Source organism: Azoarcus sp. CIB, assembly GCF_001190925.1.
GTDB lineage: Bacteria > Pseudomonadota > Gammaproteobacteria > Burkholderiales > Rhodocyclaceae > Aromatoleum.
On record NZ_CP011072.1, the window covers coordinates 3,701,822 to 3,758,621 of the forward strand.

A 56,800-nucleotide genomic window follows, 5' to 3' on the forward strand; every position below is an offset into this window, starting at 1 on the left:
CGAGCGCCGACGGGTCGTCCGCCCGCGCCTGCAACGCGGCCAGCACCGCCGGTGTGCCGGGCGCATTACCGAGCGCCACGGCGAGATTGCGCAACCAGCGCTCGAAGCCGATGCGATGGATCGCACTGCCCGCCATCCGCTCGCGGAACTCGCTCTCGCTCCACCCGAACAGCTCTAACAGCTCCGCCTCGTCGAGCCGGTGGCGCGGCGCGAAGTCCGCTTCTGCGCCGAGCTGCGCGAAGCGGTTCCACGGACACACGAGCTGGCAATCGTCGCAACCGTAGATGCGGTTACCGATCAGCGGCCGCAGCTCCTCGGGAATTGCGCCCTTGAGCTCGATCGTCAGGTAGGAAATACAGCGCCGCGCATCGACCCTGTACGGCGCGACGATCGCGCCGGTCGGGCAAGCGTCCAGGCAGGCGCGGCAACTGCCGCAATGCGGCGTCTCGGGCGCGTCGAGCGGCAGCGGCAGGTCGGTGAAGATCTCGCCGAGGAAGAAATACGAGCCGGCGCGGCGGTTCAGCAGCAAGGTGTGCTTGCCACGCCAGCCGAGGCCGGACCGGCTCGCGAGTTCGACCTCGAGCACCGGCGCGGAATCGACGAACACCCGGAAACCGTGCGGCGCCTCGGCAGCGATGCGCTCCGCGAGCTTCTGCAGGCGGTTGCGCATCAGCTTGTGGTAATCGCGGCCCAGCGCGTAGCGCGACACGTAGGCGCGCTGCGGATCGTCCAGCGCCGATTGCGCGTCGGCCGCGCGGGGCCAGTAGTTCATGCGCACGCTCACGACGCGCAGCGTGCCCGGCACCAGTTCCGCCGGACGCGCCCGCATCATGCCGTGCCGCGCCATATAATCCATCTCTCCGTGGAAACCGTCCGCCAGCCAGGCTTCCAGCCCGGGCTCGGCCGACGACAGATCCACACCGGACACGGCCAGATCGGCGAAGCCCAGCTCGCCGGCCCAAACCTTCATCCGCCCGACGAGCGCGCTCAAGGACGCGTCGGGAGCGACATCCGCAGGGACTTCATCATGATTCACGTTCATCACCGGGCAGATGATAGCAGCCCGTTCTCGGCGCACCTCGACGACGAATCCGACACCGCAACCGCGGGCGCGGCCCTTGCCGCAGCCCTGCACGCGGGCCTCGTCATCTACCTGCGCGGCGACCTCGGCGCCGGCAAGACAACGCTGGTTCGAGGGGCGCTACGTGCCCTCGGTCACGACGGAAAGGTGAAAAGTCCCACGTACACCTTGATTGAACCTTATATTGTTTCTAGATTACACTTATATCACTTTGATTTTTATCGCTTCGCAGTCCCAGAAGAATATCTGGAAGCAGGGCTGGACGAGTATTTCGACGGAAACGGGGTATGTCTGGTGGAATGGCCGGACAAGGCGGCGCCATACATTGCCGCACCGGACCTCGAAATCCGCCTCACCGTATCCGGCCCGGGCCGGCGCCTCGAAGCGCTGGCACTGACGGAGGCAGGACGCACATGCATACGCAAACTGGATTCGGAGCTGAACCGGAACCCGACATGACTGCCGCGCCCGGCGTGACGCGACGCGACCTGCTGAAATTCGCCGGCGCGACGCTGGCGCTGCTCGTCAGCCCGGTCGGCATGGCCGCGACCAGCCTCCTCGCGGTGCGCGTATGGCCGGCGGCGGAATACACCCGCGTCACGATCGAAGGGAACTCGCAGCTCAAGTTTACCCACCTGCTCGTCACCGATCCGCACCGCCTCGTCGTCGACCTCGAAGGGGTCGAGTTCGACAGCGTGCTGCAATCGCTGCCGTCCAAGGTGCTCGACTCGGACCCCTACATCAAGCTGATCCGCGCCGGCCGCAACCGGCCCGGCGTCGTGCGCCTGGTCGTGGAACTGAAGAGCGAGATCAACCCGCAGGTGTTCACGCTGGCGCCGGTCGGCAACTACGGTCACCGCCTCGTGGTCGACCTGTACCCCACGACGCCGGTCGACCCGCTGCTCGCCCTGATCGAGAAGTCCTCGCCGATGGATGCCGCCGCGGGCCAGACGGGCGACGCACGGACCTCCGTCGACGCGCCCGCACAGATCGCGCGCCCCGACTCCACCGACCAGGCTTCGCCCCCCCGGCGTTCCACTCGCCCGGCCGCCAACCGCCTCGTCACCATCGTGCTCGACCCCGGTCACGGCGGGGAAGATCCGGGCGCGGTCGGCGCACGCGGCAGCTATGAGAAGAACGTCACGCTGTCGATCGCACGCCGCCTGAAGCAGAAGATCGACGCCGAACCGAACATGCGTGCGGTGCTCACGCGCGACGGCGACTACTTCGTGCCGCTGGGCCAGCGCGTCACACGCGCGCGGCGCGTGCAGTCCGACCTCTTCGTGTCGATCCACGCCGACGCCTTCGTGCGCCCCGATGCGCGCGGCAGTTCGGTCTTCGTCCTGTCCGAAAGCGGCGCATCGAGTTCGGCCGCACGCTGGCTCGCACAGAAGGAAAACGACGCCGACCTCATCGGCGGCGTCAATCTCGCCAAGCAGGACGGCCACCTCGCCCGCACACTGCTCGACCTGTCCCAGACCGCGACGATCAACGACAGCCTCAAGCTGGGCAAGGCCGTACTCAACGAACTGGGCGACATCAACAAGCTGCACAAGGCGCACGTCGAACAGGCCGGCTTTGCCGTGCTGAAAGCCCCGGACATCCCGTCCATCCTTGTGGAAACGGCATTCATCAGCAATCCCGAAGAAGAGCAGCGGCTCAACGACGATGCCTACCAGGACAAGATGGCGAACGCGATCCTGCGCGGGCTGCGGATCTATTTCCGCGACAATCCGCCGATCGGCCGCACCAAGATCGCACAGCTGGACTGATTTGCCCGCCTGCACGCCACGGAACGGACAGACTCACGCCCTCGCCCCAACATAAAGCCCCTTCCAGTCGTTAGTGCGATCGCACTGTCGGCACCGCGCGCCCGCCCCAGAGCGGGCGCGTTGCCGTTATAATTACGGCTTTTTTCAGGCGGTTATGCAGGTTTTTCGCGGGATTCCCGGGCACGCCGCGCAACCCTCGGTGCTCACCATCGGCAACTTCGACGGCGTGCATCGCGGCCACCAGGCGTTGCTCCAGATGCTCATCGACACCGCGCGCGCAATGTCACTGCCGGCGGTGGTGATGACGTTCGAGCCCCATCCGCGCGAATACTTCTCGCCTGACGACGCCCCTGCCCGCCTCGCGTCGCTGCGTGAAAAGCTGCTGCTGCTCGCCGCGGCCGGTGTAGACCGCGTTCACGTCTGCCGTTTCGACGCCCGCTTCGCAGCGGTGACGGCCGACCAGTTCATCGACAACATCCTCGTACGCGGCCTCGGCGTGCGCCATCTCATCATCGGCGACGACTTCCGCTTCGGCGCCCGCCGCCAGGGCGACTTCGCTCTGCTCGAGGCACGCGGCGCGCAACAGGGTTTCGCCGTCGAGGCGATGCACACGCTCGACGTGGCCGGCGAGCGCGCATCCAGTTCGGCCGTGCGCGAAGCGCTCGCCGAAGGGGACCTCACCCACGCCGCGCGCCTGCTCGGGCGCCCCTACAGCATCGCCGGGCGCGTGATCCGCGGCGATCGGATCGGCCGTCAGCTCGGCTTCCCGACCGCCAACATCCAGATGAAGCACCGCCGCCCCGCGCTCGCCGGCGTGTTCGCGGTCAGCGTCGAAGGCCTAGGCGAATCGCCGGTCGCCGGCATCGCCAACATCGGCGTGCGGCCGTCCGTGACCAGTGCCGGCAGGCCCACGCTCGAAGTGCACCTCTTCGACTGGAACCGCGACTGCTACGACGCCCACCTGCGCGTGCATTTCCTCAACAAGTTGCGCGACGAGGCGAAGTTCGCTTCCCTCGATGCGCTCAAGGCCCAGATCGCCAAAGATGCGGCCGACGCCCGCACCTGGTTCGCCGACAATCCCATCCGCCCCTCCAATTGCCCCTGATCGCCACCAAGGCCCGAACCCACCATGGCTGACTACCGCAAGACGCTCAACCTGCCCGACACCCCCTTCCCGATGCGCGGCGACCTCGCCAAGCGGGAGCCGGGCTGGATCGCCGCCTGGCAGCAGAAAAAGCTCTACCAGAAGATCCGCAAGGCCGCGGCCGGCCGCCCGAAGTTCATCCTGCACGACGGCCCGCCGTACGCGAACGGCGACATCCACATCGGCCACGCGGTGAACAAGATCCTCAAGGACATCATCGTCCGCTCCAAGACCATGGCGGGCTTCGACGCCCCCTATGTACCGGGCTGGGACTGCCACGGACTGCCGATCGAGCACCAGATCGAGAAGCAGCACGGCAAGCACCTGCCGGCCGACCGCGCGCGCGAACTGTGCCGCGAGTATGCGGGCGAGCAGATCGAGCGCCAGAAGAAGGACTTCATCCGCCTCGGCGTGCTCGGCGACTGGGACAACCCCTACCGCACGATGCAGTTCTCCAACGAGGCCGACGAAATCCGCGCGCTCGGCGAGATGTATCGCAAGGGCTTCCTGTTCAAGGGATTGAAGCCGGTGAACTGGTGCTTCGACTGCGGCTCCGCGCTCGCCGAGGCCGAAGTGGAATACCAGGACAAGAAGTCGCCCGCGATCGACGTCGGCTTCCCGCTCGCTGATGAGGAGCGCGCCAAACTCGCACGCGCCTTCGGCCTCGACAGCCTGCCCGAGCAGCCCGTCCACATCGTGATCTGGACCACGACGCCCTGGACGATTCCGTCCAACCAGGCGCTCAACGTGCATCCCGAACTGATGTACGAACTGATCGAAACGCCGAAGGGCCTGCTGATCCTCGCCGCCGAGCTGCGCGCATCGGCCCTCGAACGCTACCAGCTCGAAGGTCGCGTGCTCGCTGCCGCCCGCGGCGTCGCGCTCGACCGCATCCAGTTCCGCCACCCCTTCTACGACCGTGTCTCGCCCGTCTTCCTCGGCGACTACGTCGCGGCCGACGCCGGCACCGGCATCGTGCACAGCGCGCCGGCCTACGGCCTGGACGACTTCCAGTCCTGCATGCGCTACGGCATGCGCAACGACGACATCCTCAACCCGGTGCAGGGCGACGGCGTGTTCCACGAAAGCCTGCCCTTCTTCGGCGGCCTGTCGGTGTGGGACGCCAACCCGAAGATCGTCGAGAAGCTCTCCGAGGTCGGCAGCCTGTTCGCCTCGGGCAGCCTCACGCACAGCTACATGCACTGCTGGCGCCACAAGACGCCGGTGATCTACCGTGCGACGACGCAGTGGTTCGTCGGTATGGATCGCCTCCCCGGCCGCGAGGTCGTTGAGCCCGGCGCGCCGACCCTGCGCGAACTCGCGCTCAAGGCCATCGACGACACCCAGTTCTTCCCGTCCTGGGGCAAGGCCCGCCTGCACTCGATGATCGCGAACCGCCCCGACTGGTGCGTGTCACGCCAACGCAACTGGGGAGTGCCGATCCCGCTGTTCCTCGACAAGGAAACCGGCGAACCGCATCCGCGCAGCCTGGAACTGCTCGAAGATGTTGCCAGGCGCGTCGAAAACGAAGGCATCGACGCCTGGTTCAAGCTCGACGCCGCCGAACTCCTCGGCGCCGAGGCCGCCCAGTACGACAAGATGCGCGACACCCTCGACGTCTGGTTCGACTCCGGCACCACGCACTGGACGGTGCTGCGCGGCTCGCACGCCGACGTCAGCCGCTGGCCGGCCGACCTCTACCTAGAAGGCTCGGACCAGCACCGCGGCTGGTTCCACTCGTCGCTGCTCACGGGCTGCGCGGTCGACGGCCGCGCCCCCTACGACGGCCTGCTGACCCACGGCTTCGTCGTCGACGGCCAGGGCAAGAAGATGTCGAAGTCCAAGGGCAACGTCGTCGCGCCGCAGGAAGTCTCCGACAAGCTCGGCGCCGAAATCCTGCGCCTGTGGGTCGCCGCGACGGACTACTCGGGCGAGCTGACGATCTCGAAGGAGATCCTCGACCGCGTCGTCGAAGTCTATCGCCGCCTGCGCAACACGCTGCGCTTCCTGCTCGCCAACACCGCCGACTTCGACATCGCAAAGGATGGCGTGCCGGTCGAACAGTGGCTCGATATCGACCACTACGCGCTTGCGCTGACGCAGCGCCTGCAGGAGCAGGTCACCGGGGACTACGCGCGCTACGAATTCCACAAGATTGTCCAGGCGCTGCAGAACTTCGCCGCGGAAGACCTCGGCGCGTTCTACCTCGACATCCTCAAGGACCGCCTGTACACGACCCAGGCGAACTCGCCCGCGCGCCGCGCCGCGCAGACCGCGCTGTGGCACATCACGCAGAGCATCACGCGCATGATGGCGCCGATCCTCGCCTTCACCGCCGAGGAGATCTGGCACCTCATCGGCAAGGACAGTGAGGACAGCGTCATGCTGCACACCTGGCACGAACTGCCCGCGCTTGCCGACAGCGAGGCCCTGGTCGCCCGCTGGACGCTGATCCGCGAGGAGCGGGCGAAGGTGCAGAAGGTCCTTGAAGGCCTGCGCACCGAAGGCAGGATCGGATCGTCGCTGCAGGCCGAAGTCGTCGTGCGTGCGAGCGGCGCGACGTACGACGCGCTGGCGAGCCTCGGCGACGATCTGCGCTTCGTGCTGATCACCTCGCGCGCCGAGCTCGTTCGCGCCGCCGACGAGGCGACCGAGGGCGTCGACGCGGGCTCGTCGGCGCACGCCAAGTGCGGCCGTTGCTGGCACTTCCGCGCGGACGTCGGCAGCCACGCCGACCACCCCGAACTGTGCGGCCGCTGCCACGACAACCTCTTCGGCGCCGGGGAAACGCGCGTCCATGCGTGATTCCGCCGCAGCCCCGCAAGCGGCCCACAGCGCACCCGCGCTGACGCGCCGCTTCTTCGGCTGGCTCGAACTCGCGGCGCTGGTGATCGGCCTGGACCAGCTCACGAAATGGCTCGTGCTGTCGAAGCTCGAATTCGGCGAGGCCATTCCGGTCACGGGCTTCTTCCAGCTCGTGCTGGTCTACAACCCGGGCGCGGCATTCAGCTTCCTCGCCGACCACTCCGGCTGGCAGCGCTGGTTCTTCGTCATCCTCGCCCTCGGCGTCTGCGGCTGGCTCCTCACGCTGCTGCGCCAGCACCAGCGCGAGAAGCTGCTGCCATTGGCCTTCAGCCTGCTGATCGGCGGTGCACTGGGCAACGTGATCGACCGCCTCGTGCACGGCGCCGTCGTCGATTTCCTCTATTTCCACATCGGTCGCTACGGCTGGCCGGCCTTCAACGTGGCAGACTCGGCGATTACCGTCGGCGTCGCCCTGATGCTGTGGGCGCAGTTCCGCGCTCCGCGCAACACCATTCCGGAGAACCCCTCGTGACGCAGACCGTCCAACCGAACAGCCTCGTAACGCTGCATTACCGCATCGCACTAGAAAACGGCCAGCCGCTCATCAGCACCTTCGAAGGCACGCCCGCGACGCTGCAACTCGGCTGCGGCGATCTCCTACCGAGTCTCGAGCGCGTGCTCGAAGGCCTCGAAGTCGGCACCCGCCAGCAGTTCACGCTGGCGCCGGAACAGGCCTTCGGCCCCTACAACGCGGACCTCGTCGAGCACGTGAAGCGCGAACACATGCCCGAGGAAGAGATCGAACCGATGACGATCATGGAGTTCGGCGCACCGGACGGCACCCGTTACTCCGGCCTCGTGCGCGAGATCGACGACGTCCGCGCAATCGTCGACTTCAACCACCCGCTCGCCGGCAAGACCATCCGCTTCGAGGTGGACATCATCGGCGTTCTCTGACGCACCCAAGCGCCCCGACCCCGACACAGAGACCACAATGAACGACCCTGAAATTCTGCTCGCCAACCCGCGCGGCTTCTGCGCCGGCGTGGAACGGGCGATCGAAATCGTCGAGCGCGCGCTGGAACGCTTCGGCGCACCGATCTACGTGCGCCACGAAGTCGTGCACAACAAGTTCGTCGTCGACGGCCTGCGCGCCAAGGGCGCCGTGTTTGTCGAGGAACTCGACGAAGTGCCGGCGGGCAACACCGTCATCTTCAGCGCCCACGGCGTGCCGCAGACGGTGCGCTCCGAGGCCGAGAAGCGCGGCCTGCGCGTGTTCGACGCCACCTGCCCGCTCGTCACCAAGGTGCACATCGAAGTCGCCCGGATGCGCGAACAGGGCCGCGAGATCGTCATGATCGGGCACAAGGGCCACCCCGAGGTCGAAGGCACGATGGGCCAAGTGAAGGACGGCATCCACCTCGTCGAAAAGGTCGAAGACGTCGCGACGCTGCAGGTCGCCGACCCCGAAAAGCTCGCCTACGTCACCCAAACCACCCTCTCGGTCGATGACGCGGCCACCCTCGTCGCCGCCCTGCGCGAACGCTTCCCGGCCATCATCGGACCGAAGAAGGACGATATCTGCTACGCGACGCAGAACCGGCAGGACGCCGTGAAGTTCATGGCGCCGCGCGTCGACATCGTCTTCGTCGTCGGCTCGCGCAACAGCTCGAATTCCAACCGCCTGCGCGAAGTGGCGGAACTGCTCGGCGTGCCCGCCTACCTCATCGACAACGCCGACGGCATCGACCCGGCCTGGCTCGACGGCAGGAAGCGCATCGGCGTGACGGCCGGCGCCTCGGCTCCGGAAGTGCTCGTCGATGCCGTCATCGAGCGCCTCAAGGCATTGGGCGGTGGCTCGGTACGGACCCTCGAAGGCGTCCCCGAGCGCGTCACCTTCCCGCTGCCTAAGGAACTGCAGACCGACGCATGAGCGTCCCGGCCCGCCGACTCCTTCGCCATGACGGCCCCACGGCGGGGCGGCTGCCTCTTCAGCAATAGCACGCATGTTGCCAAGCGGCGAACAAGAGGGCTAAATATGCCGTCGTCGAGCGTCGTGCGGCAAGCCTGCGGTCCGCACGACGCTCGCATGCCCAGACGCATCACCACCGGAGCATCACTCGAGGCCGGGTGATATCCAGCAGCCCCAGGGGAGCCCCTGCCGCGATGAAACGCCAACATTCCGAACGGCTGGCTGCGCTCTTGCCGGCTACAGTGCTCGCCATCCTCGGGGCGTGCAGCGCACCGAATGCCGATGCGCCGCAGCCCCCCCCCGCCGCCGCGACGTCCGCTGCCCGGCCAGCCCTCACGGTCGAAGTCACCGGTCCACAGCCGGTTGCATGGAGCAGATCGATTCCCGCGACCGGCAATGTTGCCGCGTGGCAGGAGACCATTGTCGGCAGCGAGATCGGGGGACTGCGCATCGCCCAGGTGCACGCGAATGTCGGCGACCGGGTCAGGAAGGGGCAGATACTGGTGACCCTCGACGACGCCGTCGTGCAGGCCGACCTCGCCCAGGCTCGCGCGCAGCTTCAGGAGGCGCGCGCCATGCACGCCGAAGCGCGCGCCAACGGCGACCGCGCCCGGCGCTTCCAGCCGACGGGCATGATGAGCGAACAGCAGGTCACGCAGTACCTGACGGCCGAGCAGACCTCGAAGTCGCGCATCGAACTCGCCGCCGCACGCGTCCATCTGGCTGAACTGCGCGTCCGGCAAACCCGCATCCTCGCCCCCGACGATGCGCTCATATCCGGACGCGCCGCAACAATGGGAACCGTCCCGCAGGCGGGGCAGGAACTCTACCGCCTCATCCTGCAGGGACGCCTCGAATGGCACGCAGAGGTCGCGGCCGACGACATCGGCCAGATCCGCGCCGGCGACGCGGCGAAACTGAAGCTGGCCAGCGGCGAAACCGTCGATGGCCGCGTGCGCAGCATCGCGCCATCGATCGACCCGCAGACTCGCAACGGAATCGTCTACGTTGATCTCGCGGAAAGCGGTGCAAAGTCGGGCATGTTCGCAAGTGGCGAAATCACTCCGGCGGCCCAGGAGGCTCCCCATGTTCTGAGCCTGCCGCAATCGGCCGTGCTCCTGCGCGATGGATTCACCTACGTCTTCCGGGTAGGCCCCGACAAGAAGCTGACGCAGGTGCGCGTAACGCCCGGCCGGCGGCGCGGTGATCGCATCGAGATCGTGTCCGGCATTGCCGACGGCGAACACTTCGTCCAGAGCGGCGTCGGCTTCCTGAACGATGGCGATCTGGTCGAGGTTACGGCGGCCACGCCGGTCGCCTCGCCGCAGCGGTGAGGCACCGACCATGAATGTCTCGTCATGGTCGATCCGCAACCCCGTTCCGGGCGTGCTGCTCTTCATCATGCTGAGCCTGCTCGGCATGCTTTCGTTCTCGCGCATGAAGGTGCAGAACTTCCCGGACATCGACCTTCCGACCGTCGTACTGAGCGCGAGCCTGCCCGGCGCTGCGCCGGCACAGCTCGAGACTGAAGTCGCGCGCAAGGTCGAGAACTCGATCGCGACACTGCAGGGCGTCAAGCACATCTACACCCGCATCCAGGATGGCGTGGCGACGATCACCACCGAGTTCCATCTCGAAAAGCCGACGCAGGAAGCCGTCGACGACGTACGCGACGCATTCTCACGCGTCCGCTCCGACCTGCCGAGCGATTTGCGCGATCCGGTGATCCAGCGCTTCAACCTGTCGGGCCTGCCCATCGTCACCTACACGGTCGGCTCCGCGACGCAGGACGAGGAAGCCCTGTCCTGGTTCGTCGACAATACCGTCGCAAAGGCCCTGCTCTCGGTTCCCGGCGTCGGACAGATCACCCGTGTCGGCGGCGCCACGCGCGAGGTGCGCCTGGAGCTCGACCCCGCGCGCCTGCTCGCGCTCAACGTCACGGTTGCCGACATATCCCGCCAGTTGCGGCGCACCCAGCTCGAATCGTCGGGCGGGCGCACGGAACTGGGCAGCGGCGAGCAGGCCGTCAGGACGCTCGCAACGGCGATGAGTGCTGCCGAACTCGCGGACATGGAGATCGTCCTCAGTGACGGACGCCACCTGCGCCTCGGCAGCCTTGGCCGGCTCGAAGACACGGTGGCGGAGCGGCGCTCGGCCGCACTCCTCGACGGCAAGCCGGTAGTCGGCTTCGAGATCGTGCGCGCGCGCGGCGCTGGCGAGATCGAGGTCGCCGAGGGCGTCGCCCGCCGCATCCAAGAGCTGTCCGCGACGCACCCCGACATCACGTTCCGCGAGGCCTACAACTTCGTCGATCCGGTGCGCGAGGGCTATCACGGCTCACTATGGCTGCTGGCCGAGGGCGCCATCCTCGCGGTCATCGTCGTGTGGTTCTTCCTGCGCGACTGGCGCGCCACCTTTGTCGCCGCGACGGCCCTCCCGCTCTCGGTGCTGCCCGCGCTGATCGGCATCGAATACCTCGGCTTCTCGATCAACGTCGTGACGCTGCTCTCGCTCTCGCTCGTGATCGGCATTCTCGTCGACGACGCCATCGTCGAAATCGAGAACATCGTGCGCCACCTGCGCATGGGCAAAACGCCCTATCAGGCCGCGATGGAAGCCGCCGACGAGATCGGGCTCGCGGTCATCGCCACCACGTTCACGCTCGTCGCAGTGTTCCTGCCAACCGCCTTCATGAGCGGCGTATCGGGCAAGTTCTTCAAGCAGTTCGGATGGACCGCGGCCCTCGCCGTGACAGCATCGCTACTCGTCGCACGCATGCTGACGCCGATGATGTCGGCGTATCTGCTGCGCCCGATGGCTCATCAGGCGCAGGAAGGGCGCCTTACGACCCTGTACCTGAAATGGGTGCGCGCCTGCCTGCACCGACGCTGGCTGACGATGCTTGCGGCAACCGGCTTCTTTGTCGGCTCACTCGCCCTGATCCCCCTGCTGCCCACCGCCTTCATGCCGCCCGACGATCTCGCCCAGACGCTCGTTTCGGTCGAGCTCCCGCCGGGCAGCCACTTCCGCGACACCTACCGCGTAGCAGAGCAGGCGCGCGCGATCCTCGAGCGCAACGAGCACGTCAAGCGCGTGTACACGGCGATCGGGGGGGGTACCGCCGGGACCGACGCCTTCACGGCAGGCGGAGCCCCGGAAGTGCGCAAGGCATCCCTGACGATCAACCTCACCCCGCGAAACGAACGCACGCTCAGCAAACAGGAAATCGAAGCGCAGTTGCGCGAAGCGTTGCACGCCCTGCCCGGCGTCCGGGTACGCGTCGGTCTGGGCGGAAGCGGCGAAAAATACGTGTTCACCGTCGTCGGTGACGACGGTGAAATGTTGTCCCGCGTCGCGCGCCAGGTCGAGCGGGAGCTGCGCACGATCCATGGGGTCGGCAACATCACCTCGAGCGCAAGCCTGGTGCGCCCGGAAGTGGTCGTCCGGCCGAATTTCGCCCGCGCCGCCGATCTCGGCGTGACGGCGGCGGCAATCTCGGACTCCCTGCGCATCGCGACCGCGGGGGATTACGACTTCGGACTCGCCAAACTGAACCTGTCGGAGCGCCAGATCCCCATCGTCGTCCGGCTGCCCGAGGCCGCACGCAGCGACATCGACCTCCTCGCACGCCTGCCCGTCCCCGGCAGCCAAGGCTACGTCATGCTCGGCACCGTCGCCGATATCGGAATCGAAAGCGGCCCTTCCGAGATCGCCCGTTTCGACCGGCGCCGCAATATCAATTTCGACATCGAGCTCACATCCCGCCCGATGGGCGAGGTCGAGGCGGACGTGCGCGCGTTGCCTGCGCTCCAATCGCTCCCCGCCGGCCTCTCCTGGCAACCGGTCGGCGATGCCGACGAAATGCGCACCCTCTTCACGAGCTTCGGCATCGCCATGCTCACCGGGGTGCTGTGCATCTACGTCGTCCTCGTACTGCTGTTCCGCGAGTTTACGCAGCCATTAACCATCCTCGCGGCACTGCCGCTGGCGCTGGGTGGCGCCTTCGTCGCCCTCATTCTGGCGGACAGCAGCTTCTCGCTCCCCTCCCTGATCGGTCTCATCATGCTGATGGGTGTCACGAGCAAGAACTCCATCCTGCTCGTCGAATATGCCATCGTTGCGCGCCGCGACCAGGGCATGTCGCGACTCGACGCAGTGATTGACGCCTGCCGCAAGCGCTCACGCCCGATCATCATGACCACCATCGCGATGGGCGCGGGCATGTTGCCGATCGCACTCGGCATCGGTGTCGATCCCTCCTTCCGCGCCCCCATGGCCATCGCCGTGATCGGCGGACTGGTCACCTCGACCCTCCTGAGCCTGCTCGTGATTCCGGTCGTCTACACACTCGTCGACGACGCGCTCGCGCGCTGGCGCAAACAGCATGACCGCCGCACAGCAATCCGGGACGAACAGGCAACAACAGACACCAACCTGCGCCGCTCCTGATATAAAAAAACGGGCCGCCCGCAGGCGACCCGTTTTTTGCGCTCGGCGCACGGCGCCGAAACGCACCATGCGCCGACATCGCGTATCAGAAATGCTCCCCCATGATGCGGCGATAGAACTCGTGAAAGTGCTGCATCCCGTCCTCGTACGGCGACTGGTAGGGCCCCACCTCGTTGCGCCCCTCCTGCAGCAACGCCCAACGGCCGCGGTCCATGCGCTCGCCGATCACGTCGTCTTCGATCGCCGTCTCCATGTACGCAGCCTGCTCGGCCTCGACGAACTCGCGCTCGAACTCGACGATGTCCTCGGGATAGTAGAACTCGACGACATTGGTCGTGCGGTTCACATCCGTCGGAATCAGCGTGCTGACCACCAGGACGTGCGGATACCACTCCACCATCACGTTCGGATAGTAGGTGAGCCAGATCGCTCCCTGCTCCGGCCGCTTGTCGCCGTAGTAGTCCAGCACCGCCTTGTGCCACTTCTGATAGCTCGCGGAGCCCGGCTTCGCGAGCGAGGTGATCCCCACGCGCTGCACCGAGTACCAGTCACCGAACTGCCACGTCAGGTCGTCGCAGGTCACGAAGTTGCCCAGCCCCGGATGGAAGGGCACGACGTGGTAGTCCTCCAGATAGACCTCGATGAAGGTCTTCCAGTTGTACTTGCACTCGTGGATCTCGACGCGGTCGAGTTTGTAGCCGGAGAAATCGAACTGCTCGGCCACGTTCATGCCGGCGAGATCGGCTGCGGCCGAACGCGGCCCGGCGAACAGCAGACCGTTCCAGTTCTCGAGCGCATCGCGCTTCAGGTTGAGGCAGGGGTTCTCGGGGAAATGCGGCGCGCCGAGCAGTTCACCCTTCTGGCCGTAGGTCCAGCGGTGGATCGGACAGACGATGCGCTCGGTCTTGCCGGAACCTTCGAGCATGATCGCCTGACGATGACGGCAGATGTTCGAAAGCCGATGAACACCGTCTCCGCTGCGAAACAGAAGCTTGGAATGATCGAGCCACTCGAGCGACCGGTAGCTACCGACCTCCGGCACCATCAACTCATGACCGACATAGCCCGGCCCGGCCTGGAACAACAGACGTTTTTCGAGTTCGAAGATGCTTTCGTCGAAATACGCCGACACCGGCAACTGAGACACCGCCGGGGACAATTTGGCCTTGGAAGCAAGGTCGGACACCCCCGAACCTCCCATGAAAAGTCAAGAAATTCGGAAAAACCAGCAGACCATTTTAGGCGAGAAGTAATTTGACCGCCAGTAGCCCGATCGGTTACTTTTCTCCCTTTTACTGGCCCCGCTTCGAGTCATGGCAAAGACGGCAAACTCGCCGAAATCCTTCGAATCGACCATCGCCGAACTCGAATCGATCGTGCAGGAAATGGAAACCGGCAACATCACGCTGGAACAAGCGCTGGAGCACTACCAGCGCGGCGCCGGCCTGCTGAAATATTGCCAGGAAACCCTGCAGGCGGCCGAGCAGCGCGTGCTCCAGCTCGAGAACGGCACGCTCGCCCCGCTCGACAAACCCGAAGACAGGAGGAGCCCGAAGTGAGCGGGAATCATTTCGCCGCCTGGATGGAAAGCGTCCAGCACCGCACCGAAATCGCCCTCGGCACGATCCTCCCCGAAGCGTCCATTGCGCCGCAACGCCTGCACGACGCGATGCGCTACGCTGCTTTGGGCGGCGGCAAGCGCGTACGCCCGCTCCTCGTGCATGCTGCCGGCGAGATCGCCGGCGCCGCCCCCGAGCGCCTCGACCGCGTCGCCTGTGCCGTCGAACTCATCCATGCCTATTCCCTCGTCCATGACGACCTGCCCTGCATGGACGACGACGTCCTGCGACGCGGCAAACCGACCGTGCATGTCGAATACGACGAGGCGACTGCGCTGCTGGTGGGCGATGCGCTGCAGGCGCTCGCCTTCCAGACCATCGCCGAAGGCCGCGTGAACGACGACCCCGCCGTGCAACTCGAGATGATCACGCTCCTCGGTCGCGCATCCGGGTCGCGCGGCATGGCCGGCGGCCAAGCCATCGACCTCGGGGCAGTGGGCAAGCAACTCACGCGCGAAGAGCTCGAGTTCATGCACATCCACAAGACCGGCGCCCTGATCCGGGCCTCGGTGCTGCTCGGCGCGCAGTGCGGCGCCCCGCTCGCCCCCGACGCACTGGCCCGCCTCGACCGCTACGGCAAGCTCGTCGGCCTGCTGTTCCAGGTCGTCGACGACATCCTCGACGCCCAGGCCGACACCGCGACGCTGGGCAAGACGGCAGGCAAGGACGCGGACCAGAACAAGCCGACCTACGTCACGCTGCTGGGCCTCTCCGAAGCGCGCACGCTGGCCGACGTCCTGCTTGCCGACGCCCGTGACGCCATCGCGTCCTTCGGCGCCGCAGCCGCCAGGCTGGACGAACTGGCGAACTTCATCGTTCACCGCCGATTCTGAATTCCGCTCTGCCGGACATCCACATGCCTCAGTACCCCCTGCTGCACCGCATCGACTCGCCACACGACCTGCGCCGCTTCGAGCGGCGCGATCTGCATGCGCTCGCTACCGAACTACGCGCCTTCCTGATCGAGTCGGTATCGAAGACCGGCGGACACCTGTCGTCGAACCTCGGCACCGTCGAACTCACGATTGCCCTGCACTACATCTTCGACACGCCCGACGACCGCATCGTCTGGGACGTCGGCCACCAGACCTACGGCCACAAGATCCTGACCGGGCGCCGCGAGGCGATGAGTGGGCTGCGCCGTTTCGACGGCATCTCCGGATTTCCGCGGCGCTGCGAGAGCGAGTACGACACCTTCGGAACCGCCCACTCCTCCACCTCGATCTCGGCCGCGCTGGGCATGGCGGTGGCCGCACGCGACCGCGGCGATGGCGAACGCCGCTCGATCGCCGTCATCGGCGACGGCGCGATGTCGGCTGGCATGGCCTTCGAAGCGCTCAACAACGCCGGCGATACCAGCGACGTGAACCTGCTGGTGATCCTCAACGACAACGAGATGTCCATCTCGCCGCCGGTCGGGGCGCTGACCAAAATTCTCGCGCGCATGCTCTCGGGCAGCACCTACAACGCCGCGCGTCGCGCCGGCGAAAAGGTCCTCGGCGTCGCCCCGCCGATGCTCGACTTCGCCCGCAAGGTCGAGGAGCACGTCAAGGGCCTCATCACGCCGGGCACGCTGTTCGAGGAATTCGGCTTCCATTACTACGGACCGATCGACGGCCACGACCTCGACGCGCTGATCCCCACGCTGCAGAACCTCAGGAAGCTCAACGGGCTGCAGTTCCTGCACGTGATCACGCGCAAGGGTCAGGGTTACAAGCTCGCCGAGGCCGACCCCATCCTCTACCACGGCGTCTCGAGCTTCGACCACCGTGCAGGCATCCAGAGCGGCAAGGGCGGCGGCAAGCTCACCTATACCCAGATCTTCGGCGACTGGCTGTGCGACATCGCCGCGCGTGACGACAAGGTCATCGGGATCACGCCGGCAATGCGCGAAGGTTCCGGGATGGTGCGCTTCGCGAAGGAATTCCCCGAGCGCTACCACGACGTCGGCATCGCCGAGCAACACGCCGTAACGTTTGCAGCCGGTCTCGCGTGCGAAGGTTTCAAGCCGGTCGTCGCGATCTACTCGACCTTCCTGCAGCGCGCCTACGATCAACTGATCCACGACGTCGCGCTGCAGAACCTGCCCGTCGTGTTCGCGATCGACCGCGCAGGCGTGGTCGGCGCCGACGGCGCCACGCACCACGGGGCCTTCGACCTGTCGTACCTCGCCTGCATCCCGAACATGGTCGTGATGACGCCCGCCGACGAGAACGAATGCCGGCAGATGCTCTACACCGCCTACCGGCACAACGGCCCCACGGCCGTACGCTATCCGCGCGGCAGCGGCATGAACGTGCGCCCCGAGACCGCGATGACCGAACTGCCCTTGGGCAAGGGCGAAATCCGCCGCCAGGGCAGGAAGGTCGCCCTGCTCGCCTTCGGCAGCCTCCTGACCAATGCGCTCGTCGTCGGCGAGGAGATCGACGCGACGGTCGCCAACATGCGCTTCGTGAAACCCATCGACGCGGCACTGATCGAAGAACTGAGCGCCAGCCACGAACTGATCGTGACGCTGGAAGAAAACGCGGTGATCGGCGGCGCGGGGTCCGAAGTCGCACGCGTGCTCGAAAGCCTGCCGCACCGGCCCCGCCTGCTGCGGCTTGGCTTGCCGGACCATTTCATTGATCATGGAGACCAAAGCCAGCTGTTCGATCAGGTCGGATTGCACCCCGCGGGAATACTGAGCGCCATTGAGCGCGTCTATGTACGCAATAGCTGAGCGAATTTGTCGGGAAATGGTAGCATTGACCCGCAGCAACCAAACAGAGAACGCGACATGAAATCCCACGAGAGCCACGCCATTCCTGACGTCCAGAACGCCAACGACAGTCGTCAGCTGGCCATCAACAAGGTTGGCATCAAGTCGATTCGCCACCCCATCCGCGTCAGCGACAAGAGCGGCGGCGTGCAGCACACGATCGCGACCTTCAGCATGTACGTCGGGCTTCCCCACAATTTCAAGGGAACCCACATGTCGCGCTTCATCGAGATCCTCAACGGCAACGAGCGGGAAATCTCGGTTGAATCGATCGAGCCGATGCTGCGCGAGATGGTCAAACGCCTCGAAGCCGAGACCGGCGTTATCGAGATGAGCTTCCCGTACTTCATCAACAAGACGGCCCCGGTTTCCGGCGTGCAGAGCCTGATGGACTACGAAGTGACCTTCGTCGCTGAAATGCGCGAAGGCGGCGAATACGTGTTCGAGATGAAGGTCGTGGTGCCCGTCACGAGCCTGTGTCCGTGTTCGAAGAAAATTTCCGAATACGGCGCGCACAACCAGCGCTCGCACGTCACAGTCACCGCACAGACCAACGACTTTCTGTGGATCGAAGAGCTGGTCCAGCTCGTCGAGAGCCAAGCCTCGTGCGAACTCTACGGCCTGCTCAAGCGCACGGACGAGAAGTTCGTGACCGAGCGCGCCTACGAGAACCCGAAGTTCGTCGAGGACATGGTGCGCGACGTCGCCGGCCTGCTCAACGCCGAGAAGCGCATCGTCCGTTTCGTGGTGGAATCGGAGAATTTCGAATCCATCCACAACCACTCGGCCTACGCACTCATCGAACGCGACAAGCGCCGCGACGCCTGAGCCGGCACGACGCTTGAACGGAAAACGGGAGGCCGCATACAGCGGACCTCCCGTTTTTTTGTTGCGCGCAATGGCCCGCGAACGGGCCGAAACACGTCAATCGCGCGCGGGAACCATCATCTCCGCCTCGCCTTCCAGCACTACCTTGCCGCCCACCGTGCACACGGTGTCGAAGATCGCGCGCCGCTTCGGCGTGTTCAGCTCCTTCAGCGTGACACGCGCCACCACCGTATCACCCGGCTTCACCGGCGCCTTGAACTTGAGCGTCTGCGACAGATAGATGCAGCCCGGCCCGGGCAGCTTGTTCGCGAACAGCGCGGAGATGTAGCTCGCCGACAGCATGCCGTGGGCAATGCGGCCGCCGAACATCGAGGCCTTGGCGTATTCGTCATCGAGATGGGCCGGATTCGTGTCGCCGGAAACTCCTGCGAACATCAGGATGTCGGCATCCGTCACGGTGCGGCCAGTCGCGGCGGACATGCCCACCTTCAGATCCTCGTAGCGGTATCCGAGGAACTCGGAAAAGTCGCGGGTTTGTTCAGTCATCTCGGTTGGTTTCCCCTTAATCCCCTTCCCGGCACGCAACTGTCGCGCCCGACGCAGGGCTTTATATTTGTCACAAAAAGCCGGCCCGACTCTCCGGGCTCGACCCCGGGAGCATAACCCAACCATCACGACACAGGTGTGACAGACGGCAAGCGCCTTCCCCGCCGCGGGCAAGTACGTCGTCGTCGCGGTCAGCCCCCATGCTCTTGCTCGTACGCGGACGGGCTGACCCCTGCATGTGCGAGATATTCGCGCAGCTGCTTGATGTCCTGCTTCGTACAGGCGCTGCCGTGGTGCGGATAGTGCAGGAATCCCTCGACCTTGTTCAGCACGATGCGAAAGCGGGCGCCGTGCGCCGGTTCGATGGCCGCGCCGAGGTGAATGAGCAGCGACTCGATCTCGCGCCAATGAATGTTGGCACTGACCGGGTCCTGGAAGATGGCGCGCAACAGCGCGATATGCTTGTGGCTCATGATCTCGACCTCCTTCCGATGACGCCCCTTTCCGTGTGGCCGGCGGCGCCTTTGCCCCGGTACGCCGTGCCGTCAGTCGTCCCGCGTGCGGCGGAAGTCCTCTTCCCATAGGTCGGGGCGATAGTGCGCGCGGCGCTCGAGGCGCTGCTGGATGCGTTGCGCTGTCGACACTATCCCAATCGGGTGATGCGTGGCGAGCATTCGCGCACGTTCCAGCAGTTGCCGGCGCCGCGGCGGAAAGCCGCGCCCCTTGCAGGCGAAAGCGATGCGGTTGCTGTCGTGCTCGGCGCCGATCGCGACGAAGCGGTCCTCGAAGCTGTCGCGGATGCGCGACGCGTACAGCCCGTAACGCCGGTCCCCGGACCACAGATTCACCGCCATGACCCCGCCAATGGCGAGCATCGTGTGGCAGTCGTCGTAGAATCCCGCAGTGCTCAGGCGCTCGGGCTGACCGCCGCGATCGAAACCGTCGACCAGCAGCACATCCGGGGCATGCACCCGCCGGCGCACGTAATCGGCACCATCGGCACACACCACCCGAAAACGCTCTCCGTCCGGCGGGATGCCGAAAGCGTCGCGCAGCGCGATCACGTCCGGATCGATCTCGACGGCAGTGAACCGAACCTCCGGCAAGGTGCGCAGACAGTATTTCGCCAGCGACCCGCCACCGAGTCCGATCATCACGATGTCGCGCGGCTCAGGATTGAAGAGCAGGAATCCCATCATCGCCCGCGTGTAGTCGATCTCGAGGGTGTCGGGATCGTCGAGCCGCATCTGGCTCTGCACCGTCAGGGCCTCGAAGTGCAGCGCACGCATTCCGTCCGTTTCGACGACATACGGACGCCCCTCCTCGCCTGCCGTTGCCGCGAGAGCGCAGTACCGCAACAGGGAGTACTGATCGAGCGTCATTTCCACAAGCCCGTCATCGGACGACCGGCGATTCAGAATGTACGTCACCGCGTGGTGACAACGATGGTAACCCGCCGCGAACCTGAACGCATGTTCCGGGCCCGGAAATGAAAAGACCGCCTTGCGGCGGTCTTTTCACGGATTCTTGGTCGGGGAAAGAGGATTCGAACCTCCGGCCCCTGCGTCCCGAACGCAGTGCTCTACCAGGCTGAGCTATTCCCCGACGCTTTGCAGTTGTCAGTGATCTCGACCAACTGCAAAGTCCGATAATTGTAGCAGCGCTTCTTTGAAAATGGAAGGGGAAAGTACAGAAAGCGCATCGGTCGCCAGCTTGGCCTCGGCGCGCGCGTAACGGCGCGTCTCATCCAGCGCCCCGGATTCATGGATCGCGACGAGGATTGCAGCGAAGTCGTCGCGCCCGCCCGTTTCGATTGCCCGACGCACGAGCGCCGCCTGCTCCGGCGTGCCGTGCTGCATGGTGTGGATGAGCGGCAGCGTCGGCTTGCCTTCGGCCAGGTCGTCGCCAAGGTGCTTGCCGGTCGCGGCTTCATCCGATGAGTAGTCCAGCACGTCGTCGATGAGCTGGAAGGCCGTTCCCAGGTGCATGCCGAAAGCCGCAATCGCGGCTTCCGTCTTTTCATCCGCACCACCGAGGATCGCGCCCAGGCGCGTCGCGGCCTCGAACAGCTTCGCCGTCTTGTAGCGGATGACGCGCAGGTAGTCTTCGATCTCGACGTCGGCGTTGTGGCAGTTGAGCAACTGCAGCACCTCGCCTTCGGCGATGATATTGGTCGCATCGGCCAGCACCTGCATCACGCGCATGTTGTCGACGCCGACCATCATCTGGAAAGCGCGCGTGTACAGGAAGTCGCCGACCAGCACCGACGCGGCATTGCCGAACATCGCGTTTGCGGTCTTGTTGCCGCGCCGCAGCTCCGATTCGTCCACGACATCGTCGTGCAGCAGGGTCGCCGTGTGGATGAACTCCACGACTGCCGCCAACTGGTGATGGTGCGTCCCTTCGTACCCCATCGCACCTGCTGCGAACAGCACCAGCGCCGGACGCATGCGCTTGCCGCCGCTGTGGATGATGTACTCCGCAACCTGGCGGATCAGGACGACGTCGGAATGGAGACGCTGGCGAATGACCGCATCGACCGCCTGCATGTCGGCGGCGATCGGCGCGTAGAGCTGCTTGGTTGACAAGATGAAGCGCCCGACGGAACAAAAAGAAGATGGTAGGGGGGGGAGCGGCGTGCCGTCAAGAATCGCACGCAGGCCGCCTTCGCGCGCTCACGCGCGCGAGGCGCGGACGATGTCGGGGCGATCGGTGATCACGCAGTCGACGCCCCATTGGAACAACGTGTCGGCCCGCCCGGGATCGTTGACCGTGTAGGTCACCACCCACAGGCCGGCTTCGCGCGCCGCCGCGACGCAGCCGGCATCGAGGTGGCGGTGATCGGCATGGAGGGCCGCAGCGCGCAGCCGGCGGCAGCGCGCGAGCCAGTCGGACGGCACGGCCCCGACCAGCAGTCCCCGTTGCAGGCCGGGCGCGAGCGAAGCCGCGATTTCAAGCGCGCGTTCGGAAAACGAGGACAGCAGGACCGCGTCCGGCGCAGCGGCCCACAGCGTGCGCGCACGTCGCACGACGCGCTCCGCCGTCTCGACATCGGTTCCGTGCGACGGCTTGATCTCGAGGTTCACCGCCAGCCCCAACGCCTGGCAGCGGGCCGCGGCGAGATCCAGGCAGGGAACGGGTTCGCCCGCGAAGCGCGGATCGAACCAGGACCCCGCATCGAGTGCGAACAGGGCGTCGTCGGAGGTGTGCGCGACCGGCCCGTAACCGTTGGTGGTGCGTTCGAGCGTTTCGTCGTGGATCAGCACCGGCGAAGCGCTGCCGCTGAGCATCACGTCGAACTCGACGCCGCGGCAGCCGTTCGCAGCCGTCGCGGCAAGCCCGGCCAGAGTATTCTCAGGCGCGAGCGCTCCGCCGCAGCGATGCGCAAGCACCGCGGGGAGCGGGAACTCCGGGCGGTGCACCCCGGACTCAGCGCGGAACGGGGAACATCGCCTGGACACGCGTCACCGCGTTGTCCAGGGCTTCCTTGGCCGGCTTGCGGTCGGCCCACACGGCGCTCAGCTCCTCGTCGAGGATGCCCAGCACGCGCGCACGGCCGATGAAGCCCGATGCACTCGAATCGGCGGTCGCGGGCTTGTTGCCGAGTTGGGCGACGGCGACCTTCACGTTCTCGAGGTCGGCGCCGAGGACGTCGCTCTGCGCGGCAAACAGGCCGGCGCGGTTGAGCGGCAGATAGCCGGATTCACGCTGCCATGCGACCTGGTTTTCAGGTTGCAGCCAGAAGGCGACGAAGCGCGCGACGCCCTTGTACTCGGCCGGCTTCTTGCCCGCCGCGACCCACATCGCAGCACCATCGGCAAGGGTGTTCTGCGGGGCGCCGGGGAAATCTTCGTGATACGGCAGCGGCGCGATGCCGATGTCGAATCCGGCCTTGCGGCGGAAATCGGTCCAACTGGACGACGGGGCGGCAATGACGGCGCATTCGCCCGAGGCGAAACGCTGCTCGGCCTCGGACTGGGCATCGAAGGTGTGGAGGTAGCGTGCGCGATGCCAGCTCGCCATCATCGCGACGTGCTTGACCTGCAGCATGCCGTTGAAGGCGGGACGCTCACCCTTGCCCTGGCGTGCCGCGACCGGCTCGTTGTGCCAGGCGCTGGTGTTGCCGATCATCACGCGCCCGGGCTGGGACACGGTGTAGGGGCATTTCGAGCCCGCATCGAAAAGCTGGCCGAGCGCCTGCTGCAGGTCGAACCAGGTCTTGGGCGGCGCATCGGGGTTGAGCCCCGCGCGCTGGAACTCCTTGCGGTTGATGTACATCACCGGTGTCGACAGCCCCACGGGAAGCGCCAGCAGCTGCCCCTTGGCATCCGTCAGGGCGCGATCCATCATTGCCGGCGGCTTGAGCGTCTGCAGCGGCACGCCCGCTTCGCGCATCACCCCGGAGAGGGCCTTGTAACGCGGCTTGCCGGCGCCGAGGAACTGCTCTTCGGCGCTCCCCTCCAGGATCGCCATGTGCGGCGCGTCCGTGTCGCTCCACGTCGCAGCCTGGACGACGAGGCGATAGTCCTTGCTGCCCTCGTTGAAGCGTGCGGCGAGCTTCTGCAATGCCTCTTCGCGCTCGGGGCCGAGTTGATGCACGAGACGGATCTCCGTCGGCCCCACCGGCTCTGCGGCCGCCTTGGCAGGTTTCGCCTTGGCCGCATACGCAGCGACCGGGAATCCGACACACACCATCGCGGCGATACCGGCCACGACACCATTACGCAACACTCGAGCCAAGGGCTTCATTCCTGCTTCCTTAACGACCGTAGAATGCCAAAGTTTCATTATAAGACCCTTCTGCCCGGACGACCCGGGCCGGGATTCCGACATTGCGTCAAGATTTTTCCTCAGCGGACGTTATAGATCCCGAACCCCGTGACAGGCACAAGGTAGCCCCATGCTCGCGCAACGTGTGATTCCTCTTTTCCTGCTCCTGAGCCTCGGCGCCTGCGAGCAGTTGAGCAACGCGCTCGACCTGCCCGACCCCCAGAAGACGGCCGCCCTTGCCGAAGCCGAGGGAAAGGCGATCGGCGGCGCCTGCCGGCACGCCGGCCGCTCGCTGGAAGACTGCTATGCCCTCAATGCCAAGGCGCAGAAGGCGGCCATCTTCGCGGGCTGGCGCGAGATGAACGACTACATGACACAGAACAACCTACCGAACGTACCGTCGCAGATCGCCCATCCCCAGGCACCGATCCCGCCGGCGGCCCAAGCGGCGGGTGGCGGCGCCCCTGTCGCAGCGGATGCGGGCATGGTCGCAGCACCCGTGGAAGATCGTGCGGCGAAGCGCCCGCGGGCGGCGCAGTAATGGGAATGTCATGAGCAGCCGGGCGCCGGATGCGTTCCGGCGCTTTGCGGCTCCTCCGCCGCGGCTTATCATCCGCGGCCATTCGATAACAGCACACAGCGCGGCAGTTCCCGCAGCGAGCCCCTCCCCATGTCCCTGACCCCGTCGCCGCGATCCGGCCTTGCCGCCAACGGCCTTCTTGCCCTTTGTCGGGCCGGCTTCGAGAAGGAAGCCGCAGCCGAACTCGATGAATTCGCCGCCGGACTCGGGCTGATGGGCTTCGTGCGCGCCCAGCCGGGTCAGGCGTTCGTCGTGTTCGAAACGCCCGAGCCGATTCCGTTCACGGAGCTCGCCGAGCGCTGCGACTGGCGCAGCCTGATCTTCGCCCGCCAGCTCCTGCCCTGGTTCGCGCGCATCACCGACCTGCCCGAGCGCGACCGCGCGACGCCCATCGTCGCCGCGGTGCGTGCGAGCGGCCAGCGCTTCGCCGACCTGCTGCTGGAAACGCCCGACACCGACGAGGCGAAGCAGCAGTCCGGCTTCTGCAAGCGCTTCACGGCGCCGCTGCAGCGCGAGCTCGACAAGGCCAACACCTTCCGCGAACGCGCGAAGGGCCTGCCGGCGCTGCACGTGCTGTTCGCCGACGCCCATACGGCCTGGCTGTGCGCCGCCCTACCGGGACGTGCCGCCCTGTGGCCGATGGGCGTGCCGCGCCTGCGCATGTTGCGCGAGGCGGCAAGCCGGTCGACGCTGAAGCTCGCCGAGGCGTTCTTCACGCTGCTCACCGAGGAGGAACGCAACGCCAGCCTGCGCCCGGGCCTGCGCGCCGTGGACCTCGGCGCCGCGCCCGGCGGGTGGACTTGGCAGCTCGCGCACAGGGGGCTGCGTGTCACGGCGATCGACAACGGCCCGATGGCACCGTCGGTGATGGCAACGGAGATGGTCGAGCACGTGCGTGCGGACGGATTCACGTGGCGACCGCCGCGCCCCGTCGAATGGCTGGTGTGCGACATGGTCGAGCAACCGACGCGCATCGCGGCGCTGGTCGCCGACTGGATCGGTACGGGCCGCTGCCGCAGGGCGATCTTCAATCTCAAACTGCCGATGAAGAAGCGCCTCGAAGCAGTCGAACAGTGCCGCGCAATCATCGCCAAGCGGGTCGGGCCACACGGGCCATTCGAGCTGCGCATGAAGCATCTGTACCACGACCGCGAAGAGATCACCTGCTACCTCGCGCTGCGCAATCCGGGCGGTGTCTGAGAGCGGGGTTCCGTCAAGGGCGACGCTGCCTGCATCGCAACAAACGGGCGCGATCATGCATGTATAATGCGCGCTTTAAAGCATCCGGCCTGCCGGTTGGCGCGAGCCCTTTCCGGAACCCCGACGTTCCGGTCTCAGTTCCTCCAGTCGCCTCTTCTGGCGTCGCGCCCGACGCGACAGGCCCCCATGGAAGATAGGCGCCTATGAGCTTCGCCGACCTCGGATTGAATCCCGAGTTGTTACGCGCTGTGGCCGATACCGGCTACACCACCCCTACCCCGATCCAGCAGCAGGCCATCCCTGTCGTGTTGTCCGGCCGCGACGTGATGGGCGGCGCCCAGACGGGCACCGGCAAGACCGCCGGCTTCACGCTGCCCTTGCTGCAGCGCCTTTCCCGCCACGCCAGCACCTCGACGAGCCCAGCGCGCCACCCGGTGCGCGCGTTGATCCTCGCGCCCACGCGCGAGTTGGCGATGCAGGTGTTCGAATCGGTAAAGACTTACAGCAAGTACGTCCCGCTGCGCAGCACCTGCATCTACGGCGGCGTCGACATGAAGCCGCAGATCCAGGAACTGCGCAACGGCGTCGAGATCGTGGTCGCCACGCCCGGACGCCTGCTCGACCATGTGCAGCAGAAGACGATCATGCTGAACCAGGTCGAGATGCTGGTGCTGGACGAGGCCGACCGCATGCTGGACATGGGCTTCATTCCCGACATCCGCCGCATCCTCGATCTGCTGCCGGCCTCGCGCCAGAGCCTGCTGTTCTCGGCGACCTTCTCGGACGAGATCAAGAAGCTCGCCGACCAGATGCTGAAGGAGCCGCAGCTGATCGAGGTCGCGCGCCGCAACATGGTGTCCGAAACGATCACGCACCGCGTGCACCCCGTGTCGGCCGGCCTCAAGCGCAACCTGCTGGCACACATCCTGCGCCACGAACCGGACACCCAGGCGCTGGTGTTCGTCGCAACCAAGATCGAATGCGGACGCCTTGCGCACTTCCTCGAGCGCCACGGTATCGCTGCCGACGCGATCCATGGCGACAAGGGACAGGCGCAGCGCACCGACACGCTCGAGGCGTTCAAGTCGGGCAAGCTGCGGGTGCTGGTGGCGACCGACGTCGCCGCGCGCGGGCTGGACATCGACGACCTGCCTTCGGTGATCAACTTCGAGTTGCCGCACACTGCGGAAGATTACGTGCACCGCATCGGCCGCACGGGCCGAGCGGGCCGCCAGGGCCGCGCGGTGTCGCTGGTGTGCTCCGAGGAGAAGCATCACCTCGCCGAGATCGAGAAGCTGATCAAGCTGCAGATTCCGCAGGAAGCCGTACCGGGCTTCGAGCCCGAACCCGACTTCCATGACGCCGGCGCGCGCGGCAGGGGTCGCCGCGGCCCGTCCGCGAAGACGTCCGATGCACCGCGCGAGCCGGCACCGCGCGAACCGGCACCGAGCGCCCGCAGCACGGCCCCCGCCCGAAACGCCGACACGCGGCGCCGCGGCAAGTCGACGATCGCCGCTGACGGTTTCGATTTCAGCAAGCCCTACGAGCCGACCACTCCCGTCGCAGCGACCGCCGCAAGCCTGCAACCGGCAGAAGCCGCGACCGACAAGCACGGTGCGCCGCCACGCCGTCACGTACGCCCCATCGCGGTCCTGCTGGGCGGACTGGGACGCAAGTAAGCCGCCCGGCAGGAGATTGCCGTCCGGCACGCGGCTGCGCGCAACGGACGGCAATCGGGTGGAATTGGGGGCGCCCTTGCCGCCTATTCGGCGCAATCGTTACGACACGTTCAAGTATTCTGGGGCCACGCCGAAACATCGCCCGAATACGTGGAATGATCGACCCCATGAACGCAGCCCGTCGCCCACAGGGTAACGAAAACCCAGAAGAGCCCTTCATCCCTGATTTCTCCGAAGGCGCGGAGACGGGGCTCTACCTTGCCCTCTTCGAGCTGATCGACGAGGGCCTGATCATCACGGGCGACGAGGTCGTGCTGGAAGCCAACAGCGCGGCCTGCCGCCTTCTCGAACGCGACTACCGGCAGATTGCCGGCAAGCCCCTCGCCGACCTCTTCCCTTCGGAGCGCGACTTTCTCGATGCACGCGCCCGCCTCTTCATCCAGGGCGAGATGCGCGGCAGCCTGCGCGTATCCTTGCCGGGCGAGCGGCACCGCGATCTGCGCTTCGTTGCCGCCGCGCGCATCCGGCCGGGTATCCACGCGCTGATCCTGAGCCCCGACGTCATTGCCGAGGCCTACGCAAGCAGCACATTCGACGAGACGCCGACGGTGGATGCCCTGTGGCCACGGCTTGCCGCGGCGCTCGAGCAGCCGGTCATCGTCATCGACGAGCGCGACCGCATCGCCGCTGCGAATGCGGCGGCCCTCGGCGCGCTGGGGCTCACGCGCGGCAACCTGGTCGGGCAGGCGATCGACGACTGTCTCGACATCGACTGGCCGGCGACGGACGCCGCCCAGGTCGCACGCCTGAAAGTGCCGGGACGTGCCGGCGAATTCGCCGCACGCGTACTCGCCGGACCGAAGCCGGACTGGCGTCTGCTGATCCTGCCGCCGGCACCGCACGGCACGGCAACGGACAATCCCGCGTCAGCGGCCGGCGAGAACGTGCTGGAGCGAATGTTCGTCGACAGCCCCTTGCCGACGATGCTGTGCGAGGGGCCGCAGCTGCGCATCCTTGCCGCAAACGCGGCCGCGGCACGGGTGTATGGCTATTCGCGCGAAACCCTGAGCACGATGGAGATCAGCGCCCTGCGCGCGACACCGGGCGACGGCCGGCACGCCGCCGAACCGGGCATCTGGCAGCACCGGCGCAGCGACGGCAGCACTTTCGACGTCGATGTGGTCACGTATGCGCTGGACTCGGCCGCCCATCCCGGCCTCTCGGTGTTGATGCACGATCTGCCCGAAACGCCCCTGCTGGCCTTCGAGACGCGCTTGCGCCAAGCCGTCGATCTCGGTCAGTTCGACGTCCATTTCCAGCCGCTGGTCGACGTCCGCGACGGCGGCGTGCATGCCGGCGAAGCCTTGCTGCGCTGGCATCACCCTGAACTCGGGCTGATCCCCTTCCAGCGTTTCGCCGGAGTCGCCCGCGATTCGGGGCAACTCGTGCGCATGGGCGACTGGGTGCTGCATGCAGCCTGCACGGCCGCAGCGGCATGGCCGCGGCACGAAGGCCGCCTCGTGCGCGTCGTCGTGAACGTGGCACTCGAGCAGCTGCTGCACGGCAACCTCGCGGAACGCGTACATCACGCACTCAGCGCGTCGGGCCTCGACCCCGCGCGGTTGGAGCTGGATCTCGACGAGCGCGTGCTGAACGACGAGCACACCCGCCTGATCGGAATGCTGCAGACGATCGCAGAAAGGGGGGTACGGCTGGCGGTCGACGATTACGGCCGCGGCCTGTCGTCGATTCCCCGGCTCAAGCGCTATCCGCTGCACGCCCTGAAACTCGACCCCCTGCTGGTGCGCGAGGTCGGAATTCGCGAGGACAGCGAGGCCATCGTCGAGGCGATCACCGGCATGGCCGGAGTGCTCGGCCTGGAGGTGCTCGCGCGCGGGGTCGAGACGGAAGCGCAGGAAGCCTTCTTGTCCGCCCTCGGATGCCGGCTGCAGCAGGGGCCACTCTTCGGTCAGCCGATGACTACCGAAGCCTTCCGCAGCTTTCTCGCCTAGCGGCGGATCAGTAAGCGAGCAGCGTCCGGCAGGTTTCGGCGCGGCCGGTGATGCGGCTGAAGCTTGCGAGCTGCGCCTTCACGAAATCGTCCGGCACGCGGTCGTCGGCGCAATAGTCGCGCAGTTGCAGCGCATGAGCGAGGTTCTGGAGATCGCGCTGCGTGCGCGACAACGCGGGATAGCGGTAGCCGGTGGTATCGCGGAAGGAGCGATCCGGTTTGGGTGTTTCAGGCGCTGCAGCAGGGGCGGACGGCGCGTCCGCTTTCGCGGGCACGGTCTGCGCCGGCAGGGCCGCAGGGAACAGCAGGGTCAAACTCGCAAACAGGGCTCGCAGCAGCATCGGCCAGTCCTCGCCAATCACCGGTTCCCGATATTACGGCACGACCCGCCGCAGACTGAAGCGACCTGCAGCCCCTTGCGGGCGCCGCAGGCCGCGTCCGGACGACGCTCAGACCTCCAGCGCCTTCACGTGGGTGATGACTTCGCCGATGATCTGCTGCGCGCTGCCGTAAAGCATGCGGCAGTTGTCCCTGAAGAACAGCGCGTTCTCGATGCCCGAGTAACCCGCGCCCTGGCCGCGCTTGACGACGATGACGTTGTGCGCCATGTCGACGTTGAGGATGGGCATGCCGTAGATCGGGCTCGACTTGTCGGTGCGTGCGACCGGGTTAACGACGTCGTTCGCGCCGATCACCAAAGCCACGTCCGCCTGCGGGAAGTCGGCGTTGATCTCCTCGAGGTCGAAGATCTTGTCGTAGGGCACGCCCGCTTCGGCGAGCAGCACGTTCATGTGACCCGGCATGCGGCCCGCGACCGGATGGATCGCGAACACCACCTCGACGCCGCCCTCTTCGAGCAGTTGCGCCATCTCCCACACCTTGTGCTGCGCGCCCGCCACCGCCATGCCGTAGCCCGGCACGATGATGACCTTGGAGGCGTAGCGCATGACCGAGGCCGCATCGAGCGCGGAGAGCTCCTTCATCGTGCCCTCGATCGCCTCGCCACCGCCCGCAGCCTCACCGGTGATCGGCGTGAAGATGATGTTGCGGATCGGCCGGTTCATCGCCTTGGCCATCAACTGCGTGAGCAGCGTACCGGAGGCGCCCACGACGATACCCGCGACGATCAGCGCCGGGTTACCGAGGACATAGCCCTCGAGGCCCACCGCCAGACCGGTGAAGGCGTTCAACAGCGAGATCACCACCGGCATGTCGGCACCGCCGATCGGGCTGGTGAGGATCGCACCAAGCGCCAGCGCGACGACGAAGAAGGCGATCACGAGGGCCGATGGCGGCGTCTCGACGACGACGATGGCCAAGCCCAACAACACGGCGAGTGCGGCGAGGCCGAGGTTCACCATGTTCTGCGCCGGCAGCCGCCAGGCCTTGGTCATGATGCCTTGCAGCTTGGCGAAGGCGATGCACGAACCGGAGAAGGCGACCGAACCGATCAGCGCGCCGAGCACCGCCAGCGTGGTGCCGGCCACGCCGTGCGTGCCGCCGCGCGCGAACTCGAGCGCCGCGATCGCCGCCGCCGCACCGCCGCCCATGCCATTGTAGATGGCGACCATCTGCGGCATGTCGGTCATCTTGACCACGCGCCCGCTCCACCATGCGATGCCGCCGCCAAGCACGATGGCGGTGATCATCAGGCCATAGTTCTGCATGCCCGGCGTGTAGAAGGTGACGAGGGTGGCCGCGATCATCGCGTACCCTGCCCAGACGATGCCCTTGCGCGCGGTGACCGGCGAGCTCATCGCCTTCAGGCCGAGGATGAACACCACGGCGACGCCGAAATACGCCAACTGGATGAGGTCGCTCATTGCGCACCTCCCGACTTCGACTTGAACATTGCGAGCATGCGCTCGGTCACGACATAGCCGCCGGCGGCGTTGGCCGCACCGAGGAACACCGCAACGAAGCCGATGGCCAGCTGTGCCGGGTCTGCCGGATCGGCATGGCCGAGCACGACCATCGCGCCCACGAGCACGACGCCATGCACGAAGTTCGACCCCGACATCAGCGGGGTATGCAGGATCACCGGCACGCGCGAGATCACCTCGTATCCGGTGAATGCGGCCAGCATGAATATATACAGCGCGGTAATGCCTTCCACTTTGCGTCCTCCCTTACAGTCCAAGAACCTGCCTGACGCCCGCGTGCCGCAGCTCGCCCGCGTGGGTGAGGCAGCAGCCGGCCATCACTTCGTCCTCCCAGTCGAGCGCGAGCTCGCCGTCCTTGATGAAGGGGGAGATGAAGTTGAAGAGGTTCTTGGCGTACATCTCGGACGCATGCACCGGCATGCGGCTGGCGATATGGATGGGGCCGATGACGAGCACGTCGTTGATCCACGTCTTCTCGCCGGCGACGGTGCCCTCGACGTTGCCGCCGGAGTCGGCCGCCATGTCGACGACGACCGCGCCCGGCTTCATGCGCGCGACCATGTCGGCGGTGATGATCTTGGGCGCCTTCCTGCCGGGAATCGCCGCCGTGGTGATCAGCGCGTCGCACTGCGCGACGGCCTTTGCGAGGCGTTCGGCCTGCTTGGCCTTCTCCTCGTCGGTGAGCTCACGTGCGTAGCCGCCGGTACCGGCCGCGGACACGCCGGTGTCGACGAACTTCGCGCCCAGCGACTCGATCTGCTCGCGCGTCTCGGGACGCACGTCATAGGCCTCGACCATGGCGCCGATGCGGCGCGCGGTGGCGATCGCCTGCAGGCCCGCAACGCCGGCACCGATCACGAGCACCTTGGCCGGGCGGATGGTGCCGGCTGCATAGGTGAGCATGGGGAAGAACTTCGGGCTGTGGTCGGCGGCAATCAGCGCGCACTCGTAGCCCGCGACGGCGGCCTGACTGGAGAGCGCGTCCATGCTCTGCGAGCGGGAGATCCGCGGCAGGAGCTCCAGCGCGAAGCTGGTGATCTGCTTTTCCATCAGCTGCTGCGCGCGCTCGACGCTGAACCAGGGCTGCAACATGCCCAGCAGTACGGCGCCCGGCTTCATGGCAGCGATCAGTTCGGCCGACGGGGGCTGCACGCACAGCACGGCGTCGGCCGCGGCGCACAACTCGACGCCGCTCGATGCGAACTGCACATCAGCGAACATGTCGTCGCGCAGATGCGCGGGCACGCCCGCGCCGGTCTGAATCACGACCTTGGCGCCGAGGCCAAGGTATCTCTTCACTACATCGGGAACGACCGACAAACGTCGCTCCCCGGCCATCGCTTCCGCTGGCACTCCGATCAACAGAGCCATTGGCTGTCCTCCCAGACTGGGTTGGTAAAGGTATACGCTTGCGCGGGCCAACTCCGACGGCGGACATAGCAACACTGCGGCCGACCGCTCCGCAGCGCAATTTCCGTTTTCGACTCTCCGATGATCCGCGACTGAAACTGCAGGTGCTGGCGCCATCACCTGTTCTATTGTTTCGATGCAACCTGCAAATCCTTGCGATTTGCGGGGGGCGCCTGACGGATAATACCGATTGCCCATTTCGGCGCAACCTGTCCCTGCAAGAAAATTCCCGATGAAGACGTCACGCAACGGCACCCGGCGAAGGAAAACAAAGGTCATCACCACGGCGAAGGCCGGTCTCCCGCCCGGTTCGCTGGTCCACGTGGGCGCAGTGAAGACCGATCGCCCCGAGATCACGCTGATCGCCTACGACGAAAACGGAATCGAGGAGAGGCGCTTCGCGAGCGTCGACGAATCGCGCGAATACAAGCCGGCACACGGGAGTCTGTGGCTCAACGTGCACGGCCTGCAGAATGCCGAGATCCTCGGCGAGATCGGGCGGCGCTTCCATCTGCATCCGCTGGTGCTCGAAGATATCCTGAACACGCACCAGCGACCGAAGATCGAGGACTATGGCAGCTACCTGTTTTGCGTCCTGCGCGTGTTCGAGTACGACCCGGCGTCGCGCACGCTCGGTTCAGACCAGATCAGCGTGGTTCTGGGGGAAAACTTCGTCCTGACCTTCCAGGAACGGCGCACGGGTATCTTCGAACCGATTCGCGAGCGCCTGCGCGCTCCGCTGGCGCCCGTGCTGAAACGCGGCACGGATTACCTCGCTTACACCCTGCTCGACGCGGTCATCGACCGATATTTCATCGTCGTCGACCAGCTCGGCGACACGGCCGAACAGCTCGAGGACGACGCACTCGCCAGCCCCACCCCGGAACTCCTGCGCACGATCAATCAGGTCAAGCACGACACCCAGCTGCTGCGCCGGGCGATCTGGCCGCTGCGCGAGGTACTGAACAGCCTGCTACGTGGAGAAAGCGCCTTCTTCCAGCAGGAAACCCGCCTCTACCTGCGCGATGTCTACGACCACACCGTCCATGTGATCGAGACGCTGGATGCAGTGCGCGAGCTGCTCGGCGACCTGATGGACATCTATCTGTCGGCCATCAGCAACCGGCTGAACGTCGAAGTACGCATCCTCACGGTGCTGACGACGCTGTTCCTGCCGGCTACGCTCATTAGCGGCATCTTCGGCATGAACTTCGAACGGATGCCCCTGATCGCGGACGGACAGGGCTTCTACGTCGCGCTGGCGATTATGGCCGGGGTCGCTGCCGCGATGGCCGCGGCGTTCTGGCGGCGCAACTGGCTCAGGCTATGAGGCGGGGGCCTCGACGAGCTTGATCAGGGCCAGGGAGATGTTGTCGCCCGAACCCGCCCCGCGCTTGCGCGCCCGCTCGACAAGCACCTCGGCGGCATCGCGGGCGCGGCGCGAGCACACCTCCGCGGCAATCTCCGCATCCGAGAGCAGACCCCAAAGTCCGTCCGAACACAGGAGAAAACTGTCGCCGGCCTGCGGCCGGACCGCCTGCCCGAGGGCCACCTCGGGAGGCCTTTCGCTTCCCAGGCAGGACAACAGGACATTGCGCCGGGGGTGAATGCGGGCTCCGGCGTCGTTGAGCTGGCCCTTGCGCTGCAGGTCGCCGACGATGGAATGGTCCTCGCTGCGGGCGATCAGGCAATTATCACGAAAGTGATACAAACGAGAATCTCCGCAATGCGCCCAGCGTATCTCGCCGGGTTGCAGCACGAATACCACCGCGGTGCTGTGAGGCTCCTTCTCGCTCGTCAGACGCGTGAGGCGGATGATCAGGTGAGCCTCGCTGACGATGGTGTTCAGCAGGCTCCCGGCATCCTCCGAGCGCGGCGAATAATCATCGAAGTTCTGTCGTGCCTTGAGCAGCACCTGTTCTGCCGCCATGGCACCACCGGTATGCCCGCCCATCCCGTCGGCAAGTACCGCCATGAGCATCCCGGGCTGGCGCGGGTGCGCGAACACACCCACCCGGTCCTGCTGTTCGCGCCGATCTCCGATGTGGCTCGCAACGCAGGTTTCTACTGTGATTGGCATGGGCGACAAGGCTCGTTCTTTTTCGCCGATATTACAATGCCTACCTATTTGGCGGTAGGTCGTGCGCCACCGCCCTGCACGCCCTCGTGACGAGGATCACACCCCGGAAGGAACACCGGGGCTCCATCCCCGTCGAATCTGCCTGCGGCGCACCCCAGGCGAGATGCGCCACAGACGCTCAGAGCGGGAAGCCGTTGAGCCGGCTATCGACCAGCTCGACCCAGTGCCGTACGGGTGTCGAGGTACCGGCCTGAAGGTGGGTCATGCAACCGATGTTGGCCGAAGCGATCATCGTCGCCCCGCCTTCGCCCAGCGCCGCTAGCTTGTTCGCACGCAGCTGCTTGGAGAGCTCAGGCTGCAGCAGCGAGTAGGTGCCCGCCGAACCGCAGCACAGGTGCCCGTCACGCACCGGCGTGAGCGTGAAGCCGGCCGTCGTCAGCAGGCTCTCTACAACGCCACGGATCTGCTGGCCGTGCTGCAGCGTACACGGCGACTGGAAGGCCACTGCGACGGCTTCGCCGCGCCGCGTCTCGAGCAGCTCCTGCAGCTTCTCGCCCTCGGCCGCGACGATCTCGCTGACGTCGCGCGTCATGGCGGAAATGCGGGCTGCCTTCTCCGCATAGGCCGCGTCCTGCGCCAGCAGGTGCCCATAGTCCTTGACCTGCACGCCACAGCCCGAGGCCGTCATCACAATCGCCTCGACCTCACCACGCTCCACCGCCGGCCACCACGCATCGATATTGCGCCGCGCGTCGTCGCGCCCGCCTTCCTGGTCGTTGAGGTGGAAGCGCACGGCGCCGCAGCAACCGGCGCCCGGCTGTTCGACGAGCGAGATGCCGACGGCGTCGAGCACGCGCGCCGTTGCGGCATTGATCGACGGAGCCATCGCGGGCTGAGCGCAGCCGGCCAACGCGATCATGCGCCGGGCATGGCGCGGCTTCGGCCACGGGCCGCCGGGACGCACGTCGGGAATCTTCTCCTTCAGCGCCTCGGGCAGCAATCCGCGCACCGCGCGACCGGCCTTCATCGCGACACCGAACACGTCGGCACGCGGCACGAACTCGCGCAGCGCCCAGCGCTTGACCGCCTCCGCGCCGCTTCGCGGCACACGCTGCTCGACGATATGGCGACCGATGTCCGCAAGACGGCTGTACTGCACGCCCGACGGACAGGTCGACTCGCAGGAGCGGCAGGTCAGGCAGCGGTCGAGGTGCAAGCGCGTCTTCTCGGTGACGTCGTGACCTTCGAGCAACTGCTTGATCAGGTAGATGCGCCCGCGCGGCCCGTCGAGCTCGTCACCGAGGAGCTGGTAGGTCGGACAAGTCGCGGTGCAGAAACCGCAATGCACGCAGGAGCGCAGGATCGCCTCGGCCTCGCGCCCTTCCGGCGTGTCCTTGATGAAATCGGCTAGTTGGGTCTGCATGTTCAGATTCCGTCGTAGAGGCGGCCGGGGTTGAAGATCCCGGCCGGATCGAAGGCCTGCTTGAGGCGTCGCTGGATCGCCATCACCGGAGCAGGGAGCGGCTGGAAGACGTCGCCCGCACGGTCCGCCCCGCGGAAGGCCGTGGCGTGGCCGCCCAGTGCGGTGACACGCTCGCGGATCACAGCCGCGGGCGCATCCGAACGCAGCCAGCGCAGCGCGCCGCCCCACTCGATCAGCTGCTTGCCGGAAAGCTTCAACGGCGCGGCCGAACTCGGCAGCGACAGGCGCCACAGGACCTCGCCCGGCGCGGCGTCGGCGAAGAAATCGTCCGTCTGTTCGCGAATCCCCTGCCACAGGGCGTTGGCGGCATCGTCCGCCAGCACGTCGCCGCCCAGCTTGCGCTCGGCCGCACGCACCGCCGCCTCGGCGCCCGACAGGCGCAGGTGCACCGCACCATCCGCCCAGTTCGAGGCCGAAACCGGCAACGGCTGGCCACCCCAGTCATTGAGGCGATCGATCGCCTCCTTCTCGCCGATCGCGAAGCGCAAGGTGGTCTCCGCAACGGGACGCGGCAGCACCTTCAGCGACACGTCGAGGATGACGCCCAGCGTCCCGAGGCTGCCGGCGATGGCGCGCGACACGTCGTAGCCGGCGACGTTCTTCATCACCTGGCCGCCGAAGGAGAGCACCTCACCGCGTCCGTCGAGGATGCGCACGCCGAGAACGAAGTCGCGCAGCGCCCCGGCCGTCGCACGCCGCGGGCCGGACAACCCGGCCGCCACACACCCGCCGACTGTCGCACCGACGCCGAAATGCGGCGGCTCGAACGCGAGCATCTGTCCGCTGCCGGCGACCAGAGCCTCGAGTTCCGCCAGCGGTGTGCCCGCCCGCACGGTCACGACCAGCTCGGTCGGCTCGTAGCTGACGACGCCCGCATGACCGCGGGTATCGAATACCTCGCCGACCGGGGTACGTCCGTAGAAGTCCTTCGTCCCGCCTCCGCGCACCTGCAGCGCCGTTCCCGCCGCGGCGGCCGCACACACCCGCTCGCGCCACTGTTCAGTCAAATCGCTCATTCGTTCTCCGCCTTGTTCCCTGCCTTGTCCTGTGTGCTGCGCCCTGCCTTCTCCGGCGTCTTCGACATGCCCGATTTCCGGTCGTGCCGCTCGGCGATCGCCCGCAACGCGAGCCACGAGCCGATCAGCGACATGACGGGCACCACCACCAGAAGAAACTGGATCCAGCCCCGATCCATCAGAAGCGGGGGATATCCGGATACGGGACATGCCCGTTGCTCACGCGCATGCGCCCGTACTCGGCGCACCGGTTGAGCGTCGGAATCGCCTTGCCCGGATTGAGCAGCCCCTGCGGATCGAACGCGCCCTTCACGCGGAAGAACATCGTCAGCTCCGGCCGTGTGAACTGGCTGCACATCTGGTTGATCTTCTCGATGCCGACGCCGTGCTCGCCGGTGATCGTGCCGCCCAGCGCGACCGACAGCTCGAGGATGTCCGCACCGAAGGCCTCGGCACGCTCGAGTTCGCCCTCCTGGTTTGCGTCGAACAGGATCAGCGGGTGCAGGTTGCCGTCGCCGGCATGGAACACGTTGATGCAGCGCAGGCCGTGCTTGCCTTCCATCTCCTGGATCGCGGTAAGCATCTCGCCCAGGCGCTTGCGCGGGATCGTCCCGTCCATGCAGTAGTAATCGGGCGAGATGCGCCCCGCCGCCGGGAAGGCCGCCTTGCGACCGGCCCAGAACTTCATGCGTTCGGCCTCGTCGCGCGACACGCGGATCTCGGTCGCGCCGCTCGCCTCCAGCACCGCGCGCACGCGCTCGATCTCCTCGGCGACCTCCTCGGGCGTGCCGTCGGACTCGCACAGCAGGATCGCCTTCGCATCGAGCGGATAGCCCGCATGCACGAACTGCTCGACCGCCGCCGTCGCGGGCTGGTCCATCATCTCGAGGCCGGCGGGGATGATGCCGGCGGCGATGATCTCGGCGACCGCCTCTCCCGCCTTGATGACATCGTCGAAGGCCGCCAGAACGCACTGCGCGAGCTGCGGCTTGGGCGTCAGCTTGACAGTCACTTCGGTGACGACCGCAAGCATGCCCTCGGAGCCGATCACCAGCGCCAGCAGGTCGTAGCCCGGCGCATCGAGGCCGTGGTTGCCGATCTCGACGATCTCGCCGTCGATGGTCACGCCGCGCACCCGCAGCACGTTATGCACCGTCAGGCCGTACTTCAGGCAATGCACGCCACCCGAGTTCTCCGCGACGTTGCCACCGATCGTGCACGCAATCTGCGACGACGGGTCCGGCGCGTAATACAGGCCATGCGGCGACGCTGCCTCGGAGATCGCGAGATTGCGCACCCCCGGCTGCACGACCGCCGTGCGCGCATGCGGATCCAGATGCAGGATGCGATTGAAGCGCGCCAACGAAAGCACGACGCCGAACCTGTGCGGCAGCGCGCCGCCCGACAAGCCGGTGCCCGCGCCGCGCGCGACGACGGGCACGCCCATCTCGCTGCATACCTTCAGCACCGCCACCACCTGTTCCTCGGTCGTCGGCAGCGCCACCACCATCGGCATCTGTCGATACGCCGACAGGCCATCGCATTCGTACGGACGCAGATCCTCGGCGTCGTACATCAGCGCGCCCGCGGGCAGCACCCGCGCCAGCGCCTCCACCACGCGAGCCTTGTCGACGGAAGAGAAATCCGCCTCCTGCTCGCCCAGGACCACCGGGTCCGCCGCAATGTTCATCGCCCCTCCTCCACTCCGTGCAACTCCTCGTTGCGCGCGTCCGCTGCGCGCCCCCCCTTCACCGCAACCACCTCGCCCCAGCGCCGCTCGTCCAGCCCGAGGCGCCGCACCGCTCCGGCGAGATGCTCCGTGGCGGCCGCCCGTGCGGCGGCGCCATCGCCCGCCGCAATCGCCTCGAATATCCGCACGTGCTCGAACTGCGAGTCGCGCGCCCGGCCGGCGCGATGCCCTGCCTCGTTCCAGGTCGGGGCGCGCGAATCGGAAAACTGCTGCCCCATGAACGCCTGGAAGCGCTCGATCTGTGGGTTGTGCGTGGCTGCGGCGACCGCGACGTGAAACGCATCGTCATCCGTGTGCGCGTCGGCGCCGGTCTCCAGCGCGGCCGCCATGCGCTCCAGCGCCGCGCGCATGCGATCCAGTTCCTGCGGCGACCGGCGCAGCGCAGCCAGTTCGGCCGCACCAGCCTCGACGAGATAGCGCAGCTCGAAGATGTCCGATATCTCGCGATCGGAAACGACGCTGTCGGTCGTCCCCTCGCCATTACCGTCGCGTCGCAGCAGGCGGAAGGTCCCCTGCCCCGGCCGCGCCGCCACATATGCGCCCGACCCCTGCCGGGTCATCACGCAACCGTCGGCCTTCAAGCGCGAAATCGCTTCGCGGATCACCGCCCGGCTCACACCGAAGCGCTCGCACAAGACCTTCTCGGTCGGCAGCAGCGCTCCCGCTTTCAGCCCCTGTTCGCTGATCCAGGCTTCGAGCTGGCGCGCGACGACGACGCTCAACCGCGGTCCGCGCTCCGATTTTTCACTTGCCCCCATATGCCCGGCCGCCCCAAGTTGTCTGACAACATTCGAATCATAGTTCCACTTCGACCCAATGTCAGCATTGGGGAATACCCGCATCCGGCAACATGCCGACAAAGCTACCGGCGCCTGCGCCTAAGCGCTGATTTTCTTGACGATTCTTTGACCCATCGTGTAAAGTGCGCGATTCTTTGCAAACCCATCAACTGGAGCAACACCATGTACGCGGTGATAAAAACCGGCGGCAAGCAGTATCGCGTCGTCGCCGGCGAAAAGATCAAGGTAGAACAGATACCGGCAGACGTGGGCTCCGAAATCACCATCGACCAGGTTCTCATGGTCGGCGAGGGCGAGTCGGTCAAGATCGGCACCCCGGTGGTTTCCGGCGCCGCAGTGAAGGCCACCGTGGTTTCCCACGGCCGTCACGAAAAGATCACGATTTTCAAGATGCGCCGCCGCAAGCACTATCAGAAACACCAAGGCCATCGTCAGAACTACACCGAGCTTCGCATCGAAGCGATCTCGGTCTGAAGCCAAGGAGGTAATTCGTCATGGCACACAAAAAAGCTGGCGGTAGTTCCCGTAACGGCCGCGACTCGGAATCGAAACGACTTGGCGTGAAGCGCTACGGCGGCCAGTTCGTGCTCGCCGGCAATATCATCGTTCGCCAGCGCGGCACCGAATACCACCCGGGCGAGAACGTCGGCATCGGCAAGGACCACACCCTGTTCGCGCTGACGAACGGCACCGTGCAGTTCACCGTGAAGGGCGCGTTGCGTCGCCGCACGGTCGTGATCGTACCCGAAGCCGCCTGAGTTCCGGCGTCAAGGTTCGAAAAGCCCTATCCTTGCGGTAGGGCTTTTTTGTTTTTGCCATAGGCACTGCTGAGCACAGCACCATGAAGTTCATTGACGAAGCGCGTATCGAGGTCATGGCCGGCGACGGCGGCAGCGGTTCGGCCTCCTTCCGGCGCGAAAAATTCATTCCGCGCGGCGGCCCCGACGGCGGCGATGGCGGCCGTGGCGGCAGCATTTTCGCGGTGGCCGACCGCAACCTCAACACGCTGGTCGACTTCCGCTACACGCGCATGCATCGCGCACAACGCGGCGAGAACGGCGGCAACAAGGATTGCTACGGCAAGGGCGGCGAGGACATCACGCTGCGCATGCCAGTCGGCACCGTGATCACCGACTTCGAGAGCGGTGAGCTGATCGCCGACCTCAACGTCGATGGCAAGCGCGCGCTGATAGCCCGCGGCGGCAAGGGCGGCCTCGGCAACCTGCACTTCAAGTCGAGCGTGAACCGCGCCCCGCGCAAGCGCACCCTCGGCGAGGAAGGCGAGCGCCGCATGCTGCGCCTGGAGCTCAAGGTGCTGGCCGACGTCGGCCTGTTGGGCATGCCCAACGCCGGCAAGTCGACCTTCATCCGCTCCGTCTCGGCCGCCAAGCCGAAGGTCGCCGACTACCCCTTCACAACGCTCGCGCCCAACCTCGGCGTCGTGCGCACCGACGAGAATCGCAGCTTCGTCATCGCCGACATCCCCGGCCTGATCGAGGGCGCAGCCGAAGGAGCCGGTCTCGGACATCAGTTCCTGCGTCACCTGCAGCGCACCCGCGTGCTGCTGCACCTCGTCGACCTCGCGCCCTTCGACCCGGAGGCCGATCCCGTGCATGACGCAAAGGCGATCGTCGAGGAACTGCGCAAGTACGACGAGTCGCTCTACAACAAGCCGCGCTGGCTCGCCCTGAACAAGCTGGACCTGATCCCCGAAGAAGAGCGCGCCGAACGCGTCGCCGCCTTCCTCGAGGCCTATGGCCCGGTGGATAGTCACTTCGAGATTTCCGCCCTCACCGGCGACGGCGTCCGTCCGCTGATCTTCGCGATCCAGGACTTCCTCGACGCCGACCGCGCCCAGGCCGAAGCCGAGCGCGCAGCCCACGCCGCCGAGGAAGCCCGACTCGCCGCCGAAGCCGAAGCCCGCGCCGAGGCTGCCTACCAAGCCCGTCTCCAGGCTGCCCTCGCAGAAGAAGAGGACGGGGACGAGGATGGGGAGGAGGACGGAGACGACCTCGATGAAGAGAACCGCCCGGAGAAATCCGGCAGCTGAGCCCGAATCCGGCCTCGCGCCGGAACACCCTCCCCGTTAGCCCACGCCTGCCGTCACAGATCATGCGAAACAAGATCCGCAACGCGCGCCGCCTGGTGGTCAAGGTCGGCAGCGCCCTCGTCACCAACAACGGCGCCGGCCTCGACAAGGCCGCGATGGCGGACTGGGCTCGCCAGTTCGCCGCCTTGCGCGACTCCGGCAAGCAGGTCCTGCTGGTGTCCTCCGGCGCCATCGCGGCCGGCATGCAGCGCCTGGGCTGGACGAAACGCCCACACGAGATGCACAAGCTGCAGGCCGCCGCGGCGGTTGGGCAAATGGGCCTCGTCGAAGCCTACGAGGACGCCTTCTCGCGCCACGGCATCCGCACCGCACAGATCCTGCTGACGCATGACGATCTCGCCGACCGCAAACGCTACCTCAATGCACGCTCGACTCTGACGACGTTGCTCGAGCTTGGGGTCGTGCCGATCATCAACGAGAACGACACCATCGTCACCGACGAGATCAAGTTCGGCGACAACGACACGCTGGGCGCGCTGGTCGCGAACCTCATCGAAGCGGACGCGCTGATCATCCTCACCGACCAGAAGGGCCTCTACACGGCCGATCCGCGCCAGGATCCGGCGGCGACGCTGGTTTCCGAAGGACGCGCCGAGGACCGCGCCTACGAGGCCATGGCAGGCGGCGCGGGCTCCGGCATCAGCAAAGGCGGCATGATCACGAAGATCCGCGCCGCCCAGCGCGCCGCCCGCAGCGGCGCCCACACCTGCATCGCCAGCGGGCAAGAAGCCGACGCGCTGGTGCGCCTCGGCCAGGGCGAAGCGCTGGGGACCCTGCTCTACGCCACCAGTTCGCCGCTGCAGGCGCGCAAGCAGTGGCTCGCCGACCACCTGCAGCTCGCAGGCGACCTCGTCATCGACGACGGCGCCGTGTCGGCGCTGCGCAGCGGGCGCAGCCTGCTGCCGGTGGGCGTGATCGAGGTGCGCGGCGACTTCGAACGCGGCTCGGCGGTCGCCTGCCGCACGCCGTCGGGCGAGGAGATCGGCCGCGGGCTGGTCAACTACAGCAGCACCGAATGCCGCCGCGTGGCGCGCAGACCCAGCACCGAGATCGAGCCCTTGCTCGGCTACATCGACGAGCCGGAACTGATCCACCGCGACAACATGGTGTTGCGCTAATCCCCTGACGCCGGAACGGCTGCACCGCCGCCCGCGCGAGCGCCTGCTGCTGGGCCCGCGCCGGGCGCTGCCCCCACTGCCGTGTCGCCGCCCGTCTCGAGCGGCCTGAACACCCAATCGGCATAGCTCTTGACCTCTCCCGTCAGCCCGCCCAACTCCTTGGGCAGGTCGTGCTGCCTGATCGGCACGCCCTGCGCAAGACTGTAGACGCCCGAGATTCGTCCACCGGCCTTTTCCAGCCCCCAGACGGGCTGCCCCGTGAAAGGATCGCGATAGATCCGGCGCAAGTGCCTGACGAGCACCGGACCGCGCTTGTCCTCGACGAGCTGCTGCAGACTCTCGGGCAGACTGTGATCCGCGCCAGCCTTCACATAGCTCGACAGCGCACGCGAGAACTCCACGCCGATCACCAGCAGCTCCGCCTCGCGGTCACGCTGCGCTGCCTGGTGCCACACCAGTCCCGTCTGCGCTACCAGCAGCCCGAGCCCTGCAACGATGAACAGCACCAACAGGTAGGTATAACCGGACTGCAGCGCCCGGGCAGCACGGGACACGGCAGGCATGCCGTGCGTACGCCGACTGCTGCGCACGATCTCACCACTCGGCAAAGCGCGTCCCGTCCTTTGCCGTGCCTTCGGCGCCGCTGTGCAGGTCCCACACCCCGGCCTCTTCTTCGCCCCGAGGGGGCTCGAGCAACCATGAGTCGCTGCGCTCCGTCACCGGGTCGACGGGAATCTTGCGCAGGTAGCGCTTGGCGACCAAGGTGTCGAGATCGTCGGGCCACTTGCCGATATCCGAGTGGTAGCGGTCGATCGCATCGCGCACGACCAACAGCGTCTGGCGCAGGGACGCCTCGCGGCTGCGGTCCAGGTGCTCGAAATAGCGCGGCGCAGCGATCGACATCAGGGTCGCGATGATGGCCAGCACCACCAGCAGCTCGATGAGCGTGAAGCCGGTCACAGCCTTCCGGACCTTCATGCCGCCGCTACCATTCACGCCGTCCTTACCATTCACGATAGGGCACGCCATTGAGTCCGCTGCGGGTCGATTTCGAATAGACGTCATACACGTCCTTGCCCCCCGCCGGCTCGTCGGGCGGGCTTGCGTAACTGCGCAGCCCCCACGTCTCGGCAGCCGGCACGGCCGGATCGGGATGAAAGGGGTCCCGCGGCAATCGGCGCAGGAAGTAGATGCGCTTGCCCGAGGGCGTAGTGACATCCGCCACACCTTTCACGAGGGACGCGAGATCCGGCGGGTAGCCCGACGCATCGACGCGCTGCTCGATGCGCTGCTCGACGTAGGCCGCCTTGTACGCATCCAGTCCGGCACGAATCTGGCGCAGGGCGATGCGCAGTTCCGACTCCCGCTCGCGCTGGGCCGCCAGTTCGGCGAGCGGCATCGCCCCAGCCGCGAGGATTCCGATGATGGCAACCGTCACGACCAGCTCGATCAGGGTGAATCCGCGCGCCACGAGGCCCCTCACTCGCCTATACGCAACGTGCCCCCGGCCGACAGCGCCACGTCCTCGTCACCCGTCTCGCGGCGCAGCTTCATGCCGGTGACGACCATGGTCGCAACGCCCGAAGCGTCGGGTTTGGTGCGGAGGCGCATGACCAGATCGGCCCCGCCGTCTTTGAGGCTCACGGGCAACTGGACCGTACCGGGGGTCGTCGCCCCATCCACTTCGAGCCGGTTTGCATCGTACGCGATCATGACGTCGGCGGAGGTCGCCCCCACGGCTCCGCTCACGCGCACGACGGCATTCACGGATTCGCCGCGGCGGGCCGTTTCGGGAACGATCAGCACGACTTCGGGCGCTTCCTGTTCCTCCTTGGCCTGCGGCGCCTCGGTTGCAGCCGGGCGCTCCTCGGGCACCGGGCGGGGCAGCGCGACGGCCGGAGCACCTGAGGCGGCAGCCACCCGCGAGTCGCCGACCAGCCCCAGACTGCGCGGCGCAGTGGGACCGATCCGCAGGGGCTCTGCACCGATGTTCGACTCCGTCCCTGCAGGCATTTCGGCCAGCAGCGCGACCGGCGGCAGGACGTTGCGCACGATGCGCGGCGTGATCAGCAGCGCGATCTCGGACTTGTTGTTGCTGTCGCGCTGGGCCGAGAACAGCCTTCCGACCATCGGCAGATTGCCCAGTCCGGGCAAGCGCTGCGCAGAGGAGCGTTCCTCGTCGTTGATCAGTCCCGCGAGCACCTGCGTTTCGCCGTTCCGCAGGCGTAGCGACGTGGAAGCGCTGCGCGAACCGACCTGGTAGGCCAGGGAACTGGAGGGGCCGGGCACCTCCTTGACGATGCTACTCACCTCCAGGCTGAGCTTGATCCCGACCTCGTCGTCGCGATAAACGGACGGCTCCACCTCCAGCTTCAGACCGACGTCGAGATAGGACACCGACGCCGACACGCCGACGTTAGCCGTCGAGGTCGTCGTGAACACGGGCAGCTTGTCGCCGATATGGACTTTCGCCTTGTCGCGGTTGCGCACGCGGATGCGGGGGTTCGCGAGCATACGCGAATCGCCATCCTCGCTGCGCAGGCGCAGCACCGCGCCGGGGTTCGCGATGAAGGGCACAAGTTCCTTACGCGCGTTACGCAGGTCGATGTTGCCGTCGAGCAGCTTGCCGCCGAGTTGCTGCGGGGCTGTGATTGTTATCCCATTAACAATTTGACTCGGCCCCTCCAATGTCGGTGTGAGCAATCCGTAGCCCACCTGGTCCGGAAAATCGATCCCCAGATCCAGCAGCTTGTTACGGCTGACCTCCAGCACCTCCAGCTCCAGCATCACCTCCGGCTCGGGCACGTCCAGCGTCGCGACGAGCCGTTCGGCCATGCGCACCGCCTCGGGGGTGTCCTTCATCACGAGCAGATTAAGCTTCTCGTCGATGAAGACGTCGCGGCTTTTCACCAGCTGCTTGATCAGCGTCTGCGCGGCCTTCGCGTCGGCGTTGGCGAGGTAGAAGCTGCGCGTCACCAACTCGAGATGTTCGCGCTGCTTGGCGGTCGTGACCGGATAGATCAGGACGGTATTGGCATTCAGCAGCTTGCGTTCAATGCCCTGCGTCGCCGCGAGCAGACGCAACACCTCATCGACCGAGTTCTCGCGCACGAACAGCGTCACGCGGCTGTCGGCGCGCACGTCCTTGTCGAACACGAAATTGAGCCCGCTCGCACGCGACAGCGCCTCGAACACGACGCGCAGCGGCGAGTCGCGGAACTCCAGCGTCACCGGCTTGGCCATCGCCCCCTGCAAGGATTCGGCGCGCGGCTTGCTCGCGCGTTCGGCACGTTCGTCCAGCTCCAGCACCAGCTCGCGCGCCGCCCGGTCCCCGGGCGCCTCGGCATACACGCCTCGCGCGATTCGTCCCGCTGTCGCCGCATCGCCGGTCGCCAGCGCGACCCTGGCCTGCCCCAGCCGGTCGGCGCGACGACGCGCACGTTGGACGTCCTCGAGTCCGAGTCGGGCCCTGGCGTTTTCCGGGTCGATCTTCTGCACGTCGCGGTACAGCGTCGCCGCTTCGTCCAGTTTCGCCGCTCCGTGCGCCTTCTCGGCCACGCTGAGCTTCTCCGTCACAACCTGATCGCGCTGGCGAACGTAATAGCTGCGCAGTTCGAGATTCTCGGGGTCCTTCTTCACGGCCTGTTCGAGCCGCTGCAGAGCCCCCACGCGATCACCGGCGGCGAAGTCGTGGCGGCTCTGTTCGAGCGCGGCATTAGTCGCGCACGCGGCGAGAAGAAGGACCGAAAGTGCCGGGAGCAGCATTCTCCGCAGCGCCCCTGCCAGCGGGAATTCGTTCCGCGCCGGAGCACCCCTGCACGACGAGCCGCTCACGGGCATTGAACGACTGAGTTGGCAATCCCTGTATCGCGATAAGGTCGAAGTCTTCGTTTTCATGGATTCTGGCGATTGAGAGTCTGCATTTTCTTGAGCGGCAGATAGGTGAATTCGACTGCGGAAGAGGTAATGCGCTCGACACGGTAACGGCCTGCGATTTCCTCTCCGGGGCGCGCCATGCGGACTTGCGCACCCTCGAGCAGAAACACGGCCTTGCCCTGCGCGTCGTCGATCGCGCCGACATAGCGGAACGGCAGTGGCGGCGCCTGCGGCTCGGCGGGGGCCAACGCTGCGAGCGAAGGCGGAGGTGGCGCGAAACTGACGATGCGCGCCAGCGGCTCGGCAAGTTCGGGCCACGGCGCCCGCTCCGCATCGAGCCTGGCCATGCTCCCTCCGGGTGATGACGGCGAATCGGCCGATGCCCTCGCCCCGGCGGCGACCTGCGCCCGGGTCGCACGCTCGACGGGCTGCACCACGACGAGGTCACCCGAATCTTCATTGACCGCCCACCAGCTCGCGACCAGCGTTGCCAAGAGGGCGGCAGCCAGGAGAACCTGGCGCATTGTCATGAGCGCCCCCGCAGATAGAGTTGCAGGCGAATATCCGCCTCCACCGTCGCCGCATCGCTCGTCTCGCGCTTCAGACTCACCGACTCCAGCGCAATTTCGGGCATTTCGCGCAGCAGCGCGCCGAGCCAGACGTAGAGCGCCTCCGCGTCGGCCTGCACGGGAATCGTGAGGCTGACGAGCGTCAGCGGCGTGCCGGTCACGACGGTGCTGCGGTAGTCGGCACGCTGCACGCTGATACCATGGGCCGCGGCGTGTTCGTTTAGGCGCCGCAGGCTGTCGGGCAGCGCGCTTACCGGCGGGAAACGCTCGAAAAAATCCATCAGCCGGGTGCGTCCGTCTTCCCCCGGAGCCGGCGCGCTTGCGCTACGCTCGATCCGGCCCTGCTCCGCCGCAAGCTCGGCGACGCGGCGATCGTTGTCCGCGCGTGCGACGTATCCCCCCAGTACAGCGGCCGCCAGCAGGACGACGCCAAGCGCGCCGGGAAGACCCGCATTCATCGCGAGGCGCCCGACAGACTCCCTGGCCAGGCGGAAGGACGGCCCGCCGCTACGCGGCAGGTTCCCTTGCGGCACGGCGACCCCGGCAACCTCGCCACCGCCGGTCGCAGGCGCGATCGCTGCGAGGGGACGGGGGCACCAGCAGCGCACGAAGATACCAGCGCCGGGCATCACGGGCGTCCGCTCCATTTAGCATTCACGGTAAATCGCACCGCATTCTCGGCATCGACACGCACCCATTCGTAATTCGCCAACTGCGCCTCACGTATCCCCTGCACGGCCCCGAGTCGGGCCACGAATTCGAACATTTCCGCCAGCGAGCGGGCCTGTCCCGCCACCGCGAGCGTGCCCCGCGCCTGATCGGCCTGCAGGTCCAGCCACGTCACGCCCTCACCTTGGCCCCCCGCCACACCGCCGAGCATTGCCCCCCAGTCGGCGTTCAGGCGTGCCGCAACACCGAGGGCGGCTTTCTCTTCCTCGGCACCCACCGGGTTCCTTTCCGCCGCGGCCTCGGGCAGTGCGCGCCGAGCCGCTTCGCGCGTGCGCGCCACAGCCGCCTCGCGTGCGTCGATCTCGGCACTTGCACGGCGGAATTCCGCAAACTGAAGTGCGCAGGCAAGCAGCCCCGCCGCGAGCAGTCCCCAACCCGCGGCGCTCACGCGCCGGCGCGTTTGCAGAAAATCGAGATCGATCGGGAACGGAATCCGTCTCATCCTTCCCACCCTTCGGCGTGCAGCGCGACCTTGCGCCATCCGGCAGGAACCCGCGGCCCCTCCCCGATGCAATACAGAACGCCGGCTTCGCCCTGAGCCCCCGAACGCAGCGCCTGCGATTCCAGGTACAAACCCAGCGACGTATCCCCGGCCGGCCCCTGCGGCTGGCTGCGCAAGGACTGCCACTGCGCGTCGCGCCAGAATCCCAGCGTGACCCGCCCGCCACGTTGCACCGCCAGCGCGCCGAACGGGTTCTCAAGTTCCGGACGCACGCGGTTATAGGCGGCGAGGAACTCGCCCGTAACGCTACCAAAGCGCAGCCGGTGCTCCCTTCCCCACGCAGCCACCGCCTCGACGTGCGCGGCAGGCACAGCGCACGCGATGACGGGAAAATCCGTGGCGCCGCGCTCGACGACGATGCGCCACTCGGGCGCCCCGACCCCGTGCACCTCCCTGAAACGGAGCGCAACGAAGGCCTCGCGCTCGGCCCCGCCGCGCAGGCCGGGCGGCCATTGGATGATCAGATAGCGCACCACCGCATCGGCGAACAGCACGTCCCAGCGCGACCCGCGCTGCACCCCGCCATCCGGTGCCGCGGCCAGCGCAGCCAGGGCGGCATCGGGCGCCCACTCGTAGGCCAAGCGTTTTTGCGTCGCGCCGTTCCCGACGCGGATCGCATCCTGCTCGATCAGCAGGCGGCGGACCTCAGCCGAGAAGCGTGACACGATTCACCTCCTGCAGCGTGGTTTCCCCGGCGGCGGCCACCGCGAGCGCCGCGTCGCGCAGACCGCGGAATCCGTTGCGCCGGGCCGCTTCCTTGACCGTCCGGATTGGTGCGCGGGCGACGATCAACTCGCGGATCTCGTCGTCGAGCAACAGCACTTCGGCGACCGCACGCCGGCCGCGGTAACCCGTCCCGCGACACTGGCCGCAGCCATGACCTGCACGGAAGCGGAAACCGCTCGCATCGCCGATGCGCGAGCGCGCGATCAGCTGCGCGTCGGGCGGCACATCCTCGGTACAGTGCGGACAATTGATGCGCAGCAGGCGCTGGGCGACGATGCCGTTGAGCGCGGCGACGAGATTGAACGGATCGATCCCCATGTGCATGAATCGCCCCATGACGTCGAAGACGTTGTTCGCGTGCACGGTGGTGAACACGAGGTGGCCGGTGAGTGCCGCCTGCACCGCGATCTCCGCCGTTTCACCGTCGCGGATCTCGCCGACCATGATCTTGTCCGGGTCATGCCGCAGGATGGACCTCAAGCCGCGCGCGAACGTCAGCCCCTTTTTCTCATTCACCGGGATCTGCAGCACGCCGCTGAGCTGGTACTCGACCGGATCCTCGATCGTGACGATCTTGTCCAACCCCTGGTTGGTCTCCGCAAGCGTCGCGTACAGCGTGGTCGTCTTGCCCGAACCGGTCGGCCCGGTGACCAGCAGCATGCCGTAGGGTTCGCTCGCGAGGTGACGCAGCGCGCCCCGGGTCTCGTCGTCGAAACCCAGCGTCTCCAGTGTCAGCCCGCTCATTTCGCGGCTGAGGTGCTCCTTGTCGAGGATGCGCAACACGGCATCCTCGCCGTGGATGCTGGGCATGATCGAGACGCGGAAGTCGATCTCGCGCCCGCCCGAGCGGACCTTGAAACGGCCATCCTGCGGCACCCGGCGCTCGGCGATGTCGAGTTCCGCCATCACCTTGATACGGGAAATGACCTGCTCCGCGAGCTCGTTGCCCTGCGCGCTGCCGACGCGCACCAGCACGCCGTCAAGGCGGTACTTGATCACCAGCCCGCCGGGGACCGACTCGAGGTGGATGTCGCTCGCGAGCTGCTTCAGGCCATCGTAGAGGGTCGAATTGACCAGTTTGACGACGGGGCTGGCGTCGGCGCTGATGCGCTTGAGCGACAGATCCTCGACACCGTCCCCCTCGACGCCCTCCTCGCGCGACTCGATCAGTCCGGCCGCCCGGCGGACCTCGTCCTCGTGACGCGCCAGGCAGGCCGCGAGATCGTCGTGGTCCACGAGCACCAGCGCATAGGCTTCGCCGAGACGCCCCCCCAAACCGTCGAGCAGATCGGAGTCAAAGGGATCGGCGATCGCCACCAGCAATCCGCCGTCTTCGTCGCGCAGCGCCACGCATTCGCGGCTCAGTGCCATCTCGAACGGAATAGCGTCGAAGTCGGGCTCCAGCGCCATCAGGCGCCCGTGCCCCATCGACGCAAGCCCTAGGGAGCGGGCCAGCCGTGCGACGCGAACAGCCGGATCCGATTCCAGCTTCGCAAGTCCGTCGACGACACGCTCGCCGCCGGCGACTGCCGTCGCCATCTCAGCGGCGGAAAAGGGGGCGGTAGCTGGCTCCACCGACAACGATTCGCTCATCGAATGCTCTCTGCAAGCATGAATATCGGAATGTACATGAGCACGACGATCAGGCCGATCGCGCAACCGATCAGCAACATCAGCAACGGGCCGAACAGGCGCGTAAACCACTCTACCTGCCGCGCTGTATCCTCCTCGTGAAATTCCGCCGCGCGGGTCAGCATTTCGCCCAGATTCCCGGCATGTTCGCCGACCTCCAGCATGCGCAGCGCAACGGGAGTCGTCAGGCCGCGCGCCGCCAACATCGACGAGAAACTGCGTCCCTCACGAATCGCCGAAATGGCAGCAGCCAGACTTGCCTGCAGCGGCGGCGAAAGCAGCCCCGACACCATCCCCAGCGCCGTCACGACCGGAATACCTCCCGAAAGCAGCATGCCCACGGTCCGGTAGAAACGTGCAAGCTGGAACACCCGCATGCGTTCGCCAACGAACGGCATCCGCCACATGTAGCGCCCGACCGTCGCCCACAACACGGGGCTGCGTACGACCATAACCCCAGCCCCCAGAATCGCCAACACGGCCATCCCGAGCAGCGCGGCGTGCCCCTCGACGAACTGCCCCCACTCCAGCAGAAGACGGGACATCCACGGCAGGTTGGTCCCCACGTTCTGGTAAATGTGCGAGAAACGCGGCACGACGTAACCGAGCAGGAACAGCACCACCAAGCCACCCACACCGACGAGCAACAAGGGGTAAATGGCCGCACTGATCAGCTTGTCGCGCAGGCGCTCGCCATCCTGCTGGTAAGCGATGTACCGAGCAATGGCCCGCTCCAGGTCGCTGGTGCGCTCAGCCGCACGAATCAGCGCGACATACAGGGGCGGAAAAGCCTGCGGCGCCGAATCCAGCGCACTCGACAGGCTGCGTCCTTCACGCAACGCATCACGCAGCCCCTGCATCACCGACCTGATCGCCGGCCACCGCTCCTTCTCGGCGAGAGCAGAGATTGCCTCGGCAAGGGGAATACCCGCTCGCAACAAAGCCAACAGCTGCTGGTTGAACAGGAGCAGCGGAAATCGCCCACGACCCCGACCACGCTCCAGCGCCTTGAGCGAAAGTACGGACAAGCCCCGCGCCTCGGCCAACGCGCGTACATCCGCCTCGCACCCGGCCTCAAGCTCGGTTTCGACGACCGCCGCGTTCGCCCCGAGCGCCCTGACACGATAACGCATGGATCACCAAAGTTCGTTAACTCACACTATCCTTAAGATGTCCGAGATCCCGGCAGGTACCGCGCTACGCACACCATGCGCCTACTTGCCACGCGAACGGCATCGAGACCGGTACCGCGCCAACATTAGCATAGAAAGCATCATCGAAATCCTACATACTCGAACGTGAGTACCGATCAAGCCTCACGATGCTGCACACTGATCGCATACGAACTCCCAACAGTTGCGAGGGCATATGAGCGGTCCGGCACATACGACCTACGACCGCTCGCGCTCGCTGAACGCGGTCAGAGTCATGTCCGTTGCAAACGCGGGCAGTCGACGGGTAGCGATTGCGGCAAGTGCTGCGGTCGCATTCCTGTGCGCAGGCCCCTGCTGGGCCGACCGCCTGTACGGTTACGCGGACGAGCGCGGCGTCTTCAACTTCAGTGACGCCCCGAGCACCCCGAGACATCGCCTAATCCTGGAGATTCGCCCCGTCCACAAGGCGATTGAACGCGCGCGCAATGTGATCGCCGCAAGAAAAACCGACCGCGGCCGTGCCCCCACATCCCTGTCACCGCTTATCCGCAACGCGGCACACCGTGGGCGAATTGACCCATCGTTAATCGAGGCGATCGCCATTGTCGAAAGCGGTTTCAATGAACGTGCCCGCTCACCAAAGGGCGCACTGGGGCTGATGCAACTGATGCCTGCAACGGCTACGCGCTTCGGCGTGAGTGACCCGCTAGACCCGGAGCAGAATCTCCTCGGCGGCGCACGCTATCTGCGCGAACTGCTGGATCGCTTCGATTCGTTGCCGCTTGCACTCGCCGCATATAACGCTGGCGAGGCGGCTGTTCAGCGCCATGGAAACGCCATCCCCCCGTATGCCGAAACAATGCGCTACGTACCCGCGGTGCTGGGGCATTACGATCGGCTGCGGGATAGCGCGAGAATCGACACAGCGCAATCCGCCCGCGTCGCGCACGACTAACGCTTAATCAATGGAGTATGGGCCGCGCGCGACACATCCTGCGGCGTTCTTTCGACAATGGTCAAAGCGAAAATTCTCTTCTTCGCCGAAGGTGCGACGCTCGCACATGTCGCCCGGCCGTTTGTTCTGGCGTCCGGACTCGATCCACAACGATTCGACGCCGTATTCGCTCGACCGGCGGCATTCGGCTGGCTGACTGCGGGAGCCCCATTCAAGGTCCTTCCGCTTGAGTGCCAGGCAACGTCAGTCTTTTCCCGCCGGCTGGAGCATGGCTTTCCCCTGTACGACATCGATACGCTTGCCCGCTATGTCGAGGCGGACCACACCCTGATCGATGCCGAACGGCCTGACGTCGTAGTAGGTGATTTTCGCCTGTCGCTGTCGGTCAGCGCGCGCTTGCGCGGCGTTCCCTATGCAACGATCTGCGATGCCTACTGGAGCCCCGAGCGTCCCCTGCAGACGCCCATGCCCGCTCTTGCCTTAACCCGTTTTGCCCCGCTCTCAATCGCGAACGCCATATTTCGGAGGATTTCTCCGCTTGCGCTGAAAATGCACGCGCGGCCGATGGAGGTGCTGCGGGCGCGTCACGGACTTCCACCCCTGGGCCACGACCTTCGGCGAAGTTATACGGATGCCGATCTGCGGCTGTTCGCCAACTTTCCCGAATTGTTTCCGGAAGTCCGTGAAAGTGCCACGGCAAGATTTATCGGCCCAATTGCATGGTCGCCCGACGCTGCTGCCCCTGTGTCATTCGAGGACGGCACGGACACTCCCCTGGTTTACGTCACCATGGGCAGTTCGGGCGATCCGCGCGTGCTGCGGGATCTGATTCCCCTACTCGACGCGACCGGCGCGCGCGTACTGTTGGCCTCTGCGGGCAAATCCCTGCCGGCACAATTCACGTCCCAACGAACCCGCGTTTTCGACTACCTTCCCGGTCAACTGGTGTGCGAGCATGCGGATCTCGTGGTCTGCAACGGAGGCAGTCCGACTACCAACCAGGCCCTGACGGCAGGCGTTCCCGTGCTGGGGATCGCCCGAAATATGGACCAATTTCTGAACATGCAGGCCATCGAGCGCTTTGGCGCCGGTCTTCTCGTGCGCTCGGACCGCGCGAGCGCTGCCGTCCTGCAGCAGGCAATAACGAGACTCCTTGGAGACCCGAGCTTCGCCGCTTGCGCGCATCGCCTGCGCGAGGCCGCGGCAAGTAATCCTCGACGATCCGACCTTGCGCCTCACCTCGAACAATTGATCGCCGGGCGAATCCTGCCCACAACCTGAATTGCTGCAGCCAGCACCACCATTCCATCAATAACAAAAACCGCGCTGCCGGGCGGTTTGCCCGACAGCGCGGTCGTGTGTGGCCGGCAGACGCCGGTTACTTCAGGTCAAAGCCGGTCAGCGGGTGGATCTGGAAGTTGCCACCATCGATGTAGCCATATACCTCGTAGATCTTGTCGGTCTTGTTGAGTCCCTCCACGTCGCCATTGGCGTCGAGGATGACCTTCCCGTCGGCATCCACTGCGGGTTGCACGCCCTTGTAGATAGTGATCCGGTAGAAGTCTGCGCAACCGCAATCGGCGATGTTGTCGGTGACCGGCGGATCCGCGAACGGGTTGTTACCGGATCCGGTCGGCGGGCAGTTTGCCCCGGGAATCGGCGTGTTCGGGTTCTCGCTACCCCCCTCCCCAAGATCCTCGATGTGCACCTGGAACCAGTGATAAGTCGGCACAGACTGAGTCGGGCGTTGCCCCTTCGGCTCGGGGATAACCTCGTCGATCCCGTCGAAGATCACTCCGTCGCTCGCGGTGAAGGTGTTGTTGCTGATATTGCTGAAGGTACCCACGCCAACGAAGTCGATCTGCTTGTTCGGCGCCGGGCGCGCCTGTTCGCACCACCCCTCATCGGTACAACGGATCTCATCGATCTGTGTGCCCGCCGGAGCGTTCCGTCCGCCATGGAACGCGAAGCTCAGACCACTCGGGCTGCTGTGGTTGTTGTGTTCCCACTGGCCCTTCGGTTGCGGTGGCAAGGCCGTATTCGCACCGGCCTGCCCGCCGAATGAATAGTCATAGTAATCGGTCACGGTGCTCGACTTGGCGGCCTTGCCTCTCGGCTTCAACAGCACCGACGGCTTCAGGGAGTCGGCAGCAAAGGTTCCGTCCCATCCGCCTTCGGCTACGTTGATCCCGGAAGTATCGTTCCCGCCGCCGGTCACCCGACATGCCTGCGCCGTCGGAATGAACGCGAAGTTGTTGCTCGCATCGGTCTGAAGCAGCATCTCAGGCCCGGTCGCACCGTTGATCGCGCCAACTACTGCGGCATCGACGCCCGAATCCGTCTCAAAATTCTGCGAAGGATTGGTTTCCAGATACGGTACGTTCTGCTGGGTCGTAAAATTCAGTATCGTGCCTGGCTCAACCCCGCCCTTGAAGAATTCGGGATCTGCTTCCTGCACCATCACTGCGATGCTTTGCGACCCCTGCCCCCTCACCGTCTGCGTACCAGCCCAGTTGTCGGTACCGAACTGGTCGAGCAAGCCTACCGAGCCATCGACTCCGAAGTTGCCGACGATCTCGACCACCACGCCGCGCAGAATCTGCCTTCCGTCGCCATAGCCGAGGCCGCTCAGCGACGCGCCCTTGCTACCCGAACCGTCAGTCAGATCGTCGTAATACAGATAAAAGAAGTTGCTCTGGGAAGTTCCGTCGAATGCGAAGGTCGCTACCGAACCGCTCGCATTGGTAGTGACCGTCTCACCCGAGCCCGCGATGTAGGTCAGTTCAAACGTCGAATTGAAGCCGGTCGGATCCGGATAGGGATCACCACCGGGATTCAACAGGCCGCTAAGGGCTCCGTGAACATAGGTCTGGACGGACTTCGTATTGGCTACACCAAGCGGAATCGCAGGAGCTCCGCCGGCAGGCGCGGTAACCAGGGCATTCCCGTTGCCCCAGTCGAAGGCACTCACCGATTGTGGCTGATTCGATCCATTACCGTCCGGATCGAAAAGGATTAGGCTTGCGGCCCCCGCATCGCCCATCGCTACGAACAGAGGAACCAGCGCGATCGCGCCAGAACCCAAAATCCTTTGAAGTTTCATGACAGCATCCCCTTGTGAGTACAAGGGCTCGAGTGATGCTGATTGGGTACAACATCAGCGCCCTCGAGCCACCCTGGATACGTCTTTCAGAAACACCCCGCCTGCGGAGCTCAGATCATCCTCATACGGTCCTTCTCCGCGACGAAACGCGGCCGATGCCGAGCATCACGAGCGTCAGGCCCAGCAGCGCGAGGCTCGAAGGCTCGGGCACGGTAGTCCGGAACGAGTTGCTCGCGTCGGTCTCAAGGATGCAATCCGGACCATTGACGCAGTTGATCGTGCCCAGACTGATCCCACCACCCGCCAGAGCCAGCGCGCCACCACCGAGGTCCGTGTCGAAGGACTTCGACGGGTTCGTGTCATCGACGGGGAGGTTGTTGCGGGTCGTGAAGAACAGATCCTGCGATAGCGCGGTGATCAGCGACTTGAAGAAGTTGGAATCTTGGAACGTGACATCCACTTCGATCGAGGTCGAACCTTCACCGTAGGCGGTCAGTTGCCCTGCCCAATCGTCACCGTTCGCGCTCTGGTCGAGCAGGCGGTCGGCGTTGACCGGATCGCCGGTGGCGGGATCAATCGCAGCTTCCTCACCGGCGTCGTAGGTCCCGTTGCCGTTCGTATCAACGAAGAACCAGTTCGATGTGAAGGTGCCGGCGCTCGTGAACTGCGAAACGGTACCTGACAGGA

Annotated in this window: 54 protein-coding genes and 1 tRNA gene (2 of these 55 cut by a window edge); 24 read left to right on the forward strand and 31 right to left on the reverse strand. The window is 66.1% G+C overall.

Translation table 11 applies throughout. The features are described from left to right. Window positions 1-1,042: the 5' portion of a tRNA epoxyqueuosine(34) reductase QueG gene (gene queG, locus AzCIB_RS16485; RefSeq protein ID WP_050416879.1), read on the reverse strand. The gene continues 53 nt to the left of window position 1, outside the view; only the first 1,042 of its 1,095 coding nucleotides appear in the window; it begins with the start codon at window positions 1,040-1,042; its stop codon lies off the left edge, out of view. On the opposite strand from queG, the gene tsaE reads away from it, so the two are divergent. The 9 genes from tsaE to AzCIB_RS16530 all read left to right on the forward strand — a co-directional run bounded on the left by tsaE (window position 1,028) and on the right by AzCIB_RS16530 (window position 13,223). Next, complete coding sequence (tsaE, locus tag AzCIB_RS16490; RefSeq protein WP_050416880.1) at window positions 1,028-1,540, forward strand: tRNA (adenosine(37)-N6)-threonylcarbamoyltransferase complex ATPase subunit type 1 TsaE; 513 nt, start codon at window positions 1,028-1,030, stop codon at window positions 1,538-1,540. The genes queG and tsaE overlap by 15 nt on opposite strands. Then, the gene (locus AzCIB_RS16495; protein WP_198149548.1) at window positions 1,537-2,853 is read left to right on the forward strand and encodes an N-acetylmuramoyl-L-alanine amidase; all 1,317 of its coding nucleotides are present in this window, start codon (window positions 1,537-1,539) and stop codon (window positions 2,851-2,853) included. The genes tsaE and AzCIB_RS16495 overlap by 4 nt, the downstream gene beginning before the upstream one ends. Window positions 2,854-3,007: 154 nt before the next feature. Next, the gene (locus tag AzCIB_RS16500; protein ID WP_050416882.1) at window positions 3,008-3,958 is read left to right on the forward strand and encodes a bifunctional riboflavin kinase/FAD synthetase; all 951 of its coding nucleotides are present in this window, start codon (window positions 3,008-3,010) and stop codon (window positions 3,956-3,958) included. A 24-nt stretch (window positions 3,959-3,982) separates the two neighbouring features. Further along, a complete protein-coding gene (gene ileS, locus AzCIB_RS16505; protein WP_050416883.1) occupies window positions 3,983-6,802 on the forward strand; it encodes an isoleucine--tRNA ligase in 2,820 nt (939 codons plus the stop codon). Then, window positions 6,795-7,334, forward strand: a complete 540-nt coding sequence (gene lspA / locus AzCIB_RS16510; protein ID WP_198149549.1) for a signal peptidase II — start codon at window positions 6,795-6,797, stop codon at window positions 7,332-7,334. The genes ileS and lspA overlap by 8 nt, the downstream gene beginning before the upstream one ends. Further along, complete coding sequence (locus AzCIB_RS16515; protein ID WP_050416884.1) at window positions 7,331-7,759, forward strand: FKBP-type peptidyl-prolyl cis-trans isomerase; 429 nt, start codon at window positions 7,331-7,333, stop codon at window positions 7,757-7,759. Before lspA ends, AzCIB_RS16515 begins: the two co-directional genes overlap by 4 nt. A gap of 37 nt (window positions 7,760-7,796) precedes the next feature. Further along, a complete protein-coding gene (ispH, locus tag AzCIB_RS16520) occupies window positions 7,797-8,735 on the forward strand; it encodes a 4-hydroxy-3-methylbut-2-enyl diphosphate reductase (RefSeq protein WP_050416885.1) in 939 nt (312 codons plus the stop codon). A gap of 233 nt (window positions 8,736-8,968) precedes the next feature. Beyond that, entirely contained in the window at window positions 8,969-10,108 is a 1,140-nt protein-coding gene (locus tag AzCIB_RS16525) for an efflux RND transporter periplasmic adaptor subunit (RefSeq protein WP_050416886.1), read from the forward strand. Window positions 10,109-10,118: 10 nt separating this feature from the next. Then, complete coding sequence (locus AzCIB_RS16530) at window positions 10,119-13,223, forward strand: efflux RND transporter permease subunit (RefSeq protein WP_050416887.1); 3,105 nt, start codon at window positions 10,119-10,121, stop codon at window positions 13,221-13,223. Window positions 13,224-13,308: 85 nt separating this feature from the next. On the opposite strand, the gene AzCIB_RS16535 is transcribed toward AzCIB_RS16530, so the two are convergent. Continuing rightward, entirely contained in the window at window positions 13,309-14,409 is a 1,101-nt protein-coding gene (locus AzCIB_RS16535; protein WP_050418415.1) for an aromatic ring-hydroxylating oxygenase subunit alpha, read from the reverse strand. Between the two features lie 127 nt (window positions 14,410-14,536). Between AzCIB_RS16535 and xseB the strand changes: the two genes are divergently transcribed. Genes xseB through folE2 form a run of 4 tightly spaced genes read left to right on the forward strand, consistent with a single transcriptional unit; the run spans window position 14,537 to window position 18,431 of the window. Continuing rightward, window positions 14,537-14,782 carry an exodeoxyribonuclease VII small subunit gene (gene xseB / locus AzCIB_RS16540; protein WP_050416888.1) on the forward strand — a complete coding sequence of 82 codons (246 nt, stop codon included), beginning with the start codon at window positions 14,537-14,539 and terminating at the stop codon, window positions 14,780-14,782. A 23-nt stretch (window positions 14,783-14,805) separates the two neighbouring features. Further along, complete coding sequence (locus AzCIB_RS16545; RefSeq protein WP_050418416.1) at window positions 14,806-15,675, forward strand: farnesyl diphosphate synthase; 870 nt, start codon at window positions 14,806-14,808, stop codon at window positions 15,673-15,675. A gap of 23 nt (window positions 15,676-15,698) precedes the next feature. Further along, window positions 15,699-17,564, forward strand: coding sequence for a 1-deoxy-D-xylulose-5-phosphate synthase (gene dxs, locus AzCIB_RS16550; RefSeq protein WP_050416889.1), 1,866 nt, complete (start codon window positions 15,699-15,701; stop codon window positions 17,562-17,564). Between the two features lie 57 nt (window positions 17,565-17,621). After that, window positions 17,622-18,431: a GTP cyclohydrolase FolE2 gene (gene folE2, locus AzCIB_RS16555; RefSeq protein WP_050416890.1), complete on the forward strand. Its 810-nt coding sequence runs from the start codon at window positions 17,622-17,624 to the stop codon at window positions 18,429-18,431. 96 nt (window positions 18,432-18,527) lie between these two features. On the opposite strand, the gene AzCIB_RS16560 is transcribed toward folE2, so the two are convergent. The 7 genes from AzCIB_RS16560 to AzCIB_RS16590 form a co-directional block, all read right to left on the reverse strand. Continuing rightward, entirely contained in the window at window positions 18,528-18,977 is a 450-nt protein-coding gene (locus tag AzCIB_RS16560) for a MaoC family dehydratase (protein WP_050416891.1), read from the reverse strand. Window positions 18,978-19,168: 191 nt separating this feature from the next. After that, the gene (locus AzCIB_RS16565) at window positions 19,169-19,450 is read right to left on the reverse strand and encodes a hypothetical protein (protein ID WP_050416892.1); all 282 of its coding nucleotides are present in this window, start codon (window positions 19,448-19,450) and stop codon (window positions 19,169-19,171) included. 72 nt (window positions 19,451-19,522) lie between these two features. After that, window positions 19,523-20,359, reverse strand: a complete 837-nt coding sequence (locus AzCIB_RS16570) for a spermine/spermidine synthase domain-containing protein (protein WP_050416893.1) — start codon at window positions 20,357-20,359, stop codon at window positions 19,523-19,525. 146 nt (window positions 20,360-20,505) lie between these two features. Then, a tRNA-Pro gene (locus tag AzCIB_RS16575) sits at window positions 20,506-20,582 on the reverse strand. Between the two features lie 14 nt (window positions 20,583-20,596). Further along, on the reverse strand, window positions 20,597-21,565 hold the full coding sequence (gene ispB / locus AzCIB_RS16580; RefSeq protein WP_050416894.1) for an octaprenyl diphosphate synthase: 969 nt from the start codon (window positions 21,563-21,565) through the stop codon (window positions 20,597-20,599). An 87-nt stretch (window positions 21,566-21,652) separates the two neighbouring features. Next, a complete protein-coding gene (ugpQ, locus tag AzCIB_RS16585) occupies window positions 21,653-22,399 on the reverse strand; it encodes a glycerophosphodiester phosphodiesterase (protein ID WP_050416895.1) in 747 nt (248 codons plus the stop codon). 7 nt (window positions 22,400-22,406) lie between these two features. After that, on the reverse strand, window positions 22,407-23,726 hold the full coding sequence (locus AzCIB_RS16590) for an extracellular solute-binding protein (RefSeq protein WP_198149550.1): 1,320 nt from the start codon (window positions 23,724-23,726) through the stop codon (window positions 22,407-22,409). 151 nt (window positions 23,727-23,877) lie between these two features. Here AzCIB_RS16590 and AzCIB_RS16595 point away from each other — a divergent pair, with 151 nt between their 5' ends. The 4 genes from AzCIB_RS16595 (at window position 23,878) to AzCIB_RS16610 (ending at window position 29,218) form a co-directional block, all read left to right on the forward strand. Continuing rightward, window positions 23,878-24,288: a hypothetical protein gene (locus AzCIB_RS16595; RefSeq protein WP_050416896.1), complete on the forward strand. Its 411-nt coding sequence runs from the start codon at window positions 23,878-23,880 to the stop codon at window positions 24,286-24,288. A gap of 129 nt (window positions 24,289-24,417) precedes the next feature. Further along, on the forward strand, window positions 24,418-25,527 hold the full coding sequence (gene rlmM / locus AzCIB_RS16600) for a 23S rRNA (cytidine(2498)-2'-O)-methyltransferase RlmM (protein ID WP_050416897.1): 1,110 nt from the start codon (window positions 24,418-24,420) through the stop codon (window positions 25,525-25,527). Between the two features lie 203 nt (window positions 25,528-25,730). Next, complete coding sequence (locus AzCIB_RS16605; RefSeq protein ID WP_050416898.1) at window positions 25,731-27,206, forward strand: DEAD/DEAH box helicase; 1,476 nt, start codon at window positions 25,731-25,733, stop codon at window positions 27,204-27,206. Between the two features lie 167 nt (window positions 27,207-27,373). Continuing rightward, on the forward strand, window positions 27,374-29,218 hold the full coding sequence (locus tag AzCIB_RS16610) for an EAL domain-containing protein (RefSeq protein WP_502685638.1): 1,845 nt from the start codon (window positions 27,374-27,376) through the stop codon (window positions 29,216-29,218). A gap of 7 nt (window positions 29,219-29,225) precedes the next feature. Here the strand turns inward: AzCIB_RS16610 and AzCIB_RS16615 are convergent, their stop codons facing one another. The 4 genes from AzCIB_RS16615 to AzCIB_RS16630 form a co-directional block, all read right to left on the reverse strand. Continuing rightward, window positions 29,226-29,558, reverse strand: coding sequence for a hypothetical protein (locus AzCIB_RS16615; RefSeq protein ID WP_050416900.1), 333 nt, complete (start codon window positions 29,556-29,558; stop codon window positions 29,226-29,228). A gap of 108 nt (window positions 29,559-29,666) precedes the next feature. After that, on the reverse strand, window positions 29,667-31,040 hold the full coding sequence (locus tag AzCIB_RS16620) for an NAD(P)(+) transhydrogenase (Re/Si-specific) subunit beta (RefSeq protein WP_050416901.1): 1,374 nt from the start codon (window positions 31,038-31,040) through the stop codon (window positions 29,667-29,669). Next, entirely contained in the window at window positions 31,037-31,333 is a 297-nt protein-coding gene (locus tag AzCIB_RS16625) for an NAD(P) transhydrogenase subunit alpha part 2 (RefSeq protein WP_050416902.1), read from the reverse strand. Before AzCIB_RS16625 ends, AzCIB_RS16620 begins: the two co-directional genes overlap by 4 nt. Window positions 31,334-31,346: 13 nt before the next feature. Beyond that, entirely contained in the window at window positions 31,347-32,471 is a 1,125-nt protein-coding gene (locus tag AzCIB_RS16630) for an NAD(P) transhydrogenase subunit alpha (protein WP_050416903.1), read from the reverse strand. Between the two features lie 271 nt (window positions 32,472-32,742). On the opposite strand from AzCIB_RS16630, the gene corA reads away from it, so the two are divergent. Continuing rightward, window positions 32,743-33,840 (forward strand): magnesium/cobalt transporter CorA, encoded by a 1,098-nt coding sequence (gene corA, locus AzCIB_RS16635; protein WP_050416904.1) that lies wholly within the window; start codon window positions 32,743-32,745, stop codon window positions 33,838-33,840. Here corA and AzCIB_RS16640 read toward each other — a convergent pair. From AzCIB_RS16640 to AzCIB_RS16665, 6 genes are all read right to left on the reverse strand, one after another. Further along, window positions 33,835-34,590: a PP2C family protein-serine/threonine phosphatase gene (locus AzCIB_RS16640; RefSeq protein WP_050416905.1), complete on the reverse strand. Its 756-nt coding sequence runs from the start codon at window positions 34,588-34,590 to the stop codon at window positions 33,835-33,837. The two genes, corA and AzCIB_RS16640, sit on opposite strands and share 6 nt — an antisense overlap. 178 nt (window positions 34,591-34,768) lie before the next feature. Continuing rightward, window positions 34,769-36,013 (reverse strand): glycolate oxidase subunit GlcF, encoded by a 1,245-nt coding sequence (glcF, locus tag AzCIB_RS16645; protein ID WP_050416906.1) that lies wholly within the window; start codon window positions 36,011-36,013, stop codon window positions 34,769-34,771. 2 nt (window positions 36,014-36,015) lie between these two features. Further along, window positions 36,016-37,089: a glycolate oxidase subunit GlcE gene (glcE, locus tag AzCIB_RS16650; protein WP_050416907.1), complete on the reverse strand. Its 1,074-nt coding sequence runs from the start codon at window positions 37,087-37,089 to the stop codon at window positions 36,016-36,018. After that, complete coding sequence (locus tag AzCIB_RS16655; protein WP_050416908.1) at window positions 37,086-37,268, reverse strand: hypothetical protein; 183 nt, start codon at window positions 37,266-37,268, stop codon at window positions 37,086-37,088. The genes glcE and AzCIB_RS16655 overlap by 4 nt, the downstream gene beginning before the upstream one ends. Further along, window positions 37,268-38,779, reverse strand: a complete 1,512-nt coding sequence (locus AzCIB_RS16660; RefSeq protein ID WP_050416909.1) for an FAD-linked oxidase C-terminal domain-containing protein — start codon at window positions 38,777-38,779, stop codon at window positions 37,268-37,270. Before AzCIB_RS16660 ends, AzCIB_RS16655 begins: the two co-directional genes overlap by 1 nt. After that, window positions 38,776-39,561 (reverse strand): FadR/GntR family transcriptional regulator, encoded by a 786-nt coding sequence (locus AzCIB_RS16665; RefSeq protein ID WP_232299245.1) that lies wholly within the window; start codon window positions 39,559-39,561, stop codon window positions 38,776-38,778. The genes AzCIB_RS16660 and AzCIB_RS16665 overlap by 4 nt, the downstream gene beginning before the upstream one ends. Before the next feature lie 240 nt (window positions 39,562-39,801). Here AzCIB_RS16665 and rplU point away from each other — a divergent pair, with 240 nt between their 5' ends. The 4 genes from rplU (at window position 39,802) to proB (ending at window position 42,867) form a co-directional block, all read left to right on the forward strand. Beyond that, complete coding sequence (gene rplU / locus AzCIB_RS16670; RefSeq protein ID WP_050416911.1) at window positions 39,802-40,113, forward strand: 50S ribosomal protein L21; 312 nt, start codon at window positions 39,802-39,804, stop codon at window positions 40,111-40,113. 20 nt (window positions 40,114-40,133) lie between these two features. After that, the gene (gene rpmA / locus AzCIB_RS16675; protein ID WP_050416912.1) at window positions 40,134-40,397 is read left to right on the forward strand and encodes a 50S ribosomal protein L27; all 264 of its coding nucleotides are present in this window, start codon (window positions 40,134-40,136) and stop codon (window positions 40,395-40,397) included. 83 nt (window positions 40,398-40,480) lie between these two features. Next, the gene (gene obgE / locus AzCIB_RS16680) at window positions 40,481-41,689 is read left to right on the forward strand and encodes a GTPase ObgE (protein WP_050416913.1); all 1,209 of its coding nucleotides are present in this window, start codon (window positions 40,481-40,483) and stop codon (window positions 41,687-41,689) included. A gap of 62 nt (window positions 41,690-41,751) precedes the next feature. Further along, window positions 41,752-42,867: a glutamate 5-kinase gene (proB, locus tag AzCIB_RS16685; RefSeq protein ID WP_050416914.1), complete on the forward strand. Its 1,116-nt coding sequence runs from the start codon at window positions 41,752-41,754 to the stop codon at window positions 42,865-42,867. On the opposite strand, the gene AzCIB_RS16690 is transcribed toward proB, so the two are convergent. From AzCIB_RS16690 to AzCIB_RS16735, 10 genes are all read right to left on the reverse strand, one after another. Further along, window positions 42,864-43,430, reverse strand: coding sequence for a type II secretion system protein (locus AzCIB_RS16690; protein ID WP_050416915.1), 567 nt, complete (start codon window positions 43,428-43,430; stop codon window positions 42,864-42,866). The genes proB and AzCIB_RS16690 overlap by 4 nt on opposite strands. 31 nt (window positions 43,431-43,461) lie before the next feature. Next, a complete protein-coding gene (locus AzCIB_RS16695) occupies window positions 43,462-43,881 on the reverse strand; it encodes a type II secretion system protein (RefSeq protein WP_353611520.1) in 420 nt (139 codons plus the stop codon). After that, on the reverse strand, window positions 43,871-44,338 hold the full coding sequence (locus tag AzCIB_RS16700; RefSeq protein ID WP_083447044.1) for a type II secretion system protein: 468 nt from the start codon (window positions 44,336-44,338) through the stop codon (window positions 43,871-43,873). Before AzCIB_RS16700 ends, AzCIB_RS16695 begins: the two co-directional genes overlap by 11 nt. 8 nt (window positions 44,339-44,346) lie before the next feature. Then, window positions 44,347-46,632 carry a secretin GspD/PilQ domain-containing protein gene (locus tag AzCIB_RS16705; protein WP_232299246.1) on the reverse strand — a complete coding sequence of 762 codons (2,286 nt, stop codon included), beginning with the start codon at window positions 46,630-46,632 and terminating at the stop codon, window positions 44,347-44,349. 128 nt (window positions 46,633-46,760) lie between these two features. Further along, window positions 46,761-47,267, reverse strand: a complete 507-nt coding sequence (locus tag AzCIB_RS16710) for a hypothetical protein (protein ID WP_157058514.1) — start codon at window positions 47,265-47,267, stop codon at window positions 46,761-46,763. Window positions 47,268-47,269: 2 nt separating this feature from the next. Then, complete coding sequence (locus AzCIB_RS16715; RefSeq protein ID WP_157058515.1) at window positions 47,270-47,941, reverse strand: hypothetical protein; 672 nt, start codon at window positions 47,939-47,941, stop codon at window positions 47,270-47,272. Beyond that, complete coding sequence (locus AzCIB_RS16720) at window positions 47,941-48,483, reverse strand: hypothetical protein (RefSeq protein WP_050416921.1); 543 nt, start codon at window positions 48,481-48,483, stop codon at window positions 47,941-47,943. Before AzCIB_RS16720 ends, AzCIB_RS16715 begins: the two co-directional genes overlap by 1 nt. Beyond that, window positions 48,480-49,208, reverse strand: a complete 729-nt coding sequence (locus tag AzCIB_RS16725) for a hypothetical protein (protein ID WP_050416922.1) — start codon at window positions 49,206-49,208, stop codon at window positions 48,480-48,482. The genes AzCIB_RS16720 and AzCIB_RS16725 overlap by 4 nt, the downstream gene beginning before the upstream one ends. Beyond that, a complete protein-coding gene (locus AzCIB_RS16730; protein WP_050416923.1) occupies window positions 49,189-50,862 on the reverse strand; it encodes a GspE/PulE family protein in 1,674 nt (557 codons plus the stop codon). The genes AzCIB_RS16725 and AzCIB_RS16730 overlap by 20 nt, the downstream gene beginning before the upstream one ends. Further along, window positions 50,859-52,034, reverse strand: coding sequence for a type II secretion system F family protein (locus AzCIB_RS16735; RefSeq protein WP_050416924.1), 1,176 nt, complete (start codon window positions 52,032-52,034; stop codon window positions 50,859-50,861). The genes AzCIB_RS16730 and AzCIB_RS16735 overlap by 4 nt, the downstream gene beginning before the upstream one ends. Window positions 52,035-52,269: 235 nt before the next feature. On the opposite strand from AzCIB_RS16735, the gene AzCIB_RS16740 reads away from it, so the two are divergent. Both AzCIB_RS16740 and AzCIB_RS16745 read left to right on the forward strand, forming a co-directional pair. Continuing rightward, a complete protein-coding gene (locus tag AzCIB_RS16740; protein WP_232299247.1) occupies window positions 52,270-53,010 on the forward strand; it encodes a lytic transglycosylase domain-containing protein in 741 nt (246 codons plus the stop codon). A 57-nt stretch (window positions 53,011-53,067) separates the two neighbouring features. Then, on the forward strand, window positions 53,068-54,291 hold the full coding sequence (locus AzCIB_RS16745; RefSeq protein WP_050416925.1) for a glycosyltransferase: 1,224 nt from the start codon (window positions 53,068-53,070) through the stop codon (window positions 54,289-54,291). A 97-nt stretch (window positions 54,292-54,388) separates the two neighbouring features. Here the strand turns inward: AzCIB_RS16745 and AzCIB_RS16750 are convergent, their stop codons facing one another. Both AzCIB_RS16750 and AzCIB_RS16755 read right to left on the reverse strand, forming a co-directional pair. Beyond that, window positions 54,389-56,113, reverse strand: coding sequence for a hypothetical protein (locus AzCIB_RS16750; protein WP_157058516.1), 1,725 nt, complete (start codon window positions 56,111-56,113; stop codon window positions 54,389-54,391). 121 nt (window positions 56,114-56,234) lie between these two features. Beyond that, on the reverse strand, window positions 56,235-56,800 hold the 3' portion of the coding sequence (locus tag AzCIB_RS16755; RefSeq protein WP_050416927.1) for a PEP-CTERM sorting domain-containing protein. It continues 559 nt past the right edge of the window; only the last 566 of its 1,125 coding nucleotides appear in the window; its start codon lies off the right edge, out of view; the stop codon is at window positions 56,235-56,237.

Coding starts and splice junctions, on each gene's coding strand:
- rpmA (WP_050416912.1), top strand. CDS start 40,134: ATGGCACACAAAAAAGCTGGCGGTAGTTCCCGTAACGGCCGCGACTCG.
- glcE (WP_050416907.1), bottom strand. CDS start 37,089: ATGAGCGATTTGACTGAACAGTGGCGCGAGCGGGTGTGTGCGGCCGCC.
- proB (WP_050416914.1), top strand. CDS start 41,752: ATGCGAAACAAGATCCGCAACGCGCGCCGCCTGGTGGTCAAGGTCGGC.
- AzCIB_RS16655 (WP_050416908.1), bottom strand. CDS start 37,268: ATGGATCGGGGCTGGATCCAGTTTCTTCTGGTGGTGGTGCCCGTCATG.
- AzCIB_RS16710 (WP_157058514.1), bottom strand. CDS start 47,267: ATGCGCCAGGTTCTCCTGGCTGCCGCCCTCTTGGCAACGCTGGTCGCG.
- AzCIB_RS16525 (WP_050416886.1), top strand. CDS start 8,969: ATGAAACGCCAACATTCCGAACGGCTGGCTGCGCTCTTGCCGGCTACA.
- AzCIB_RS16570 (WP_050416893.1), bottom strand. CDS start 20,359: ATGACGCTCGATCAGTACTCCCTGTTGCGGTACTGCGCTCTCGCGGCA.
- AzCIB_RS16565 (WP_050416892.1), bottom strand. CDS start 19,450: ATGAGCCACAAGCATATCGCGCTGTTGCGCGCCATCTTCCAGGACCCG.
- AzCIB_RS16495 (WP_198149548.1), top strand. CDS start 1,537: ATGACTGCCGCGCCCGGCGTGACGCGACGCGACCTGCTGAAATTCGCC.
- dxs (WP_050416889.1), top strand. CDS start 15,699: ATGCCTCAGTACCCCCTGCTGCACCGCATCGACTCGCCACACGACCTG.
- AzCIB_RS16705 (WP_232299246.1), bottom strand. CDS start 46,632: ATGCTGCTCCCGGCACTTTCGGTCCTTCTTCTCGCCGCGTGCGCGACT.
- AzCIB_RS16530 (WP_050416887.1), top strand. CDS start 10,119: ATGAATGTCTCGTCATGGTCGATCCGCAACCCCGTTCCGGGCGTGCTG.
- AzCIB_RS16590 (WP_198149550.1), bottom strand. CDS start 23,726: ATGAAGCCCTTGGCTCGAGTGTTGCGTAATGGTGTCGTGGCCGGTATC.
- obgE (WP_050416913.1), top strand. CDS start 40,481: ATGAAGTTCATTGACGAAGCGCGTATCGAGGTCATGGCCGGCGACGGC.
- lspA (WP_198149549.1), top strand. CDS start 6,795: ATGCGTGATTCCGCCGCAGCCCCGCAAGCGGCCCACAGCGCACCCGCG.
- AzCIB_RS16660 (WP_050416909.1), bottom strand. CDS start 38,779: ATGAACATTGCGGCGGACCCGGTGGTCCTGGGCGAGCAGGAGGCGGAT.
- rlmM (WP_050416897.1), top strand. CDS start 24,418: ATGTCCCTGACCCCGTCGCCGCGATCCGGCCTTGCCGCCAACGGCCTT.
- AzCIB_RS16560 (WP_050416891.1), bottom strand. CDS start 18,977: ATGACTGAACAAACCCGCGACTTTTCCGAGTTCCTCGGATACCGCTAC.
- AzCIB_RS16730 (WP_050416923.1), bottom strand. CDS start 50,862: ATGAGCGAATCGTTGTCGGTGGAGCCAGCTACCGCCCCCTTTTCCGCC.
- AzCIB_RS16735 (WP_050416924.1), bottom strand. CDS start 52,034: ATGCGTTATCGTGTCAGGGCGCTCGGGGCGAACGCGGCGGTCGTCGAA.
- corA (WP_050416904.1), top strand. CDS start 32,743: ATGAAGACGTCACGCAACGGCACCCGGCGAAGGAAAACAAAGGTCATC.
- AzCIB_RS16605 (WP_050416898.1), top strand. CDS start 25,731: ATGAGCTTCGCCGACCTCGGATTGAATCCCGAGTTGTTACGCGCTGTG.
- ispH (WP_050416885.1), top strand. CDS start 7,797: ATGAACGACCCTGAAATTCTGCTCGCCAACCCGCGCGGCTTCTGCGCC.
- AzCIB_RS16610 (WP_502685638.1), top strand. CDS start 27,374: ATGAACGCAGCCCGTCGCCCACAGGGTAACGAAAACCCAGAAGAGCCC.
- AzCIB_RS16630 (WP_050416903.1), bottom strand. CDS start 32,471: ATGGCTCTGTTGATCGGAGTGCCAGCGGAAGCGATGGCCGGGGAGCGA.
- AzCIB_RS16545 (WP_050418416.1), top strand. CDS start 14,806: ATGGAAAGCGTCCAGCACCGCACCGAAATCGCCCTCGGCACGATCCTC.
- folE2 (WP_050416890.1), top strand. CDS start 17,622: ATGAAATCCCACGAGAGCCACGCCATTCCTGACGTCCAGAACGCCAAC.
- AzCIB_RS16500 (WP_050416882.1), top strand. CDS start 3,008: ATGCAGGTTTTTCGCGGGATTCCCGGGCACGCCGCGCAACCCTCGGTG.
- AzCIB_RS16690 (WP_050416915.1), bottom strand. CDS start 43,430: ATGCCTGCCGTGTCCCGTGCTGCCCGGGCGCTGCAGTCCGGTTATACC.
- ileS (WP_050416883.1), top strand. CDS start 3,983: ATGGCTGACTACCGCAAGACGCTCAACCTGCCCGACACCCCCTTCCCG.
- glcF (WP_050416906.1), bottom strand. CDS start 36,013: ATGCAGACCCAACTAGCCGATTTCATCAAGGACACGCCGGAAGGGCGC.
- AzCIB_RS16640 (WP_050416905.1), bottom strand. CDS start 34,590: ATGCCAATCACAGTAGAAACCTGCGTTGCGAGCCACATCGGAGATCGG.
- AzCIB_RS16620 (WP_050416901.1), bottom strand. CDS start 31,040: ATGAGCGACCTCATCCAGTTGGCGTATTTCGGCGTCGCCGTGGTGTTC.
- AzCIB_RS16715 (WP_157058515.1), bottom strand. CDS start 47,941: ATGCCCGGCGCTGGTATCTTCGTGCGCTGCTGGTGCCCCCGTCCCCTC.
- rplU (WP_050416911.1), top strand. CDS start 39,802: ATGTACGCGGTGATAAAAACCGGCGGCAAGCAGTATCGCGTCGTCGCC.
- AzCIB_RS16720 (WP_050416921.1), bottom strand. CDS start 48,483: ATGAGACGGATTCCGTTCCCGATCGATCTCGATTTTCTGCAAACGCGC.
- AzCIB_RS16615 (WP_050416900.1), bottom strand. CDS start 29,558: ATGCTGCTGCGAGCCCTGTTTGCGAGTTTGACCCTGCTGTTCCCTGCG.
- AzCIB_RS16595 (WP_050416896.1), top strand. CDS start 23,878: ATGCTCGCGCAACGTGTGATTCCTCTTTTCCTGCTCCTGAGCCTCGGC.
- AzCIB_RS16745 (WP_050416925.1), top strand. CDS start 53,068: ATGGTCAAAGCGAAAATTCTCTTCTTCGCCGAAGGTGCGACGCTCGCA.
- xseB (WP_050416888.1), top strand. CDS start 14,537: ATGGCAAAGACGGCAAACTCGCCGAAATCCTTCGAATCGACCATCGCC.
- AzCIB_RS16750 (WP_157058516.1), bottom strand. CDS start 56,113: ATGAAACTTCAAAGGATTTTGGGTTCTGGCGCGATCGCGCTGGTTCCT.
- AzCIB_RS16740 (WP_232299247.1), top strand. CDS start 52,270: ATGAGCGGTCCGGCACATACGACCTACGACCGCTCGCGCTCGCTGAAC.
- tsaE (WP_050416880.1), top strand. CDS start 1,028: ATGATTCACGTTCATCACCGGGCAGATGATAGCAGCCCGTTCTCGGCG.